Source organism: Paraplanobispora takensis, assembly GCF_016863195.1.
Lineage (GTDB): Bacteria > Actinomycetota > Actinomycetes > Streptosporangiales > Streptosporangiaceae > Planobispora > Planobispora takensis.
Map to the genome: position 1 here is coordinate 1 of NZ_BOOK01000031.1, position 55,914 is coordinate 55,914.

A 55,914-nucleotide genomic window follows, 5' to 3' on the forward strand; every position below is an offset into this window, starting at 1 on the left:
CATTCGCATTCCGTTGACACCTGCCCATGCGGTCCATCTGGATGGATGCCCCTCGAAGCCCGGCCAAGGCGGTTCGGTCGCAAACTTGCCCACTTCGTTCTCCATCGCAGCCGACCCAGGACGCTTGATTTCCAGCCGTGACGGGTTCGATCCGGCCCAGCTTTCGCTCGGTCCTCATCCACATAGGCCCTCGTCCCGCACAGGCCCTCATCTCGCACGAGCCCAGCCCCGGGCGGGCCCTATCTCGCGCAAGCCTCATCTCGTGTGATGTCCGGCTCGACCGAGAACACCACGTGGACTCTGTGGCTGTGGATGATCCGGCGGGTTTTCCACAGAACACCGTTCTCCTCCCCAGCTCAATGCGCGTGTCGACGAATCTGGTCCGACCGACGCCGGACGCAAGAGGACCGGCGTCACCGAGCCCGAGGAGGAAAGGATGGCTGGATCGCGTTCCGGTGGTCTGCGGCATGCTCTGTCGAGGTGGTGGCAGGATCGCCGGGCGATGTTGGTTGCGGGCACGAGCCGGGACCGTGGCATGTCCACCGCCGAATACGCCGTCGGCACGATTGCCGCGTGTGCCTTCGCCGCGCTCCTTTTCAAGGTCGTGACGAGTCCCGAGGTCCAAGAGATGATCACGAACCTCATCGACCGGGCGCTGAACGTGGCCGGATGATTCCGATGATCGCTCTCCGCCTCTTCCGTCTCCTTCAAGACCTGATGCTTCGTTCGCCTCTCCGGCGTGCCCCGTCGAAGGCGGGAGTCTGCGCACTCGCCGGACGCTCCTCGAAAGGGCCGGCGTCTCGGCTCCCCGTCCCCACCTCCAGGGGATCGGTGACGGCGGAGACCGCAGCGGCCCTGCCCGCCCTCGTGGTGGTGCTGGCCGCCGGGCTGTGGGCGGTGGGAGCGGTCGCGGCTCAGCTGGAGTGCGTGGACGCGGCCCGGACGGGTGCCCGGGCCGCCTCGCGGGGAGAGCCCCTCGACCGGGTGCGGAGCAACGTTCTCGCCGCCGCTCCGGCGGGAGCGCGAGCGGAGGTGGTCAGAGACGCGGAGCGCGTCCGGGTGGAGGTGTCCGTCGGGGTCGGTCCCCGCTGGGGTCTCTCCCTTCCAGAGGTGACCGTTCGTGGGACCGCCGTCTCCGCCGTCGAGCCCGGGGTGGGGTCATCCGGTGCCGTCGGCGGAGCGGGACGGTGAGGGAGTGGGACGGTGAGGCTGTCTTGTGTCCGAAAGGGCTGGGGTGAGGCTGTCTGGTGCCGTCGGCGGAGCGGGACGGTGAGGTTGTCTTGTGTTCGAAAGGGCTGGGGCGGAGCCGTCCGATGCCGTCGGTGGAACGGAATGTCCGGGCCGTCTTTTCGGAGGGACCGGGGTGAGCTCGTCCGTCGGCGGAGCGGAGAGCAGAGGCCGCTTTCTCCCCGGAGGGACCGGGGCGGGGCGACGATATGGATGATCGGCCTCATCGCGGTGATCTCCACGGTGGTGCTCGCGGTGACCTTCGCGGGTGCGGCCAGGGTGATCCGGCACCGTGCGCAGACCGCCGCCGATCTCGGAGCGCTCGCCGCCGCGCGACTCGCTTTCGCCGACCCCGATGCCGGATGCGCGGAGGCCGCCTCGCTGGCGGTGACGAACGGGGCCAGGCTCACACGATGCGTCGTGGGCGACGGTGGTGTCGCCACTGTCCGGGTCACCGTGAGCTTCACTCTGCCTGTGGTGGGGGTGGGGGAGGTCGTGGCGCACGCACGCGCCGGCCCCGTCCACATAGCGGAGTCCGCTGGCTGAGCCACGCGGCGCCTTCTCCGGATGAGAAGCGGTGCCTTCTCCGAACGAGAAATGGCGCGGCCTACCGGCAGCCCTGGTGGTGGAGGGCTTCGGGGCGGACGGTTCCAGGGGGCTTCCCCGCACCGGGTGGTCGGATCCGTTGTGATCCGTGGCAGGAGTCCGGCATGCAGATGATCTCGCAGGTGGGAGGCGGTGATCGTGCGAGAAGCAAGGTCGCAATCAAATCACGACTTCTTGGACTTCATGTCCAAAAGCCGGAAGCCTCTCATAAGGTTCCGCTTACCTGCCCTCCATGCCATCTCGCGCTCAGGCTTGGGAAGGCAGGTCGCGAGTCGCCCGATCGGGACGCCGTTCGCGGTGACCGGTCCCGCTCGCGGCCGGGGCCCGGGTCCGGACCGGTGGGAGCCGGTCTGGGGAACTGGCACGTTCGGTGCTTCGCGATGTGGAGCTCCGGGCGTGTGCGCATCTCGACGAAGGGAAGCGTCGTGACGACGGCTCGCAGACTGGTCGCCGTGATGGTGACCGTGCCCATCGTGTCCGTGTCCGCCGTTCTCGCGACGGCAGGCCCAGCACAGGCTCAGGCGCGTCTGGACATGCCGTCACGGGTCACCTCCAACCAGGGGGTGACGATCTCCGGCAAGGTCGACTTCGCGTTCGACGCCGTCCTCTACGTCGACGGTCAACAGGTCGCCAAGGGAGATCAGCGCGTCTCCTACACCTGGAATCCCCGAAGCCGTCCGAACGGCAGCTACCGGATCAAGCTCGTCCAACGGGGCAAGTTGCTGGGCGGCAGATGGGACGAGACATCCGAGACCCTGGTCCAGGCCGTCCCCCCGGCCACCCCCGGCGGGGTCGGTGTCCGGCTGCAGGGAAAGCAGGCCGTGGTGACCTGGAGGAAGGGTTCCGAGCCCGATCTACGGGGCTACGAGATCGCCACGACCCGGAACGGCAGGGTCGGCAGCGTGCGGGTGAACAGCGCATGCGGTGGCGGTTCGTGCAGGGCGACCCTGGCCGTTCCGGCCAAGGCCGCCGGGCAGCGGATCGGGTTCACGGTCCGGGCGCTGCGGAGCGACGGCGGCGGGGGCACCGTCGCCTCGGGGCAGTCGGCCGCGGCCATGGTGAGCATCCCCGCCCCCAAAGCGCCCAAGGTCACGGATTCCGACGGGAACGGCACCCGGCAGAGCACCGGTGACCAAGACGCCCGCAAGAAGGCCGACCGGCAGGCCGGCATCGAGAACCTTCCTCAGCTGCCCCAGAAGAAGCCCGCGACGGCTCGGGCCGAACCTCCGAAGACGGCGGTCGTTCCCACGAAGGTGCCCAAGCTCCCCGAGGAGGTCCGGGAGGATGACGCCCCGTCGTCCGCCGAGCAGAGCGGCGAGGGCACAACCAAGAAGGGTGCCGGGAACGGGACGGAGAAGGGCACACAGCCGGCTCCCGACTCGAAGCGAGTCGCCACCGAGACGGACGTCGTGCCGGCCGCCAACACGAACATCACGCCACAGTCGTCCGAGTCGTCGACCGGTGGGATGAGCCAGTACGGCTTGTTCATCGCGGGCGGCCTGATCCTGCTGCTGCTCGCCGCGCACGGCGGTGCGTGGTTCCGCCGCAAGCTCCTGGCCGCCGGTGCCGCGGACGCCGCGACCACCGGAATCGTGATGACGGCCGCTGCCGGTGCGGGCAGTGACCGGGAGGCCCGAACCGAGGGTGCCGCCGGAGCGTCCACAGCGGGTGCGGCCACGACGACCCCCCGGCGTCCCGCCGTCATCCTCGCGGTGTCCAAGACCCGCTATCCCCAGCCGCCCCCGGCGAGCCCTCCCACAGAGCAGAAAGCGATCCCCGCGCACACGACCCACCTCGAAGAGCAGCCGATACCCGGGACGCGAACTGTCAGGTCAGCGGAGCAGGACGTCCCCGAGGTACGGGGTGTTCAGCCGGTGGCGCAGCCCGTGCCCGAGGTGCACGGTGTCCGTCTCGTAGGGCAGTTCGTGCCCGGAGCCCGCGCCGCCCATCCCGTGCAGCAGTCCGCACCCGAGGTGCCTGCCGTCCTTCCACAGGAGCAGGCCGTGCCTGAGGTGCAAGCTGTCCGGCCGGTGGAGCAGGCCGCATCCGAGGTGAACGGTACCCATCTCACGGCACAGGCCGCGCCCGAAATGCAAGCCGTTCGGCCAGGAGAACAGGCCGTGCCCGAGGTGAACGGTGCCCATCTCACGGCACAGGCCGTGTCCGAGGTGCAGGCTGTTCGGCCGGTGGAGCGGACCGTGCCCGAGGTGGGGCCCGTTCAGGCGACGGCACAGGCCGTACCTGAGGTGCACGATGCCCGTCCCATGAGGCAGTTCGAGGCCGGGGCGCATGGCGCTCATGGTCAACGGCAGCCGGCATCCGGCCCGCAGGCCACGTCGCCCGCAGACGCGCAGACCCGGTTCCTCGAAGATGTGCAGGTCCCGTCCACAGCCCAGCAGGTTCCGTCCCCCACACAGGGGAAGGTGGTCACCGCGCACACCGTCGACCAGCAGGAGACCGGTCTGCAGGTCGGCAACCAGCGCGAAGCCGGGGCCTGGGCAGGTTCTGCGGCGTACGTGGTGGATCAGTCGGATTCGGGTGTACAGGCCGGGATTCGGGTGGGTTCTGCCGTCCATGTGATGGGGCAACCGCGCTCCGCCGTACGGGCTGAGGAGCGGTCGGGGAACGGCGGGCATGCGGCCGGGCGGTCGGTGCCTGTCATCCATGCCGTGCACACCGTGGGGCGGACGGACGGGCAGGGGATCCACGCGACCTCGGGGAGGGCTTCCGCCCAGCCGGATTCTCAAACGGACGGGGTGCCCGGCGAGTACGCCGAGTCCGTGCCGACGATCCGGCCGGACGCGGAGTCCATCGCCGGAGTGAACATGGTCACGCCGGTCGCGGCCCGGATGGGCGAGCGCTGGGACGACTATCTCCCGCCGGCGCCCCGGTCCATGGAGGACAGCGGCTTCTGGGAGCGCCCGCAGCCCGGCGCGACTGATTTCTGGGCTGCGGACGATGACGATTCCACGTACTCCGGTCGTCGCCGCCGTCCTGATGGGACCTGATCGCTGCGGAGTCTGACCGTGGTCGGGTCCGGCCGTACCGGAAGCCTGCGGGGAGCTCTGACCACTGAGGTGATCAAGGGGATCCGCGCCGGGAGGGGTGGTCACCCCTACGGAGAGGAGGACAGGGGGAGCGGGGAGGAGGTCGGGTCACTCCGTCGGTGGGGGACACCGGGTCACTCCGTCGGGATGGGAGGGCGCCGGGTCACTCCGTCGAGGTGGGGGACAGGAGGGTGGCGAGGAGGTGGAGGGCGCCGGCCTTGTCCAGGGGCTCGTTGCCGTTTCCGCACTTGGGGGACTGGATGCAGGAGGGGCAGCCGCGGTCGCACTCGCAGGAGGCGATGGCCTCCCGGGTGGCGGTCAGCCAGTCGACGGCGCGGGCGTAACCGCGTTCGGCGAAGCCGGCGCCGCCCTCGTGGCCGTCGTAGACGAAGACCGTGAGCAGGCCGGTGTCGGCGTGCAGTTCGGTGGAGACGCCGCCGATGTCCCACCGGTCGCAGGTGGCGAACAGCGGGAGGAGGCCGATGGACGCGTGCTCGGCCGCGTGGGCCGCTCCGCCGAGGTCCAGTCCCGTCTCCGCCAGGGACGCGACCGCGGAGGCGGGCAGCGTCCACCAGACCGCGCGGGTGCGCAGCGTCCGGGGAGGCAGGTCGAGTTCCTCGTCGCCGAGGAGTTCTCCGCTCTGCAGGCGGCGCTTGAGATAGGACACGACCTGCCGGGTGACCTCCACCGTGCCGAAATGGAGCTCTCCCCGGCCCAGCGGGCGGGAGCGGAGGGACTCCAGGCAGCAGATCTCCGTGACGTCCCTGGCGAAGGTCGTGTAGTCCGGCGTGCCCGCCTCGACGAGCGCGACCCCCGCGTCCAGGTCGAGCTCGTCCACGAGGAAGGTCTCCCCCTGGTGGACGTAGACGGCGCCGGTGTGCACGGTCGTGTGCGCCGAGGGCTCGTCCACGGTGCCCAGGAGCCGGCCGGTGGACATCTCGATCACCTGGACGGGCGAGCCGCCGGAGCCCCGGATGTCGGCGAGGTCGGTGGCCCGGTCCCGGCTGGTCCAGAACCAGCCCGTCGGGCGCTGTCTGAGCCGGCCCTCGCCCACCAGCCCGGTGAGCACGTCCTCGGCCGACGGGCCGAAGATCTCCAGGTCATCCTCGACGAGGGGGATCTCGGCGGCCGCGGCGCACAGGTGCGGACCCAGGACGTAGGGGTTGTCGGGGTCGAGCACGATCGCCTCGACCGGGCGGCCGAAAAGGGCCTCGGGGTGGTGGACCAGATAGGTGTCGAGCGGGTCGTCCCTGGCGATCAGCACCGCCAGGGCGTTCTGCCCGGCCCGGCCCGCCCGTCCGGCCTGCTGCCACAGCGACGCGCGGGTCCCGGGCCACCCCGCGATCAGTACGGCGTCCAGTCCCGACACGTCGACACCCAGTTCCAGGGCGTTGGTCGTGGCCAGCCCGAGGATTTCCCCGGACCGCAGCGACCTCTCCAGCTCCCGGCGCTCCTCCGGGAGATATCCGGCGCGGTAGGCGGCGATCGCGTCCGGCAGGTCCGCCGGGGCCCCGACGTCGGCGGCGAGGTCGGAGAGCCGGGCCCGGGCGGACAGGGCCACGGACTCGGCGGCGCGCCGGGAGCGCACGAAGGCGAGGGTGCGGGTGCGGGAGAGGGCGAGGTCGGCCAGGAGATCGGCGGCCTCGGCGGTGGCGGGACGGCGCACCGGAGCGCCCCTCTCGCCCCGCAGATCGGTCAGAGGGGGCTCCCAGAGGGCGAAGGTGGTCGCGCCCCGGGGAGAGGCGTCCGAGGTCACCTCGGCCATCTGGAGCCCCGTCAGGCGCCGTGCGAACGCCCCCGGCTCGCTCGCGGTCGCCGAGGACAGCAGGAAGACCGGGCGGGAGCCGTACCGGGCGCAGACCCGGCGCAGGCGGCGGAGGATCTGGGCCACGTGGGAGCCGAAGACGCCCCGGTAGCCGTGGCACTCGTCCACCACGACCAGACGGAGGCGACGCCAGAAGGACAGCCACCGGGAATGGCGGGGCAGGAGGGTGCGGTGGAGCATGTCTGGATTCGTCAGGATGTAGTTGGCATGCTGCCGGACCCAGTTGCGCTCCTCGAAGGGGGTGTCGCCGTCGAAGGTCGCCGCGCGCAGTTCGGGCACGCCGAGCGCCTGCAGGGCCCGCAACTGGTCGGCGGCCAGGGCCTTGGTGGGCGTCAGATAGAGGACCGTGCCGCCGTCGAGGACCGACATGAGGGCCGGGACCTGGTAGGAAAGGGATTTCCCCGAGGCCGTGCCGGTGGAGATGATCACGTTTTGGCCACGGTGGACCAGGTCGGCGGCCTCGACTTGGTGAGGCCACATACCTGTGACGCCCTGGTTCGCCCAGCGCGTAACGAGCGCGTCGGACACCCAGTCCGGCCAGTGGACTTGACCGGCCTGACGTGCTGGAACATGCTCCACATGAGTGACACGCTCACGACGTGCGGGAACATCGAGCAGACTGGACAGGAGAGGGTCTGGTCGCAACGGTGAGGAAGAGGACGGACTCACTGGTTTTCAGTCTCGTATCTCTGGGCAGAGTCGCCGGGAATCGTGATTTCGTATAGACACTGAGCGTACGCATGGTTGAATGCCGCGCGTCGGGGCTTGTCGTCGTGGGACCTCAGGGTCCCGGAAGTCACGCCCGAATCGGTACTTCGCAGGAAGGCGCTGGAGGATCTGTGGATCTGAAGTTGGACCACCATTCCGAGGACAGTCTCACCATCGTCGAGGTCGAGGGCGAGATCGATGTCTACACCGCGCCCAGGTTGCGTGAGCTTCTGATCGACCTCGTCAACAAGGGGAACTTCCACCTCCTGGTCAACATGGAGAAGGTGGACTTCCTCGACTCCACGGGTCTCGGCGTCCTGGTCGGCGGGCTCAAGCGCGTCCGGGCGCACGACGGCTCCCTGGAACTCGTGTGCACCCAGGAGCGCATCCTGAAGATCTTCAGGATCACGGGACTGACCAAGGTCTTCGGCATCTACGCCTCGGTCGACGAGGCCAAGGAAGCCCACGGTCGAGACAAGTAGTCATGGCTACCGTCGAGCTGACCTTCAGCGCCCTCCCCGCCCACGTGCGCACGGCGCGCCTGCTCGCCACGGCGATCGCCCGGCGCACGGGTGTGGAGGAGTCGCTGCTGGACGAGGTACGGCTCGCCGTCGGTGAGGCCTGCTCCCGAGCCGTCGAGGCGCACCGCCTCCACTGCCCGGGAGAGCCGATCCGCATCGAGCTGTGCGACGACTCGGGACGGTTCGAAGTGATCGTCACGGACTCGGCCCCGAGTGACGAGCAGGGGCGGGATTACACCTCCCTACGCTTCGACGACCCGCTCGGGCAGCTCCCCGGCACTCTGATGTCGGGGTTCGGCATCGCGGTCATCGTGGGACTGGCCGACGACGTCGAGGTCTTCCCGAGTCAGAAGGGCATGCGCATCCGCATGAGCTGGCCCGCGGCCGCGGGCGGCTTGTCCCCCGTCTGAGGGCGGCCCGATCACAGGCTTCCGAGCAGCCGGATGCGTCCAGAGGGCGCGTCCGGCTGCGCGCGTACGGGGATGACGGCGGGACCGCGGTCCGGGGGTGGGACCCGCGGCCCGGGAACGGGGCCGATCAACGGCATGACGCTCCGGTCGGGACCCGTCCACTCCGGACGGGCCCGGTGAGGCCGGCCGGGGTGCGGCGCGTCGGGGTTGACGACCGGGGTGCCGCGAGTCGGGGATGACGCCAGGGTTACGGCGGGCCGGGTGTGGGTAGAACCGGATTCTGGACAGCTTCTTCGGCGAATATCGGTAGGCCGAAATGTGGGGAATGTGGCATAGGCGGTTGATGCCTGCTCCCAAATGCTGGCAAAAAGGGTCGCGCTCCTGGGGATTAGCGGACGCGTCATTAATTAGCCACGTGTAGAGACTTCATATCCGCGTCTGCGCTGCGTAGACTCCCGGCACCGGCCAAGGTTTGTCCTCGGAGGCGGGCCGTAAACGGGCCCAATTCTGAAGGAAGTCTGCGGACGCAACCGGAAGCGGCACTGCCAACCACCCCGGATGTGCGCCGCAGCCCGCCGATCCACTCACCGCAGCGCACGCCGGGCAGGACGATCCCGTCTTGCCAAGGAGAGTCGGATGTCTGTGCTCCATCTCGCCGCCGTCGACGATACGGCGGTATCCCTGAGCGGTTCCCACCTCACCATCGTGATCGTGGTCGCCGCCGTCGCCCTGCTCGCGCTCGCCGTCGCCGGTGGGCTCGTGCGGGAAGTGCTCAACGCCGATCAGGGCACCGAGCGCATGCGGAACATCTCACGAGCCGTGCAGGAAGGCGCCGCCGCCTATTTGACACGGCAATTCCGCACGCTCGCCCTGTTCGTAATCCTGATTCCATTCCTCCTCTATCTGCTCCCCGCCGAATCGACCGGAGTGGCGATCGGCCGGTCGATCTTCTTCGTGATCGGTGCGCTGTTCTCCGCGCTGACCGGATTCATGGGAATGTGGCTGGCGGTCCGCGGCAACGTCCGCGTCGCCGCCGCGGCCCGCACGTCGGGCGAGAAGGTCGCCATGCGCATCGCCTTCCGCACCGGCGGCGTCGCGGGCATGTTCACCGTCGGCCTGGGCCTGCTCGGCGCCGCGATCGTGGTGTTCGTCTACAAGGGTGACGCCCCCGCGGTGCTGGAGGGCTTCGGCTTCGGCGCCGCGTTGCTGGCGATGTTCATGCGCGTCGGCGGCGGCATCTTCACCAAGGCGGCCGACGTCGGCGCCGACCTGGTCGGCAAGGTCGAGCAGGGCATCCCCGAGGACGACCCGCGCAACGCCGCCACCATCGCCGACAACGTCGGCGACAACGTCGGCGACTGCGCCGGCATGGCGGCCGACCTGTTCGAGTCCTACGCGGTCATGCTGGTGGCGAGCCTGATCCTGGGCAAGGTGGCCTTCGGCACCGAGGGCCTGGTCTTCCCGCTGATCGTCCCGATGATCGGCGTGCTCACCGCGATCATCGGCATCTTCGTCACCTCGCCGCGCGCCGGCGACCGCAACGGCATGGCGGCCATCAACCGCGGCTTCTTCATCTCCGCGGCGATCTCGGCGGTCCTGGTGGCCGCGGCGGCCTTCCTCTACCTGCCCTCCAGCTTCTCGGAGCTGGACGGGGTGAGCCCGGAGATCGCGGCCGTCAGCTCCGACCCCCGCCTGATCGCCATCGGCGCGGTGCTGATCGGCCTGGTCCTGGCCAGCGCCATCCAGATCCTCACCGGCTACTTCACCGAGACCAACCGCCGCCCCGTCAAGGAGATCGGCGAGAGCTCCCGCACGGGGTCGGCCACGGTCATCCTGGCCGGCATCAGCGTCGGCCTGGAGTCGGCGGTCTACTCGGCGCTGATCATCGGTGGCGCGGTCTACGGCGCGTTCCTGCTCGGCTTCGGCAACACCACCGTCGCCCTGTTCGCCGTGGCGCTGGCGGGCACCGGCCTGCTGACCACGGTGGGCGTGATCGTGTCCATGGACACCTTCGGTCCCGTCTCCGACAACGCGCAGGGCATCGCCGAGATGTCCGGCGACGTCCAGGGTGAGGGCGCCGCGGTGCTCACGTCCCTGGACGCCGTCGGCAACACCACCAAGGCCATCACCAAGGGCATCGCGATCGCCACGGCCGTGCTGGCCGCCACGGCGCTGTTCGGCGCCTTCCGGACGGCGGTCGAGACCGAGCTGGCCGCGGCGAGCGCCGGGGTCAAGGAGGCGCTCGGCTCGTTCAGCACCTTCAGTCTCGGCGTGGACTCGCCGAACGTGCTCGTCGGCCTGGTGATCGGCGCCGCGGTCGTGTTCATGTTCTCCGGACTGGCGATCATGGCGGTGGGCAGGGCGGCCATGCGCGTCGTGATGGAGGTCCGCGAGCAGTTCCGGACCCGGCCGGGGATCATGGACGGCACCGAGCTGCCGGAGTACGGCCGGGTGGTGGACATCTGCACCCGCGACTCGCTGCGTGAGCTGGCCACTCCCGGTCTGCTCGCGGTCATGACGCCGATCGCGGTGGGCTTCGCCCTCGGCTACGCGCCGCTGGGCGCCTTCCTCGCCGGCGCGATCGCCTGCGGCACGCTGATGGCCGTGTTCCTGGCCAACTCCGGCGGCGCCTGGGACAACGCCAAGAAGCTGGTCGAGGACGGGCACCACGGCGGCAAGGGGTCGGAGGCCCACGAGGCGACCATCATCGGTGACACCGTCGGCGACCCCTTCAAGGACACCGCGGGACCGGCGATCAACCCTCTGCTGAAGGTCATGAACCTGGTGGCGCTGCTGATCGCCCCGGCGGTCGTGGCGTACGCCGACAACGTGGCCCTGCGCGTCGGCATCGCGCTGATCGCGCTGGCCGTGGTGATCGCCGCGGTCGTCGTCTCCAAGCGGCGCTCGGCGGGCGCCCCTCCGGCCGGGAGCGACAACGACCGTGAGCCGGAGCCCGAGCCCGAGCCGATCGCGGGCTGAGACCGGTGTGACGGGGTGGTGGCCGGAGCGGGCGGAGGTCCGCCCGCTCCGGTCCGTCCGCGAGGACTTCCGTCGCCCCGGGGGCATCCGTCGCCCCCGGGGACGACATCCGTCGGACGCGGGGACATCCTCGGAAACGAGGACATCCGCCGCCCGCGAGGACATTCGTCGGACGCCAGGCCACCACCGGGAACGAGAACACCGCCGAAAAGGGGTGCACGCGACGTGTGCACCCCTTTCGCGTGTGCGGGCCACTGTGATGGGAAACTGTGCGACGTGACCCGCGAGCCTCCCGGAGAACGGCCGTCGCCTCCGCCGTGGACGCCCGCCGAGACCGACCGCTGATCCACCACGACATCTCAAGGGGAGGGACGGTGTCCGCCGGGCGAGGGCCCGAAGGCGGCGCCGGGAATCCGATGGAACAACAGTCTTCCGGGGGAAAGGCGCTCATCACGATCCTTGTGGCGATGGCCGCGGTGTTCGCGGTGATCGTCGCGATCGCCATGTGGGCGGCGAGGTGACGATGCGCACACTGATCGTTCTGCGGCACGCCAAGGCCGTCCACACGCCCGGTCTCTCCGACCCGGAGCGCCCCCTCACCGAGCGGGGCGAGCGCGACGCCCGCAAGGTGGGCGAGGCTCTCGTCACGCTGGGGCTCCGGCCCGACCTGGTGCTCTGCTCACCGTCCGTGCGGACCCGGCAGACCGCGGAGCTGGTCCTGCCCGGCGGGCCCATCGAGTTCGAACGCGACATCTACGAGGCGTACGCCGACGAACTGCTCGAACTGGTACGGCGGACCGACCCGCAGGTGCGCACGCTGCTGCTGGTCGGCCACAACCCGGGAGTCCACGAGCTCGTCCTGGGCCTCACCTCGCGGGACGGGGACACCGGCTTCCCGCCCGGCGCGTTCGCCGTCATCGAGACCGACGACGAGTGGGCCGGGCTGGACAGCGGGCGCGCGGTCACCAGGTGGAACCCGAAGGAGCACTGATCCGCGTGCCGCCGGAGGTCAGGCCTGCGGGATGACGCCGTCCTCGGCGTCGGCGGCCTCGACCTCGGCGCGCGGGATGCCCAGCAGGTACAGGATCGAGTCGAGATAGGGCACGTTGACCGCGGTGTCGGCGGCCTGGCGGACCACGGGCTTGGCGTTGAAGGCGATGCCCAGCCCGGCCGTCGCGATCATGTCCAGGTCGTTGGCGCCGTCGCCGATGGCCACGGTCTGGCTGATCGGGATGCCCGCCTCCTGGGCGAAGCGCTCCAGCGCCCGCGCCTTGCCGGGACGGTCCACGATCTCGCCGACGACCCGTCCGGTCAGCGCCCCGTCGACGACCTCCAGGGTGTTGGCCGCGGAGTAGTCGATGCCGAGGTCCTCCACGAGGGCGTCGGTGATCTGGGTGAACCCGCCGCTGACGATCGCGAACCGGTAGTCGAGCCGCTTGAGGGTCCGCACCAGCGTCCGGGCGCCGGGGGTGAGCACGACCTCCTTGCGGACCTTCTCGAAGACCTCCTCGGACAGGCCCTCCAGCAGCGCCACCCGGCGGCGGAGCGACTCGGCGAAGTCGAGTTCGCCGCGCATCGCCTCCTCGGTGACCCGGGCGACCTCGTCCAGGCAACCGGCGTGCGCGGCCAGCAGCTCGATGACCTCGCCCTGGATGAGCGTGGAGTCGACGTCCATCACGATCAGCCGCTTGGCCCTGCGGTACAGGCCCGCCCGCTGCACGGCCACGTCGACCTGCTGGGCGTGCGCCTCGACGGCCAGCTCGGCCCGCAGCGCGTCCGGGTCGGCGCCGGAGACGGCCATCTCGATGCAGGTCACCGGATAGCTGGACAGCCGCTCGATGCGGTCGATGTTCGCGCCGGCGGCGGCGACCCGGCCCGCGATGCCCGCCATCGCGGCGGGCTGCAGGGGAGAGCCGAGCACCGTGACGTGCAGCCGCCCGCGCCGCCGCTTCTCCTTGGTGTCGGAGCCGGTGGACAGCTCCACCTCCAGGCCCAGGTCCTCGGCGATCCGCTCGATGGAGGTCCACAGAGCACCGAGGGTGCCGCCGGTCCCGGTCGGCGTGCTGCCGGAGTAGGCGACGAGGACGCCGAGCGTCAGCCGGCCGCGGATGACGACCTGCTCGATGTCGGCGACGACGACGGGGAAACCGGCCAGGACGGAGAAGAGCCGGGAGGTGACCCCCGGCCGGTCGGGGCCGGTCAACGTGATCAGAAGCGTGCGCTGGTTCATCGTCACCTACGCTACTTGGCCTCGGAAACGACCGTGAATGCGGTTCATCATCCGGACGCCCGACGTTCGCGGACCCCGCCCTCCCGGCGTTACCCGGGGCTGGCTTCATGTCCTCATGACGACCGTTCCCGCAGAACCGCGCGTCACGCGCTACACCGTCGGGCTGGCCCGTACCGCCGCAGAGCTGCGGGAAGCCCAGAGACTCCGCCACCTGGTCTTCGCCGAGGAACTCGGCGCGCACCTGGACAGCCCCGTCAGCGGCCTGGACGCCGACCGGCTCGACGCCTACTGCGACCACCTTCTCGTACGGCACGGCGACACGGGCGAGGTCGTCGGGACCTATCGGCTGCTGCCGCCGGGACGGGCCGACCGGCTCTACGCCGAGAGCGAGTTCGACCTGAGCGCGCTGGCCGGGCTCCGCGCCGGGCTGGTCGAGGCGGGCCGGGCGTGCGTGCACGCCGACCATCGGGAGGGGGCGGTGGTCGGGCTGATGTGGTCGGGCATCGCCCGCTACATGATCGACGGGGGGTACGGCTGGCTGGCGGGATGCTGCTCGGTCCCGGCGTCACGGGCGGGGGAGGTCATGGACCGGATCACGTTCGGTCCCCCGGAGTACCGCGTGACCCCGCTGCGCCCCTGGCGGGCTCCCGAAGGCGCTCACCCGGACCGTCCGGCTCCCGAAGGCGCTCGCCCCGGATATCCGGCCTCCGCGTCCGGCTCCGGGACGCGCCCGGCTTCCACGTCCGGTCCGGCCGGGGAACGGGCGGGGCAGGCGGGGCTGCCCGCGTTGCTGCGGGGGTACCTGCGGCTGGGGGCCTGGGTGTGCGGTCCGCCCGCCGACGATCCCGCGTTCGGGGTCGCCGACTTCTTCGTACTGCTCCCGATGGCCGCGGTCAGCCCCCGCCACCTGCGGCACTTCCTGGGAGGCCGGGAATGAACCCGTGGCTCCCGGCGGCGCCGTGCACGTCGCCGGCCTGCGTCCTCCCTCCCGCCGCCACGGCCGTCCGGCCGCTGCGGGTCCTGCGCCTCCTGGCGACCGCGGCTCTGGTCCTGGCGGGGCCGGTGCTCGCGCTCGCCGTCCTGGTGTCCGGTACGGCGCGGCGGGTCGCGCTGACGGGCGCCTGGTCCCGCCTGATGCTGTGGACGCTCGGCGTCCGGATCGAGGTACGGCGCGGCTTCACCTTCCTGGCCGGCTCGTCCCCCGGGCCACGCGTCCCGGCCGGAACCCCGGCCACCGCAGCACCCGCCGGGACAGCCTCCGGCGCGGCCCCGCTGCTCGTGGCCAACCACGTCTCCTGGCTCGACCCGCTCGTCATGGCCGCCGCGCTGCCCTGCCGTCTGCTGGCCAAGCGGGAGGTCCTGGGCTGGCCGCTGGTCGGCGGGCTGGCGGCCGCCTCGGGTGCGCTGTTCATCGACAGGGAGCGGCTGTCGGCGCTGCCCCGCGCCGTGGCCGACGTGGCGGGGGCGCTGGCCGCGGGAGAGCCGGTGGCCGCCTTCCCCGAGGGGACGACCCGGTGCGGCCGGGAGATGGGCGCCTTCCGGCCCGCGGTGTTCCAGGCGGCACTGGACGCCGGGGCCCCGGTCAGGCCGGTGGCGATCCGCTATCTGGACGCGTCCGGCGCCCCGGCCACCGCTCCGGCCTTCGTCGGCGACGACACCCTCCTGGCCTCCCTCCTGCGGGTGGTCGCGTTCCGGCGGCTGACCGTGGAGGTGACGCTGCTGCCCCCGGTGACGGCGCGCGACCGCAGGACGCTGGCATGGGCGGCGGAGTCCTCTGTCGCCTCGGTGGCGGTGGCCGTACCGGCCGGGCACGGCGTTCCCGCGGCCGCCTGAGACCGCGACGCACCGGCGACCACGGCGGTTGCGCCGGCTTGCAGGGATTTGCGTCCGCTCTCGCAAGAAAACGACTGAACTCTGCATTCAGTAATCAGAACAGAGAAACTATTCCACAGAGGCCTTGTGGAATCGGGTACGGGAGACCTACTGTCACCTCACTCTCATGGCGCGCGTCCCGCCTCGAGCGTTCAGGTGTTCACCCCCCGACAGAAACGAGCATCCGATGTCCCCGAGCCTCACAGGAGCCGCGGAGAGGCGGTCCGGCAGGCCGCCGCGCAGAGCCACGGCGGCGGTCGCGGCGCTGACCGCGGTCACCGCCGGCCTCAGCCTCGCGTTCGGCGGCGCCGCCCTGGCCGACACACGTGACACGGCCGCCGGTGCGACCACCGGTACGATCGCCGGCCCGGCCGACGCGCGCGGGAAGGCCGCCGCCCCCGTCGTGACGCGCGCCGCGCTCGACCCGTCCCTCGTCGCGGGCCGGGGCGCCGACGTCGCCTTCGTCGAACAGGAGGCGGAGAACGCCGTGACGAACGGCACGACCATCGGCCCCGACCGCGCCGCGTACACGCTTGCGGCGGAGGCCTCCGGCCGTAAGGCGGTCAAGCTGGCACCGGGACAGTACGTCGAGTTCACGCTGCCGAAGGCGGCCAACGCGATCACCGTGCGCTACAGCATCCCCGACGCGCCGGGCGGCGGCGGCATCACCGCGCCGCTCGACGTCACGGTGAACGGCAGGGCCCGCAAGACCATGACCCTCACCTCGCAGTACGCGTGGCTGTACAACCAGTACCCGTTCACCAACGACCCGGAGGCCGGTCTGCTCCACCCCGACTGGTGGATCACCGAGTGCGCCTGCGTGCCCAGCGCCACCACGCCGCCCCCGACGATCACCAAGCCGTTCCGCCCGATGCACTTCTACGACGAGCAGCGCCTGCTGCTCGGCAGGACCTACCGGCCCGGTGACACGATCAGGCTCACGGCCCCCGCCCGGAGCGACGCCGCCTGGACGGTCGTCGACCTGCTCGACTCCGAGCTCGTCGGCCCGCCGCGCGTCCGGCTCGCAGCCGCCAACGTGCTGGCGTTCGGCGCCGACCCGACCGGCAGGCGCGACTCCGCCGACGCCTTCGACCGGACGATCGCCTTCGCCCAGCGCAAGCGCCTGAAGGTCTACATCCCGCCGGGCACCTACCAGGTCAACCGCCACATCATCGTCGACGACGTGACGATCGAGGGCGCCGGCAACTGGTACACGATCATCAAGGGCCGCGAGGTCGCCCTCGACACCCCGGCGCCCGACGGCTCGGTGCACACCGGCGTCGGCTTCTACGGCAGGTCCGCCGAGGACGGCGGGAGCCGCAACGTCCACCTGTCCGGCTTCGCGATCGAGGGCGACGTCCGCGAGCGCATCGACACCGACCAGGTCAACGGCGTCGGCGGGGCGATGAGCGACTCCACCGTCGACGGCCTGCACATCCGCCACACCAAGGTGGGCATGTGGTTCGACGGGCCGATGACGAACCTGAAGATCACGAACAACATCGTCGTCGACCAGATCGCCGACGCCCTCAACTTCCACACCGGCGTCACGAACTCGGTCGTGTCCGGCAACTTCGTCCGCAACACCGGTGACGACGGCCTGGCCATGTGGTCGGAGAAGAGCGCGAACACCGGCAACACCTTCGACCGCAACACCGTGCAGACGCCCACGCTCGCCAACGGCATCGCCGTCTACGGCGGTACGGACAACACGGTCTCGAACAACCTGATCGCCGACCCGGTCCGCGAGGGCAGCGCCGTCCACGTCGGGTCCCGCTTCGGCGCCGAGCCGTTCACCGGGTACCTGCGGATCGAGGGCAACACCACCGTCCGCGCCGGGACCTTCGAGCTCAACTGGAGGATCGGCCTGGGGGCCGTCTGGTTCTACGCGCTCGACAGGGACATCGAGGCCGACATCCGGGTGACCGGGGACCACTATCTCGACAACACCTACAACGCGATCATGTTGGTCAGCGATTACGGGGTGAAGGACCTGTACTCCATCCCGGACGTCCGCTTCAAGGACATCCGGGTGGACGGCACCGGCACCTCGGTGGTCAGCGCCCGGGTGAAGGGCTCGGCCTCGTTCGAGAACGTGGACGCCCGCAACGTCGGCGCGGTCGGCGTCAACAACTGCGGGTCGTTCAACTTCCCGCCCACCGGATCGGAGTTCTCGCTGACCGACCTCGGCGGCAACGACGGGGGCGGCGCCGCCGGCCCCTGGCTCGCCCCGTGGATGCTGCCCAACACCATCACCTGCGACGACCGCCCGCCGGTCGTCGCGCCCCCGGCGCCGTCCCCCTGGTGACGGTCCGGTCCGGCTGACCGATGTGCTTCATGCGCCGGTCGGAGGCGGGTGCCCCCCGCCTCCGGCCGGCACGGCGCATGAAGCACATCAGCCATTCTCTGCAAATTCAGCAATTTATTTGATTTCCTAGCAGATTGGGAAAGTGAGCCTCACTGGACATATGCAGATAAAGCGACTCGGAAAGGAACCCTCCGATGACCGGCAGCGGCACCTGTCCGATCCACCCGTTCGACCGGGACGGCGACGGCGTCAACCGGCCCGGCCCGGAGCTCAACGGCGAGTACCACCGCATCCGCGACGAAAGCGCCACCGGTGCCGCCAGGGTGGAACTCGCCGGCAGGGACATCGAGGCCTGGCTCGTCACCCGCTACGCGGACGTCGTGGAGGTGTCCCGCAACCCGGTGTTCTCCCGCAGCCGGGCCGTGGCCGCCGGCGCCGACCCCGTCGAGGGCCTGGGCGACACCCTCCTCGGCCTGGACGGTGAGGACCACAGACGGCTGCGCGAGCCGATCAAGAAGACCTTCGGCCCGCGGCACGTCGCCACGCTCACCGACGGCATCCGGCGGCGCACCGAAGCGCAGCTCACCCTCATGCGGGAGCAGGGCGAACCGGCGGACCTGCTGACGGCGTTCGCGCTGCCCGTGGCGATGGGCACCATCTCGGACATATTGGGCGTGCCTCCACAGGAGCGCGCGAAGTTCGTCCAGTGGAGCCGGCCCTTCCTCGGCACCGGCCACGACGACCCCGCCGAGGCGCAGCGGGCGCTGTTCTCGATGATCGGCTATCTCGGCGAGATGCTGGAGCAACGGCGCGAGCGGCCGGCCGACGACCTGCTGTCGCAGATCGCCGCGGCGGACCTGCCCGAGGCCCGGGAGGTGATGCTGCCGATCTCACTGATCGTCGGAGGGTGGGAGACCACCGCCTCCTCCACGGCCGCGTTCGTCTACCAGCTGCTGACCCGCCCGTACGAGGGCCACGAGACCGCCTACGCCTATCTCGCCGACCACCCCGAGGCGGTCCCCGGCGCCGTCACCGAACTGGAGCGCATGTACTCCAACAGCGCGGCCGACAGCATGCCCCGCTACGTCACCCGGGACATCGTCCTTCCCGGCGGAGCCCGGCTCCGGAAGGGCGACATCGCCATCCCCAGCCACGACGCCGCCGGCTACGACCGGACGGTGTTCCCCGACCCGTACCGCATGGACTTCGCCCGCCGGTTCACCAGGCAGCCGTTGACGTTCGGGTGGGGCCCCCACCGCTGCGTCGGCCGGCACCTCGGCCACGAGGAGATAGTGATCGCGATCGACACGCTCGTCCGGAACGTCCCCGGCCTGCGGCTGGCCGTGCCCGCCGGCTGCATCGCCTACAAGGCCGACCACGCGGTCACCGGCCCCACCAGGCTCCCGGTCGCCTGGAGCTGACCCCGCCGTCGGCGCCATCCCCGGGCCGAGGTCTCCTAGGCCGAGCCGAGGTAGGCGATGACGGCGGCCACCCGGCGGTGGGTGTCGGGGCTGTTCTCCAGGGCCAGCTTCATGAAGATGGAGTTCACGTGCTTCTCGATCGCGGAGACCGACAGGTGCAGGGCCCGGGCGATGCCCCCGTTGGACAGGCCGTGGGCCATCTCGCGGAGCACGTCGAGCTCCCGGGGCGTCAGGTCGGCCGGCGGTGGCCTGTCGCTGACGCCCCGCTTGGCCAGCAGTCCCTCCACGACCTTGGGATCGATCACCGATCCGCCCGCCGCCACGGAGCGGATCGCGCCGAGCAGCTCGTCGAGGTCGCCGACCCGGTCCTTCAGGAGATAGGCCCGCCCCTCGGTGCCGTCCCTGAACAGGTCGAGCGCGAACATCGCGTCGGAGAACTGCGACAGGACGACGACCCCGATGTCCCGCGAGGCGGCCCGGATGAGGTGGGCGGCGTCGATGCCCTCCATGCCGGGACGCACCAGGTCGGCCGAGCCCGGCATGCGGATGTCGGTCACCACGACGTCGGGCCCCAGCCGCCTGGCGGCGTCGAGCAGCTCGTCCGCGGTGCCCACGGCGGCCACCACCTGGATCTCCCCGGACGACTCCAGGAGCCGGCGGGTGCCCTCGCGCACCAGATAGTGGTCCTCGGCCAGGATGATCCTGAGTTCGGCCGCAGCTGTCATGGACAGGATCCTGCCGGGTCCGGCGGCCCCGTGCATATGAGGATGCCCGCACATCGCGGGGCCGCCGCCCGTGACTACCGCAGGATGCGCGTCTTGACCTTCACGTACTTCAGGTCGACGCCGGTGTCGAGGTTGTCGATGTTCAGGGTCTCCAGGCCGCCCGCGGGGACGTCGATGGAGGCGGTGGCGAACTCGGCCGTCGCGGTGCCGCTCGCGCCGCCCCGGAGCCAGACCTTGACCTTGACGGTGACGCTCTTGCCCGGCTTGACCCGGTCGAACAGGCAGGCGACCTCGCGGCCGTCGGCCTCGCAGTAGGAGCCGGACGGGCCGGTGATCTGGACCTTGCGGGCCTGCTTGGGGGCGTAGCCGCCGATGTAGGCGAGGTCGGTGGCCAGGTCGCCGACGTTCTTGACCTTGAGCGTGTAGGTGATCGTGCCGCCCGCGTAGGCCCGGTGCGGGTAGTAGGCCGTCAGCTTCAGCGGCGACAGCGGCGGCGCCTGCTGGGCGGAGGCCGCCGTGGCCGGGGTGAGGTTCGCGGTCGCGGCGTTCGCGGCCTGGGGGGCGAGCAGCAAGCTTCCCGCCATGGCGACGGTGGCGAAGGCGGTCAGGTGCCGGCGCATGTTCACACTCCAGTGGATCTCGGTTGCTGTGATCATCATGGGAGAGCCCACTTGGAGATCCCTTGCGGGTGACTTACAAAAGTGGCAAAAGGGAGAAGGGTGACGATGGGGACCTGTCGGCCGCGGGATGCCTCCCCGCGGTCAGCGCAGGATCAGGTGGAGATCGCCGAACTCGTGCCAGAGGTACCCCTCGCGCAGCGCCTCCGCGTAGGACCGGGACAGCAGCTCCCCGCCGGTGATCGCGGACAGCATCAGCAGGTGGCTGGAGCGTGGCTCGTGCAGCCCGGTGATCAGCCCGTCCACCACCCGGACCCCGGCCGAGGGCGTGATGACGTGGGAGGTCCAGCCGCGCGCGGCCCTGATCCCGCCGGTCGGCACAGCCCCTTCCGGCGCTCCCGTCCCGCCGCCGGGGAGCGCCTCCGTCCCGCCGCCCGGGAGCGGCCCCGCCGCACCGCCCGGTTCCGGTACGGCCCCGCCGTCCGGGAGCGCGGCCGTCTCCAGCGCCCGCACCACGGTCGTGCCCACCGCGATCACCCGCCCGCCCGCCTCGCGGGTGAGGGCGACCTGCCGTGCGGTGGTCTCGGGGACCTCGAAGCGCTCCGGGTAGGGCGGCTCGTCCTTCTCCGGGGACGCCACGCCCGTGTGCAGCGTGATCGGTGTGACGCCGATCCCGCGCGACACCAGCGCCGTCACCAGATCGGAGGTGAACGGCCGCCCGGCGCTGGGCATCTCCGCGCTGCCCGGCACCACCCCGAACACGGTCTGGTAGGCCTCCAGCGGCCAGTCCCGCTCCACGTAGGAGTAGCGGATCGGCACGCCGTTCCTGCCCAGATAGGCGGGGACCGGGCGGTCGAGCCGGGCCCGCCACAGGCGCGGGGTGCGGCGCTCCAGCAGTCGCAGGGTCGCCCCGCCGGGCAGCGGCAGCCACTCGCCGCCGGCGCCCCCGGTGAAGGGCTCGGTGGCCGAGGCCGTACGGCGGCGCAGCTCGACCAGCCACGTGCCGTCCTCCAGCTCGGTCGAGAAGTGCACCGCCAGCCGGTCCAGGCGGACCGCGGCGGGCAGCGTGGCGGAGTTGTTGACCACCAGCAGGTCGCCGGGGCGCAGCAGGCCGGGCAGCTCGGTGAAGGCGTGATGACCGACCTCTCCGGTCCCGCCGTGGGAGACCAGCAGCCGGACCGCGTCGCGGGAGGGCCCCCGCGCCTCCGGCGGCTCGCGTGCCTCCAGCTCGCCGGGGAGCGTGAAGTCCTCGGTCATGACGTCCGCCGCGAGCCCGCTCCACGTTCCGGCGCTCATGCGCGGCTCACCCTGCCGCTGGCCGGGCGGGTCGCGATCAGGCGCAGCAGCGTCGGGACGACCGTCTCGGGGCCGGGGGCGGCCGCCGCCTCCCCGGCGCCGACCGCGTCGGCGAGCATGACCGTGTTCATCTCGCCGGGGTCCACCCACCAGACCGCCACGTCGGGTTCCTCGGCGGCCAGCACGTTGGACAGCTGGTCCAGGGCGGCCTTGGTCGCGCCGTACCCGCCCCAGCCCTCGTAGGCGCCCACGGCGGCGTCGGAGGAGATGTTGACGACCGCGCCGCGCCGTTCCCGCAGCCCCGGCAGGGTCGCCTGGATCAGCGCCAGCGGGGCCAACACGTTGGTCCTGAACAACGACTCCAGGACGTCCAGGGGATAGGAGGCCAGCGGCGGCAGCGGTACCGCGCCCAGCCCGGAGGCGTTGTTGACCAGCAGGTCCAATCCGCCCCGATCGTGTACGGCGCGCGCCAGCCGGTCCCGGTGGACCGGGTCGGCCACGTCGCCGGCCAGAGCGAGGGCGCCGAGCTCGTCGGCGACGGGTTTGAGCGCGTCGGCGCCGCGGGCGGTCAGGAGCAGCCGCCAGCCGTCGGCGGCGAGGGCGCGGGCCAGTGCCAGGCCGAGGCCGCGGGAGGCGCCGGTGATGAGTGCCGTCTTCGTCATGCCTCCGACGCTAGGAAGCGGGCCCCGCGCGCGCATCGGCCGCGGGACCGGCCGGGGCCCGGCCCATCGGCCTAGGACCGATGGCCGGGTCCGGCGGGCGGCCCGGTTGCCTAGAGTTTGCTCCGTGAGCTCTGCAGGCGAGGACCCCGGTCGTCCCGCGGGGGAGGACCGCGACGGCCTCCTCAACGCGGTCAGCTCCGCCGTGCTCGCGGTGACCCGGCACCTGTCGGTCCGCGAGGTGCTCCAGGTCATCGTCCGCTCGGCGGGGCAGCTGCTGGACGCCCGCTACGCCGCGCTCGGGGTGCCGGACGAGGAGGGGGCGTTCGCCGAGTTCGTCGCCGAGGGCATCTCCGACGAGGAGTGGGAGGCCATCGGCCCGACCCCGCGCCAGCACGGCATGCTCGGGGCGATGTTGCGCGAGGGGGAGCCGGTCCGGCTGGCCGACATCCGCAGGGACCCCCGCTTCGAGTACTGGCCGCGGGCCCATCCGGTGCTCAAGGACTTCCTCGGGGTGCCGATCCGCGACGGCGACCAGGTGCTGGGCATCATCTTCCTGTCCAACAAGCGGACCCCGGGCGGGTTCACCGAGGCCGACCAGCGGCTGCTGACCATGTTCGCCGCGCACGCCGCGATCGCCCTCGCCAACGCGCGCCTGTACGAGAGCGGCCGGGAGCTCGCGCTGGTCGAGGAACGCACCCGGATGGCGCGGGAACTGCACGACGCGGTCACCCAGAAGCTGTTCTCCCTGCGCCTGACCGCCCAGGCGGCGGTCGCGCTGGTGGCCCGGGACCCCTGCCGGGCGGTGGAGGAGCTGGAGCGCGTGGGACGGCTGGCCGGGGAGGCCCTGGCCGAGCTCCGCGCGGTGATCGTGGAGCTGCGCCCGGCGGAGCTCGACCGGCACGGCCTGGCCGAGACCCTCCGCAAGCAGGTCCGCCTGCTGGACCGCATCCACCCGGCGTCGTTCACCTTCGAGGAGAACCCGGTGTGCGCGCTCGGGCCGGCGGCCGAGACGGCCCTGCTGCGGGTGGCCCAGGAGGCGCTGCACAACGCCTCCCGGCACGCCGGGGCCGGGGCGGTGGCCGTACGGCTCGGCTGCGAGGACGGTTGGGTCGTGCTGGAGGTGCGCGACGACGGGACCGGCTTCGACGTCGCCGCCGCCTCGGGGCGGGGACTGGGCATCGCCTCGATGAACGACCGGGCCCAGGCTCTGGGCGGGAGCGTGCGGGTGACCTCGGAGCCGGGCCGGGGCACGGTGGTCAGGATGGAGGTGCCCGTGTGAGCGCGGAGGAGGGGGCCGGGATGATCCGGGTGCTGATCGCCGACGACCATCCGGTCGTCCGGCAGGGGCTGCGCACGTTCCTGGACCTCCAGGACGACCTGGAGGTGGTGGGCGAGGCGGCCGACGGGACCGAGGCGCTGGCCCTGACGGAGTCGCTCTCCCCCGACGTGCTGCTGCTCGACCTGAAGATGCCGGTCCTGGACGGCCTGGGGACGCTGGAACGGCTGGCGGAGCGAGGACCGTCGCCGCGCGTGCTGGTGCTGACCTCGGTCAGCGACCGGGGCGACGTGGCCCCGGCCATGCGGGCCGGGGCCGCCGGGTTCCTCTACAAGGACGTCGAGCCCATGGCGCTCGTGCGGGCCATCCGCGCGGTCCACGAGGGCCAGGTCCTGCTGGCCGCCGAGGCCGCCGAGGCCGTGCTCGCCGCTCCCGTCCCGGGACCGGCCGCCGCGGGACCGGCCTCCGCGGGGGCGGCCGAGCCGGTGGCGCCGCTGACCGACCGCGAGCGCGAGGTGCTCACCCTGATCGCCTCGGGCCGGTCCAACCGCGAGATCGCCCGGGACCTGGCGGTGGCGGAGAAGACGGTCAAGACCCACGTCTCCAACGTCCTGATGAAGCTCGGGGTCCAGGACAGGACCCAGGCCGCGCTGTACGCCGTACGGCACGGCCTGGCCTGAACCGCCGCACGGCGCCGGACCCGGGCCCGGCGTCAACCCGGGAGCCGGGCTCAGACGAGTTCGGTGATGGCGTGGTGGGCGGCCACCCGGGCCCGCCGTACGGCGCGGTCGAGGTCGCGCAGGGCCTGGCTCCTGACGGCGACCTGGCCCGAGGTCAGGCCGCGGTCGTCGGCCATGCGGATCACCGCCGCCAGCCGGGCGGCCAGGGCGGCGACCCGGTGGGCGCGGGCGGGATAGCCGGGGGCCAGGCCGTCGCTGTCGGCCCGCACCGGCCGGTGGCCCTGGGCGGGCCCCTCCACGCCGCGCAGGGCGTCGGTCGCCGCGTGCATGGTGAGGGTCAGATCGCGCTCGGCCTCGGCCAGGGAGGGCACGTCCGGAACGTTGGCGGCGGCGTCGAACATCTCCCAGCGCACTCCGGCGTACGATGATCCGCGGCGGTCCCGCACCGGGACCAGCCCGAGGCACCTGCCGGGAAGCACGGCGACCGCCGCCTGTCCGGCCTCGATGGCCGCGGCGTTGAAGGGGGGCGGTCCGGTGAGCCCGAGCGGGTCGCCGGCGACGGGGAGCGCCAGGCGCAGCGACGTCATGCCCTCGACGCGCAGGTCGGCCAGGAGGCTCCGCAGCGGGACGTCCCCGTCGGGACCGGCGGCGAGCTGGGGCCCGCCCTGGCGTTCCACGCGGTCGGCGGCCTCGTCGAGACCGGCCCGGCCGGTGAGCCATGCGTTGCCCCAGCAGACGAGTGTGGCCGAGATCGGTGAATCAGGGTGCACCGGTCCACGATATGTCCTCGCACTGCAATAGGTTTTGTTCGAGCGATTCTCAAGGAGGCGTTGGGGCATGGGCGGTCAGGTGCTTCGGTTGCAGGACGTCACCGTCCGCAGAGACGGTGCGGCCCTGCTGCGGAACATCGACTGGACCGTCCACGAGGACGAACGGTGGGTCGTCATCGGCCCCAACGGCGCGGGCAAGACGACGCTGCTGCAGGTCGTGGGGGCCATGCTGTTCCCCTCAGAGGGCGTGGTGGAGATCCTGGGCGAGCGGCTCGGCCAGACCGACGTCTTCGACCTGCGGCCCCGGATCGGCCTCGCCAGCGCCGCGCTGGCCGAGAAGGTCCCGCAGGACGAGAAGGTCATCGACCTGGTGCTCACCGCCTCCTACGCGATCCTCGGCCGCTGGACGGAGGAGTACGACTCCAACGACGTCACCCGGGCCGTCGAGCTGATCGACCAGTTCGGGTGCGCCCACCTGATCCGGCGCCGCTTCGGCACGCTGTCGGAGGGCGAGCGCAAGCGGGTGCAGATCGCCAGGGCGCTGATGCCGGACCCCGAGCTGCTCCTGCTCGACGAGCCCGCGGCCGGGCTCGACCTCGGCGGCCGGGAGGACCTGGTGCGCCGCCTGGCGATGTTCGCCGGCGACCCCAAGGCCCCGACGATGGTGCTGGTCACCCACCACGTGGAGGAGGTGCCGGTCGGGTTCACCCACGCCCTGCTGCTGCGGCACGGCTCCGTGGTCGCCCAGGGCCCGATCGAGCACGTGATGACCGCCGACAACCTGGCGCACACCTTCGGCATCCCGCTCAGCCTGGAGCGGGGATCCGACGGGCGCTGGTATGCCCGGGCACATCAGTTCTGAGTCGTTATGGCTTGACCGGGGTAAACAAAAGTAAAAGGAAATATCCTTCCCGAGACGAGAGATCCACTTGATTCGACCGTCCGGAGTGGCCGTATGGAACCACCGCTTGTCGTCGCTCTCATCGTGGTGGCCATCGCGGCGTTCGCGCTGATCCGGACGATCCGGATCGTCCCGCAGGCCACGGCCGGGATCGTGGAGAGGCTCGGCCGTTACCACCGCACGCTCCTGCCCGGTCTGAACCTGGTCGTGCCCTTCATCGACCGGATCAAGGGCACGATCGACCTGCGCGAGCAGGTCGTGTCGTTCCCGCCGCAGCCGGTCATCACCTCCGACAACCTCGTGGTCTCCATCGACACCGTGATCTACTTCCAGGTCGTCGACCCCCGGGCCGCCACCTACGAGATCGCCAACTTCCTGACCGGCGTCGAGCAGCTCACCGTGACCACGCTGCGCAACGTGGTCGGCGGCATGGACCTGGAGCGCACGCTCACCTCCCGCGAGGAGATCAACACCGAGCTGCGCGGGGTGCTCGACGAGGCCACCGGCAAGTGGGGCATCAGGGTCAACCGGGTCGAGCTCAAGGCGATCGACCCCCCGGCCTCCATCCAGGACTCGATGGAGAAGCAGATGCGCGCCGACCGCGACAAGCGGGCCGCCGTGCTCGCCGCCGAGGGCCAGAAGCAGGCGGCCATCCTCACGGCCGAGGGCCAGAAGCAGGCCGTGGTCCTCAAGGCGCGGGGCGAGGCGGAGGCCGCGGTGCTCAAGGCGCAGGCCGATGCCGAGGCCAAGGCGATGCGGGCCAAGGGCGAGGCCGACGCGATCGCCATGGTCTTCAAGGCCATCCACGAGGGCAAGCCCGACCAGCAGCTGCTGGCCTACCAGTACCTGCAGACGCTGCCGCAGATCGCCAAGGGCGACGCCAACAAGGTGTGGATCGTGCCCTCGGAGATGGGTAAGGCCCTGGAAGGGCTGGGCGGCCTGTTCTCGCACATGACGGGCGAGAGCGGCGGCGTGGTGCCGGCCTCCGGCGCCAACGGCGCCGGCCCGGAGGTCGCGGGCGGCCCCGACACCGCGGGCCGGGACGCCCACGGCAGGGAGGTCTCCGGCCGCGAAGTCCCCGGGAAGGACGGCTAGCTCGGGGACGTCCCCCGAGAGGACACCCGGGCGGGGAGCTGCCGGGAGAGGACACCCGGGGCGGAGACCTGCCGGGAAAGGACACCCCGCCACCGGCCGGGCCGTGCACCCCTCCTAAGGTGCGGTGAAGTGCCGTGCACCGTTCACGGGCGCGAGCCGTACGAGTGAGGAGGGCGCATGACGCCATGGGAGGCCGTCGCGATCTTCGCGGCCGGTGTGGGGGCCGGGGGCATCAACGCCGTCGTCGGCTCGGGATCGCTGATCACGTTTCCGACGATGGTGGCGGTCGGGCTGCCGCCGATCGTGGCCAACGTCTCCAACAACATCGGCCTGGTGCCCGGGTCGCTGACCGGGGCGCTGGGCTACCGCGCCGAGCTGAAGGGGCAGCGCGAGCGGCTGCTCCGGCTGGGGACCGGATCGGTCGTCGGCTCCCTCATCGGCGGCGTGCTCCTGCTCTTCCTGCCCGCCTCCACCTTCAACGTGATCGTGCCGATCCTGATCGGCCTGGCGTGCGTCCTGGTGGTGCTCCAGCCCAAGCTGAACGGGTGGCTGAACGCCTGGCGCGAGCACGCCCACCCGCACGGCGGCCCCTGGCTCTGGCTCGGCGTCTTCGCGGCCGGCGTCTACGGCGGCTATTTCGGCGCGGCCCAGGGCGTGCTGCTCATCGGGTTGCTCGGGATCTTCCTCGACGACGACCTGCAGCGGGTGAACGCCGCCAAGAACGTGCTGTCCCTGCTGGTCAACGCGACGGCGGCGGTGCTGTTCATCATGATCGCGGAGGTGGACTGGATCGCGGTGCTGCTGGTGGCGGCGGGCGCGACGATCGGCGGTTTCCTCGGCGCCAGGGTGGGCCGCCGGCTGCCCGCCCCGGTGCTGCGCGGCTTCATCGTCTGCGTCGGCGTCGCCGCGATAATCAAACTGGTGTACGGATAAAACCTACACATTATGGGTATAAATCCGGCATGAAGGGCGACAGGGTAGAGATCATCATCGACGCGGGAGGCACCTCGCGTACGTACGAGGTCGAGGCGACCAAGGCGGGTCGCCGGGTGGAGGTCGCCAACCAGCGTGGCGGCGTCGTCGAGGTGAGTGAGGTCACCCGGAGCGGTACGGCGGTGCGTACCGCCCGGTTCATGTCGAGCCGGATCCTGGCCTTGGTCGAACATCCCGCCGACGCCGACGGCGCGGACGACTGACCCGGGGCGCGCCCGGCCGGTCCGTGTGCCGGCGGGCGCGCGGGCCGTCAGGTGTGCGAGGGGCGCACCTGGATGATGCCGTCGCGGCGGATCCGCGTGTCGAAGGACGGCTGCGGCGCGGTCCCGGGCCCGTGCACGACGGCGCCGTCCGACAGCCGGAAGGTGGTCCCGTGCCACGGGCACACCACGCAGGTGGTCCCGTTCTCGGCGACCAGCCGTCCCTGGTGCAGCGGCCCGGCCAGGTGCGAGCAGCGGTCGGCGAGCACCGTCACCGTCTCGCCGACCCGCAGCACGAACAGGTCGATGTAACCCAGCCGCCGGGCCACCGGACGGCCGTCGGGCAGGTCCTTCAGGGCGCACAGGTCGTGCCAGCCCAGCGGGACCAGGTGGGTGACCACTTCGGCGTGGTTGGCCCCGGCCGCCTGCCGGTAGGCCATGTGGCCGCCCAGGTAGCCGCCGGCGCCGGCCGCCGCCAGCCCCGCGAACGACAGCGCGCGCCCGGCGCGCTCCCGCCCGGTCAGCCGCATCACCAGCGAGGCGGTGTAGAGGCCGACCGCGGCCAGGTTGGCGGCCGCGTGCACGAGCCCGACCCGCTGCTGCTCCCGGTGCAGCGAGGACCAGTCGGTGATCCCGGCCGCCGCGGTCGGGATCGCGCCGCCCAGGCCGGTCAGGAGCACCGCCCGCGTCGCGCGGGGGTCGGCCTTGACCACGTCGAGCACCGCGGTGGTGAACATGCAGCCCACGGTGAGGGTGGCCAGCGGAGGGTGAAGGGGTTTGCCGAGCGGGACCCCGTGCAGCAGGTCACGCAGCGGCCCCGGCCCGATCCGCTGGCGCACCGCCTTGGCGAGCGCCCGGATCGGGCGATCGGTTCTGGAGGACCTCTCGATCCGTCCGGCGAGATCGATCGGAGGCACCAGTTGTCTGAGGCTCCGGCGCCCCGTTTTGACTGTTTCCTTCACCATCGCCCCCTCTCAAGCAATAGGGACCTACCCGGGAACCACGTTATGCACGCGCCAGATGTCCCCGGCTGATGGAGAGTTCGATGATCTCGGTGGCGTAGGCCCCGAGCGTCGGCGATCCCTCTTCTATGATCTTCACCTTCTCCAGGACCTGCTCGGCCGTCACCTTGTAGAGCGACCAGGTGCCGCCCTCGTTGTGGTGGTTGGCCATGATCGGAGCGATCCGGTCCAGGGCCTTGGCGAAGCGGGCCTCGGGGGTCTTGCGCTCCTCGAACTCGTCCCAGAGCGCGCGCATCCGCTTGGCCTGGTCGTCGGGGAGCAGCCCGAAGATCCGGTCGGCGGCCTTGCGCTCGATGCCGAGCTGGGCCTCGACGGCCGAGTTGTCGTAGATGAACGTGTCACCGGCGTCGATCTCGACGATGTCGTGGACGAGCAGCATCGCGACGACCCTGTCCATGTCGGTGCCGGGCGGCGCGTGCTCGGCCAGAACCATCGCCAGCATGCCCACGTACCACGAATGCTCGGCGTCGTTCTCCCGCCGGGATCCGTCCATCAGGGTGTTTCGGCGGACGATGCGTCTGAGCTTGTCGATCTCCATCGCGAAGGCGAGCTGGGACTGCAGACGATCCTGTTCTGGAGGGGTGGTCACCCGCGCAAGCCTAGTCCGCGCGGGCGGCCGATTCCCGATCGGCCATGCGATCAGACGGGAGCGAGCGTGACCGGAACCCCGTTGAACACGGCGTTGCCCGAGGGAACGTCGATCTCCGACTCGTCCGTCAGAGTGTTCACACTCACTCCGGCGTGCTCGGACGCGACCCGTTGCGTGCTCTCGGCGTGGCCCCAGCCGTGGGGCAGGCTCACCACCCCGGGCATGATCGCGTCGGTCGGCTCCAGCGGCACGGTCAGCTCCCCGGCGGCGCTGCGGACCACGGCGTGCCCGTCGAGCCCGAGCCGGGCCACGTCCTGCGGGTTGATCTGCAGCGTGCACCGGTTGCTCCCGCCGACCAGCGGGCCCACGTTGTGCAGCCAGCTGTTGTTGGAGCGCAGGTGGCGCCGGCCGATCAGCACCATCTCCGCGGGCGGCGCGGCCAGCCGCCCGCGCAGCCGTACGACGTCCTCGACCAGCTGCGGCGGGGCCAGCTCCACCCGGCCCGAGGCCGTGCACAGCACCTCCGCCAGCCGCGGTCGCAGCGGGCCGAGGTCGATCCCGTGCGGGGCGTCCAGGAGCGCCTGCAACGACAGGCCGTAGGGTCCGAGCTTGAGCATGGCGTCCAGGCGCTGTTCCGCCCCGTTGCCGCCCTGCAGGCCGGCGCGCAGTTCGGCCGGGTCCCGGCCCTCGACGGGCGAGCCGGGGGTCTCGACGGCCCTGCGCAGCATCTGGTCGATGATCAGCTCGTCCAGCAGGGCCGGGTCGGCCTGCGCCCCCTGGCCGGAGGCGATCATCGTCAGCCGGGCGAGGATCTCCGCCTCGGTGGGCCGGTCCGGCTCCGGCGGCAGCACCGGCGGGGAGAACCTGGTGTAGTTGCGCACGGCGAAGGGCAGCAGCGCGAAGTCGTAGTGCGGCGTCCGCATCACCGGGGGCGGCGGCAGGATCACGTCCGCGTGCCGGGTGGTCTCGTTGAGGTAGGGGTCGACGCAGACCATGAACTCCAGGCCGCCGAAGGCCCGGTCCAGCCGGGTCCCGTTCGGCGCCGACAGCACAGGGTTGCCCGCCACCGTCACCAGCGCCCTGACCTGCCCCTCGCCGGGGGTCTCGATCTCGTCGGCGAGGGTGGCCACGGGCAGCTCCCCGTTCGCCTCCGGCAGCCCGCGGACGCGGCTGTGCCAGCGGCCCGTGGCGTACGGCTTGCGCCTGCGGCCGATCTCGACCGCGGGCTTGGCGAACATCACGCCGCCGGGCCGGTCGAGGTTGCCGGTCAGGACGTTGATCACGTCCACCAGCCACTGCGCGACGGTCCCGAACTCGGCGGTGCAGGTGCCGATGCGGGCGTAGACGGCGGCCGTGGGGGCCGCGGCCAGCTCGCGCGCCAGCCGCTCGACGGTCTCGGCGGGGACCCCGCACAGCTCGGCCACGGCCTTGGGGGAGAACTCCGCGGCCAGCTCCCGCATCTCAGCCAGGCCCTCGGCCTCGATGCCGGCCGAGGTGAGATCCTCGGCGAAGAGCGTGTGGACGATGCCGAACAGCAGGTAGGCGTCGGTGCCGGGCCGGACGAACAGGTGCTCGTCGGCCAGGGCGGCGGTGCGGGTGCGACGGGGGTCGACGACCACGAACCGGCCGCCCCGCGCGCGCAGCGCCTTCAGCCGGCCGGGGAAGTCGGGCGCGGTGCACAGCGAGCCGTTGGACTCCAGCGGGTTGGCGCCGAGCATCAGCAGATAGTCGGTGCGGTCGAGGTCGGGCACGGGGATGGCGAGCGGGTCGCCGAACATCAGCCCGCAGGAGACGTGCTTGGGCATCTGGTCGGCGGTGCTGGCGGAGAAGACGTTGCGGGTGCCCAGGGCCCGGATCAGCGGCGCGCCGTACAGGGCGCCGGCCATGGAGTGCGCGTTCGGGTTGCCCAGGTAGACGGCCAGGGACTGGCGGCCGTGCGTCTCGATCACCGAGGTGAGGCCCCGCTCGACGACGCGGAAGGCCTCCTCCCAGGAGACCTCGGCCCACGCCTGTCCGGTGCGGACCATCGGGGCGCGCAGGCGGTCGGGGTCCTCGTCGAGGCGGCCGAGGCTGGCCCCCTTGGGGCAGATGAACCCCCGGGAGAAGGGGTCGTCGGGATCGCCCTTCACCGAGGTGACGTGCCCGGTGTCGTCAAGCGTGAGCCGCAGGCCGCAGACGGCCTCGCAGAGGGGGCAGGTCCGGTGCGCGGTTCTCATCGGTACTCCTGGGTTCGACGAATGGACTCATCATTACCCGGTACCGGTGGGGAAAGGAAGACCCGGGGGCGCAGGCCGTGGCCGTCCCGCCGGTGGCGGCGGGAACCCAGATCGTGCTCGTGAGGGCGAGGAACGGCCACCAGGCGTCCCCGCGCAGGGCGGCGGCGAGCGTCAGGATCGTGGCGGCGCCGATGATCGCCGCCAGGGCGATCTCCGTCCGCCGCCGGTGGAACCGCCCGGGAGACGCCGGGCGCCGGGACCGCCGGCCAGGCGTCGGCCGCGGGAACCACCGGAGAGAAGTCAGCCGTCGGAACCGCCGGAGAGACGTCGGCCGCTGGAGCGGTCCGGGGACGTCCAGCGGCCGGTGGGAGGTTTCGCGGTGATCATGCAGCGACATTCTCGCTCACGCTCTCGGCATATATCCGCTCCGCCTTCTGCAGGTCGAAGAGGGGATTGCGATAGCGGCGGGCCCCGAAACCCGTCTTTTCGACGCTCCAGCCGAGCCGGTAGGCCCATTCATCCTGGTCCATGCACAGTTCCCGGTCGGTGTGCTCGATCAGACGGGCGATCCAGGTTTTGAATCCGGAAATCCCGTTGATGGCGTGGAGGCACATGGGAGGCTCCTTTCGTGGCTTCGATGCGGAGCTCTTGTGGCAATCGGGCTGGTGGCCGCCGGCCCGGTGCGTTCTTCGCCCTTTCCGGGCCCCTTGCGATGTGTGCGACCGTGAGCCGTCGCCTGCTGCTCTTCCCGTCTCCGCCGCGGTGCGCCTCCTCGATGTCCCGGCGGCTGCGCGCCGCCCTCGTGCCCCCGGGTGGGACTCTGTAAGCAGATGGTCCTCCCCGATGTCAAATGCTGCAATACCTCCACTGGAAATATCGGAAAAATTCGAGTGCAACCCCTCGTGCAAGTTGCATAGAAGGGGAGGGGGAGGCGGTAGAGGGCGGGGAGGGGGTGTCCCCGGAGCGGGACGGGCGCGAGAGGCGACCGGGGGCCGCGGTTCTCCGGAAAACAAGGGGACCGACTCCCGTGACCGGTGCGAAGGTTCTATAGACAACCTCCTTTCGCTGGACTGCTAATAGGGGGCTGCAAGGTACTAATACCGGTGACGTCGCCGCAGTATCCCGTGCAACTTGCAGTACCATGAGCCGGGAGTCTCTGATCGAAGGACCTGACGAGTCCATTGGCGATACACCTTCATATCGGTGAGAGGGGTCCGGACGGTGCCCGAGCGTGGGAGTCCTACCGTTCGCCGGCTCAGGCTCGGGCAGCAGTTGCGCCGGTTGCGCGAACGCCGTGACCTGAGCGGTGAGGACGTCGCAACGAGATTGAAATGGTCGGCGTCTAAGGTCAGTCGCATCGAGAACGCCAAGACCATGCCGCGAAGAAGTGACGTCGAAGCCCTCGCCGAGCTTTATGAGGTAGGCGCGGTCCTGCAACAGGAGTTACTCGAGCTTCACCGTGATGCGGCACGGCGAGGGTGGTGGGAGGACTATTCTGGCTCCCTGCCCCAGGAGTACACGACCCTGCTGGGGCTGGAGGTGGAGGCCGTCTCCGCGCTGAACTGGGAACCCCAGATCGTGCCCGGTCTCCTGCAAACCGAGGACTACGCCCGCGAGGTCATCCGTTCCACGCAGGCGATCACCCGGATTCCTCCGGGGGAGTTCCGCAGCCGGGTCGAGGCACGGATGGCCCGGCAGGAGCTCATTCTCAGGAGCGTGGACCCGCTCAGACTCTGGGTGGTGCTGGACGAGTCGGTGTTGCTGCGCCGTTTCGGCGGCGCGACGGTGATGCGTGACCAGCTCGAACGGTTGGTCGAGCTGTCCAGGCTGCCGAACGTCCGGGTGCAGGTCCTGTCCCTGGACAGGGAGCACCCGGTGAACACCGGTTCCTTCTTCCATCTCAAGTTCCCCGAGTTCCACGACGTGGTGTACCTGGAGGCGCTCCACAGCGCGTGGTTCGTCGAGGACGAGGAGATGGCCTACGACTACGAGATCGCCTTCGACCGTCTGCAGTCGGAGGCGTTCGGCGTCGACGCGTCACGAGAGATCATTCAGAAAACTGTCGAAGAACGTTGGAGATAAAGCCCCCAATCGTGGAGTGGCCGTCCCAGCGGGAATCGAAGGCGCTTCCCGTTAAAGGAGATAACCAACATGTATGAAGCCGAGATTGCGGGCGCCGCATGGAAGAAGAGCGCCCGCAGCGCCGCGAACGGGCAGTGTGTCGAGGTCGCCCGCCTTTCTGATGGAAAAGTGGGCGTCCGGGACAGCAAGAACCAGCAGGGTCCCGTTCTGATCTTCACACCGGGTGAATGGGACGCCTTCGTGGGAGGCGTCAAGGACGGCGAGTTCGATATGTGACGTCGTTCCCCATCCCGTTTTCGACAGCTTCGACGCCCGCCGCCCGGGGGCCGGCCCGAGAAGACGCCCCCGGCGGAGCGCGCCGCGCGCCCGCGGGAGACAGCAGACGGCTCGCCCCGCGAGGGTGCGGGCCGCCTGTCGCGTCCTGGGCCTGGACACGACGTCTCGGCCTGAACGCGACGTCTCGGCCTGAACGCCGAGGTCAACGAGCGTCCCCGGTTTCGGGCACGGGGGCCTGTCGCGTGGCGAGTCGTCGCGCTCATCGCGGCCGAGGTGGCATGCTCGGATAACGATGGACACCTATACGCGCCGCCTCGGTGTGGCCACCGCCGCCGCCGCATCCGTTCTGCTCGCCGCGGCCTGCACCGCGGCGGAGTCGTCGACCCCGGGGGCGGTGCCGGACGTGGTGGAGAAGCCGACCACCTCGGCCGAGCCCACGGCCCCCGCGCGCAAGCCGTTCACCATCTCCTTCGGCGGCGACGTGCACTTCGAGGGCGTCCTGCGCAGCAGGCTGGACGCCGATCCGCGCACCGCGCTGGGCCCCATCGCGAAGGTGCTGCGCAAGGCCGACCTCGCGATGGTGAACCTGGAGACCGCGATCACCACCGGCGGCACCCCCGCGCCCGGCAAGCAGTACACCTTCCGGGCCCCCGCCAGCGCGCTCACCGCGCTGAAGGCGGCCGGGGTGGACGTGGCGTCCATGGCCAACAACCACGGCATGGACTACATGCAGAGCGGCCTGGCCGACTCCCTGGCCGCGGTCAGGCGCTCGAAGTTCCCGATCGTGGGCGTGGGCAAGAACGAGGCCGAGGCCTACAAGCCGTGGCGGACGACCGTCAACGGCAACCGGGTGGCGATCATCGGTGCGACCCAGGTGCTCGACGCCGAGTTCATCTCCTCCTGGACGGCCTCCGGCAGCAAGGGCGGTCTGGCCTCGGCCAAGAACGAGGCGCGGCTCATCCAGGAGGTGCGCAAGGCGCGCCGTACCTCCGACACCGTCATCGTGCACCTGCACTGGGGCACCGAGCTGCAGAAGTGCCCGAACGAGGCGCAGCGCGGCCTGGCGCCCAAGCTGGTGGCGGCCGGCGCCGACGTGGTGGTGGGCGGCCACGCCCACATCCTGCTCGGCGGCGGTTACCTGAGGAACGCCTACGTCAACTACGGCCTGGGCAACTTCGTCTTCTACAACTGGGGACCGGACACCGGCAGGACCGGCGTGCTCACGCTGACGATCGACGGCCGTAAAGTGATCAAGGACCAGTGGACCCCGGCCGTGATCCAGGGCGGGGTGCCGATCCCGCTCACCGGCGCGAACAGGCAGCAGGCCCTCACGAACTGGAAGGCGCTGCGCGGATGCACGGGGCTGGCGGCCAAGCCGGGCAAATCCGCCGATTGATTCAGAGGGCCTGACCTGGCGGGGATAGGCAGGCAAGATGGTGGGGTGTCCACCCTGCCTGTCGAGGAGTCCGGTGAGGCTCCCCTGCGGCGCCAGCCCTCCCAGCGGCGTAGCGCGCGACGCGTCGAGCGGATGCTCGACGCGTGCGCCGACCTGTTGGACGAGATCGGCTACGAGGCGCTGTCCACCACGCGAATCGCCGAGCGCGCCGGTGTCGCGATCGGCTCGATCTACCAGTTCTTCCCGGACAAGAAGGCCATCACCCAGGCGGTGACCCGGCGCCACGTGGAAAGGTTCATGTCGCGCATCGGCACGCGCTTCCTGTCGGAGGACTACTCCGGCTGGTGGGACGCCGTCGACGCGATCATCGACGAGTACGTCGAGATGCACCGCACCGTCCCCGGTTTCCGCTCCCTGCACTTCGGCGACGTGGTCGACCTCAACCTGCTCGACGGGGTGTCCGACAACAACACGGTGATCGCCGGGCGTCTGCGCGGACTGCTCCTGCAGGAGTACGGCCTGGCCGACAGCGAGGAGTTCGACCTCGCCATCATGGTCGCGGTCGAGGCGGGGGACGCGGTGCTGAAGCTGGCCTTCCGCCACGACCCCGAGGGCGCCCCGCAGATCGTCCAGGAGGCCAAGCGGCTGATCCGGGGCTATCTGAGCCGCCAGTTCGCCGACGCCGCCCCCTGAGGACCGGACGCCGCCGCTGGGGGACCGGACGCCGCCCTGAGGACCGGACGCCGTCCTGAGCCCGGAGTCCCCGTGCGGCGGGTCTCAGCCGAGGGGACGCCCGGAGGACCAGATCCGGTCGGGAGGCTCGGCCAGGGGCTTGGGCGGGGATCCGCCGAGCGGGTCCACGACCTCCGGAGGCTTCCTGACGACCGTGCCCTGGACGGTCTCCGACACCGCGGCGATCTCTCTCCGCTCCCGGGCCTTGCGCCTGCGCTCGCGTTCGGCCGCCCGGACCGCCTTCTCGAAGGCGTCGGCGGGCGCGGGCACGGTCACGGTGCGCGGGGTCTTCCGGTCGGGCTCGCGCCGTTCCGAGCGCTCCGCCTCGCAGAGCCTGGAGGCGGCCACCGCCGCGACCATCCGATCCTGCCGGGCGAGCTGTTCCTCGCGGAGGCGTTCCTCCAGGGAGGCGAGACGGTGATGCGCCCGGTCGACGGCGTCCAGCCTCGCGGAGAGGTATCCCGCGGAACCGGGGACCACCACGGACAGGACGGTCATGCACGCCAGAGTGAAGGTCATCTGCCGGGAAACGCCCATCGCAGCTCCTTCGAACGACATCACTCCGCCGGCGGGAGGCGTCCCGGGTATGCCCGTCCCCCTCAGACGACACGCGCGACGTCACCAATTGCAGACATGTGGTTGCTTAACCGATACCTGTTATTGGGCGGACGAAGCAGAGCCTCGCTCGGTACGCTCGGCGATGTGGCGCATGTGACACGTGAGCACCTTGATCGGCTTCTTGAGCGGGCACTGCTTGCCGATGATCACGAAAGTCTCGCCCGGCGGCTGGAAGCCCTGGTCGAGGCCTACGTGTCCGGCGATGTCCCGCGGGCGGTCATTCTCATATTGGCCGCCGAGGCGTGGCGGCAGGCCGGACAGCCGGCCCGCGCTCTCGACTGCTTCCAACGGGCGGTGGACGACGGGGGCGACACGGGCGTCGATCCGCGTGCCGGGATCGCCGACACGCTGTTCGAGCTCGAACGGCCCAAGGAGGCCCGGGAGGTGATCGCGGCTATCCGGGAGCGCGGAGAGGTCTCCCCGGCCACCGCGCTGACCGTCGCCGAGACGCTCGCCGCCTACGGGGACCCGCGCGAGGCCCACGTCTGGGCCACCGAGGGCGCCGTGGCGGCGGCCCCGGACAGCGAGGAACGGGTGGCGCTCCTGCGCGTGCGCTACCTGATCCGGGTGGACCTCGGACTTCCCGAGGACGAGATGGACGCGCTGCTCGACCTGTCGCGCTGACCGCGGTCCGCAACGTCTGCGGTCCGCAACGTCCGCGGTCCGCACCGCCGTGGGCGGTGCCGTCCGCGGTCCGTGCTGCCCGCCGGTCATACCGTCCGGCGGCCGTACCGTCCGTCCGTCATGCCGTCCGCCGGCCGTAACGCCTGTCGGTCGTGCCGTGCGGGCGGCGCGTGCCGACCGGTCGGGGATCGTGCCCGTCGCGGGGTCTCAGCCGAACGGCAGGACCAGCGCGGGCGCGGGCGGAGGCGTGGTCGCGGACGGCGTCCGCGGAGCCGGGCGGGCGGGCCTGGCGGGGCGGTCGGCTCTCGGGCCGGGACGGGACGAATCCTGCCCCGGACCGGACCTGACCGGGACGCGCGGCCCGATCACGCGGGGCGCCGGCTCCACCGCGATCTCCGGCGGGGTCCGGTACGGCACCGGCAGGGACAGGACCGTGCCGGTCGACAGGGCTCCCGCCGCGTCCCGCAGCCGCGGCACCGACGGCACCCCGGCCGTGAAGCCCGCGCGGGTCGCCGGCGCGCCGGGAAGCCCCGGCAGGTCCGGGGTGGGCAGCAGCATCTCCACCCGATCCAGGCCGGGACGCCCGGGAGGGCCGAAGGGCAGGGCGGGGAAGCCGATGGCCGCCGCCACCCCCCCGGCGTCGGCGAGGCTGAGCACGGCGGAGGCCATGGAGAGCCCTTCCAGGCCGGCCACCCTGGCCAGCCGGTCGGCCAGGGGCCGGGACTCGGGGGCGAAGGGATCGGCCTGGGGATCCACGAGGGAGTCGAGGAGGGAGCCAGCGAAGGGGCCGGCGAGGGGATCGACGGCGAAGGGGCCGGCGAGGGAATCGGCGGGGAGCTGACCGGCGGTGACACGCCCGGTGGAGGACGAGACGCCCGCGCCGGCCGGGGCGGGCGCCGCCCATCCGGCCAGGGCCGCGAGCGTCACGGCCGTGAGGATTCCCCCCATGTTCCGCGGCACGTTCGACATGCGCACCCCCTGTTACCTTCGGCGGCCTGACGACTGCCGAAGGTAACAGCGGGAGCCGAGCCGGGAGGGCGCTTGACCCGATCCTGGCCGAGCCCTTACCGGGACGATGGAATCGCCCCCGGGAGCACCCGGGGGCGAAGGGCTCAGCCCCGTGCCGGAGCGATGGTCAGCGAGTCCCGCGCGTCGTCGAGGTCCACCAGGACCTCGTCGCCGTCCTTGATCTCTCCGGAGAGCACCTTCCTGGCCAGCGAGTCGCCGATGGCCGACTGGACCAGCCGGCGCAGGGGCCGCGCGCCGTACAGGGCGTCGTAGCCGGTCAGCGCCAGCCACTCGCGCGCCGCCGGGGTCACGGTGAGCGTGAGCCGCCGGTCGGCCAGCCGCCTGGCCAGGTGCGCGACCTGCAGATCCACGATCTTGGACAGTTCCTCGGTGCCGAGCGCCTCGAACAGGATCACGTCGTCGAGCCGGTTCAGGAACTCCGGCTTGAAACGGCCGCGCACCGCCTCCATCACGGACTCGCGCTGGGTCTCCTTGTCCAGCTTCGGGTCCACCAGGAACTGCGATCCGAGGTTGGAGGTGAGGATCAGGATCGTGTTGCGGAAGTCGACCGTACGGCCCTGGCCGTCGGTGAGCCGCCCGTCGTCCAGGACCTGCAGGAGGATGTCGAAGACCTCGGGGTGGGCCTTCTCGACCTCGTCCAGCAGCACCACGGTGTACGGCCTGCGCCGCACGGCCTCGGTGAGCTGGCCGCCCTCCTCGTAGCCGATGTATCCGGGAGGGGCGCCGACCAGGCGGGCGACGCTGTGCTTCTCGGAGTACTCGCTCATGTCGATGCGGACCATGGCCCGCTCGTCGTCGAACAGGAAGTCCGCCAGCGCCTTGGCCAGTTCGGTCTTGCCGACGCCGGTGGGGCCGAGGAACAGGAAGCTGCCGGTCGGCCGGTCGGGGTCGGCGATGCCCGCGCGGGCGCGCCGTACCGCGTCGGAGACGGCCTGGACGGCCTCGCGCTGGCCGATCAGGCGCCGGCCCAGCTCCTCCTCCATGCGCAGCAGCTTGGCGGTCTCGCCCTCCAGCAGGCGGCCCGCGGGGATGCCGGTCCAGGACGAGATCACCTGGGCGATGTCGTCGGAGCCGACCTCCTCCTTGACCATGGCGTCCTCGGGCTGGGCGGCGGCGCTGGCCTCGGCCAGCTCGGCCTCCAGCCTGGGCACCTCGGCGTACATCAGCCGGGAGGCGGCCTCGAAGTCGCCGTCGCGCTGGGCGCGCTCGGCGGCGATCCGCGCCTCGTCGAGCTGCTTCTTCAGGTCACCGACCCGGTTGAGCCCGGCCTTCTCCCGCTCCCAGCGGGCCACCAGGGCGTTGAGGTCCTCCTGCCGGTCGGCGAGCTCCTTGCGGAGCCGCTCCAGCCGCTGCAGGCTGCTCTCGTCGGTCTCCTTGGCGAGCGCGAGCTCCTCCATCTTCATCCGGTCCACGTTGCGCTGGAGCTGGTCGATCTCCACGGGACGGGAGTCGATCTCCATGCGGAGCCGGGAGGCGGCCTCGTCGATCAGGTCGATGGCCTTGTCCGGCAGGAACCGGGAGGTGATGTAGCGGTCGGACAGCGCCGCGGCGGCGACCAGCGCGCTGTCGGCGATCTGGACCTGGTGGTGCGCCTCGTAGCGGCCCTTGAGTCCGCGCAGGATCGCGATGGTGTCCTCGACGCTGGGCTCGCCCACGTAGACCTGCTGGAAACGGCGCTCCAGCGCGGGGTCCTTCTCGATGCGCTCGCGGTACTCGTCGAGGGTGGTGGCGCCGATCATCCGCAGCTCGCCCCTGGCCAGCATGGGCTTGAGCATGTTGCCGGCGTCCATCGCGCCCTCGGCCGCGCCCGCGCCGACCATGGTGTGCAGCTCGTCGATGAAGGTGACGACGCGGCCGTTGCTCTCCTTGATCTCGTTGAGCACGGCCTTGAGCCGCTCCTCGAACTCGCCGCGGAACTTCGCGCCCGCGACCATCGCGCTCAGGTCGAGGGCGACCAGGCGCTTGTCCCTCAGGCTGGAGGGCACGTCACCGGCCACGATGCGCTGGGCCAGGCCCTCCACGACGGCGGTCTTGCCCACGCCGGGCTCGCCGATGAGCACCGGGTTGTTCTTCGTGCGGCGGCTGAGCACCTGGATGACCCGGCGGATCTCCGAGTCGCGGCCGATCACCGGGTCGAGCTTGCCGGCCCGCGCCCGCTCGGTCAGGTCGACGCCGTACTTCTCCAGCGCCTTGTAGGTGTCCTCGGGGGTCTCACTGGTGACCCGGGCGTGCCCGCGCACCTTCTCGAAGGCGTCGAGCAGCGCCTCCGGGGTGGCGCCCCGCGACTTCAGCAGCTCGGCCACCGGACCGCCGGCGGCCGCCAGGCCGACCAGCAGGTGCTCGGTCGAGACGTACTCGTCCTCGAGCTGGCGGGCGCGCTGGGCGGCGGTGTTCAGCACGGTGAGCAGCTGGCGGGAACTCGACGGGGCGCCGACTGTGGCGCCCTGCGCCTTCGGCAGGGCCGCGAGCTGCGTCTCCGCCTCGGCGCGCACCTTCTTCCAGTCGGCGCCGACGGCCTCCAGCAGGGGCACCGTGGTGCCGCCGGTCTGGCCGAGCAGTGAGGTGAACAGGTGAACCGGGGCCACCTCGGGGTTGCCCTCGGCGGCGGCCCGCCGGATGGCGGAGGAGACCGCTTCCTGGCTCTTCTGAGTAAGTTTGTAATCCATTTATATTGCCTCACTTCGTTCGGCGGCTCGGGGCGGCTCGGCCCCGCCCCCTCGCAGAACGCGTGACCCCCGGATTCGTGGCGGGAGTCAGGCGGGTGGCAGCTGGTACTGGATCAGAGCGCGGATCGTGGCCATCTCGGCGCGCAGCCGGTGGTTCTCATCGCGCAGGCGCAGGGCCTCGGTCTCCAGCGCGAGGATGCGCTTGATGCCGGCGAGGTTGATGCCCTCCTCCTGGGAGAGCCGCTGGACCTCGCGGAGCATCACGATGTCGCGTGTGGAGTAGAGCCGCCCGCGGCCGGCCGTACGGCCCGGGCTGACCAGGCCGAGACGGTCGTACTGCCGCAGGGTCTGCGGGTGCAGGCCCGACAGCTGGGCGGCGACGGAGATCACATAGACGGGAGTGTCGTCCGACAGATCGAAGTAGTTGGCGTCCATGGCTACTCGCTTCTGGCCTGTTGGATCAGCTCGGCCCGCGGGTCACCACCCGCGGTGGCGTCGCGGAAGTCCTCCAGGGCGCCGCGTGCCTTGTCGTCGAGCCGCTGGGGCACCAGGACCTCGACCGTGGCGAGCAGGTCGCCCTTGGTGCCGTCCTTGCGCGGCACGCCGCGGCCCCGCACCCGGAAGGTGCGCCCGTTGGGGGTGCCCTCGGGGATGCGCAGCGTGACCGGCATGCCCTTGAGGATCGGCACCTTGATCTCGGCGCCGAGCGCGGCCTCGGTGAAGGTGACGGGAACGGTGATCGTCAGGTTCTCGCCGGAGCGGCCGAAGACCGCGTGCGGCTTGACGTGGATCTGCACGTACAGGTCGCCCGCGGGGCCGCCGTTCTCGCCCGGGGCGCCCTTGCCCTTGAGCCGGATGCGCTGGCCGTCGCCGACCCCGGCCGGGATGCGCGCCTGGATGGTGCGGGTGCTCTTGCCGCGGCCGCTGCCCTCGCACACCGGGCAGGGGTCGTCCACCAGCAGACCGCGGCCCTTGCAGTCGCGGCAGGGCTCGGAGAAGGCGAAGTTGCCCAGGTTCCGGCTGGCCGCGCCGGTGCCCTCGCAGGTCGGGCAGACCCGCGGGGTGGTGCCGGCCTTGGCCCCGGTCCCGGCGCACCCCGTACAGGCCGAGGAACTGGTGAGCCGGAGCGAGACCGTGGCCCCCTCCACCGCCTCGGTGAAGGAGAGCGTGACCTCGGACTCGATGTCCTGGCCGCGCCGTGCCCTGGTGGTCCCGCCGGCGCGGCCCGCAGCGCCCCCGCCGCGGTTGAACAGACCGCCGAAGATGTCGCCGAAGCGGTCTCCGGCGCTCTGCTGACCGCCGGCGCCGCCCGGGCCGCCGGTACCGCCGAACAGGTCGCCCAGGTCGAAGGGGAAGCCACCCGGACGGGTGGCGCCCCCCGCGCCCGGGTAGCCGCCGAGTCCGGATCCGAACAGCGTGCGCGCCTCGTCGTACTCCTTGCGGCGCTTGGCGTCGGACAGGACGTCGTAGGCCTCGGTGACCTCTTTGAACTTGGCCTCGGTCTCCGTGTTGCCCTGGTTGGCGTCCGGGTGGTACTGCCTGGCCAGCTTCCGGTACGCCTTTTTGATCTCGTCGGCGGTGGCGGACTTGGGCACACCAAGGACGGCGTAGTAGTCCTTCTCCAGGTAGTCCTTGGTGCTCATCTGTCTTCCTTCTCCAGGTAGAAGCGGATCAGTTGTCGGCCGGGGCGGGGTCTTCGGGCTCGGCGACCGCGACCCGCGCGGGGCGCAGCACCCGCTCGCCGATCCGGTAACCGGGCTGCAGGATCTCCACGCAGGTCGGCTCGGTGACGTCGGACGAGTAGCTGTGCATCAGCGCCTCGTGGACCATCGGGTCGAACGGCTCGCCCTTGGTGCCGAACGAGCTCAGGCCCAGCTTGCCGGTGGCGGCCTCCAGCGACTCGCCCACCTTGGCGAAGCCGCCGGTGAGCTCTCCGTGGTCGCGGGCCCGGCCGATGTCGTCGAGGACCGGCAGCAGCTCGGCCAGAACGCCGGCCACCGCCTGCTCCTTGACCGCGGCCCGGTCGCGATCGACCCGCTTGCGGTAGTTGGAGTACTCCGCCTGCAGGCGCTGCAGGTCCGCCGTGCGCTCGGCGAGCTGGGTGGCCAGCTCGACCGAGGCGAGGTCGGACCCGGCGGCGGACGGGCCGGCGGGGGCCGATTCGGCCTGGTCCGTGCCACCGTCCGCCCCGCGCACCTCGCCGGTCTCCGGGTCGATCTTGCGGTTGTCGCGGATCACCGGCTCCTCCCCGGAGCCGTTCTCGCGCGTGCTCACGCTCGTGTCCCCCTCGACTCTCCGGCCGTCACTTGCCCTCTTCGCGCTTCGGCTCGTCGTCCACGATCTCAGCCTCGACCACATCCTCGTCGGCCTTCTGGCCCTCGCCGGCGGTCTCGGCGCCGGGAGCGCCGGTCGGAGCCTCGGACCCCTGGGCCTGGGCGTAGATCGCCGAGCCCATCTTCTGGCTGACCGTGGCGAGCTTCTCCGCGGCGGTGCGGATCGCCGCCGTGTCGGTGCCCTCCAGGGTCTTCTTCAGGTCCGCGACGGCGTCGTTGACCTCGGTCTTGATGTCGTCCGGGATCTTGTCGGCGTTGTCGGCCACGAACTTCTCGGTCTGGTAGACGAGCGAGTCGGCGTTGTTGCGCGTCTCGGCGTCCTCGCGGCGCTGCTTGTCCTCTTCGGCGTAGGACTCGGCCTCGCGCATCATGCGCTCGATGTCGTCCTTCGGCAGCGCCGAGCCGCCGGTGATCGTCATCGTCTGCTCCTTGCCGGTGCCGAGGTCCTTGGCGGAGACGTTGACGATGCCGTTGGCGTCGATGTCGAAGGTGACCTCGATCTGCGGGATGCCGCGCGGAGCCGGGGCGATGCCGGTCAGCTCGAAGGTGGCCAGCTTCTTGTTGTAGGCCGCGATCTCGCGCTCGCCCTGGTAGACCTGGATCTGCACCGACGGCTGGTTGTCCTCGGCCGTGGTGAAGACCTCCGACCGCTTGGTCGGGATCGTGGTGTTGCGCTCGATGATCTTGGTGAAGATGCCGCCCTTGGTCTCGATGCCCAGCGACAGCGGGGTCACGTCGAGCAGCAGGACGTCCTTGACCTCGCCCTTGAGCACGCCGGCCTGCAGGGCGGCGCCGATGGCGACGACCTCGTCCGGGTTCACGCCCTTGTTGGGCTCCTTGCCGCCGGTCAGCTCCTTGACGAGCTCGGTGACGGCGGGCATGCGGGTCGAGCCGCCGACGAGCACCACGTGCGCGATGTCGGCGACCTTGATGCCGGCGTCCTTGATGACCTGGTTGAACGGGCCCTTGCAGCGCTCGAGCAGGTCGGCGGTGAGCCGCTGGAACTCGGCGCGGGTGAGCTTCTCGTCCAGGTGCAGCGGGCCCTCGGCGGAGGCCGTGATGTAGGGCAGGTTGATGGTGGTCTCGGACTGGCTGGACAGCTCGATCTTGGCCTTCTCCGCCGCCTCGCGCAGGCGCTGCAGGGCCATCTTGTCCTTGGTCAGGTCGACACCGTGGGCGTTCTTGAACCGGGTGGCGAGCTCGTCGACGACGCGCTGGTCCCAGTCGTCGCCACCGAGGTGGTTGTCGCCGCTGGTGGCCTTGACCTCGACGAAGCCGTGGCCGTCCTCCTGGCCGACGTCGAGCAGGGACACGTCGAAGGTGCCGCCGCCGAGGTCGAAGACCAGGATGGTCTGGTCCTGGTCCTTGTCGAGACCGTAGGCGAGCGCGGCCGCCGTCGGCTCGTTGATGATGCGCAGGACGTTGAGGCCCGCGATCGTGCCGGCCTCCTTGGTGGCCTGGCGCTGGGCGTCGTTGAAGTAAGCCGGGACGGTGATCACCGCGTCGGTGATCTTCTCGCCGAGGTAGGCCTCCGCGTCCTGCTTGAGCTTCTGCAGGACGAAGGCGCTGATCTGCTGCGGCGAGAACTTCTTGCCGTCGATCTCGGTGGACCAGTTGGTGCCCATCTCGCGCTTGACCGAGCGAATCGTCCGGTCGACGTTGGTGACGGCCTGCCGCTTGGCGACCTCACCGACGAGGACCTCGCCGTTCTTCGCGAAGGCGACCACGGACGGCGTGGTCCGAGACCCCTGCGCGTTGGCGATGACGGTCGGCTCGCCGCCCTCGAGGATCGAGACGACGGAGTTGGTCGTCCCCAGGTCGATACCTACCGCACGTGCCATGAGTACGTCCTTGTGGTCAAAGTTGAGTCGGTCTGACTCATAGTCGGACAAGGTGGATCGTTTGTCAAACGACTTGAGTCTATTGGACTCAACCTTTCGGACGCGTGAAAGCATTCCCGGCGTCCGGGAAACAAGTGGCGATGTCTCCCTTCCACCACCGTCTCCCCTCCCTCCAACGAAGGAACACGCATGATCGCTCCCACTGATCCCGGGCCGCCGCCCGGGATCGGCGGATGGTCGCCGCGCGAGAGCTCCGACCGGGTCTTCGACGCGCACTTCACCGAGATCCACCGGTACGTCGCCCGGCGCCTGGACGCCTGGGCGCCTGGAGGCGGGAGCGCACCACCGTCAACCGGAACTTCGTCGGCGCACTCCCTTCCCGCTACTGGATCGCCTCCACCGACAAGGACGTGACCTGGACGCCGCGGGACCCGGCGGCCTTGGTGGTCCATGAGACCGAGAAGCTGGGGACCCGGCCGCAAACCCCGCGGGACGAGGAGATCTGGCGCGGGCAGGGGGCGCCGCGACGGTGGAGCCCGAAGGATTACTGCGGGGGCTGCGACGCCGTCACCCTCACGTGGAAGGCGGAGCCGCGCGAGTACCGGACCTCGACGCTGGAATCGCAGAACGGGTTCGGCGACCGTACCGTGTCGCACTTCACCCTCGCCGAGCTGGAGGCCCTGCCGGCCGATCCGGAGCGGTTGCGGGAGGCGATGCGGGGCTACTGGGAGGTGTGGGTCAAGCGCGGTTTCGTGCAGACCTTCGAGGAGTTCCAGCGCCGGGCCATCCTCAACATGTTCTCCATGCCGGTACGGCCCGGCACCCGCGCGGCGCTGCTGCGCCTGTACGCCGAGCTGCCGCAGGCCGCCTCCGCCCGGGAGGTCACCGACCCGCTGGGGCGCCGGGTCGTGGCCGTGACCCCCGGCGACGAGGCCGATCTCATGCTCGGCGACCATGAAACGCCGGTCAGGACGAGCGTGTTCCTCGACCCCGCGACCGGCCTCGGCCGGGGAGGCGTGACCGTCGCCGTCAAGGACGACGACGGGGTCCGGGCGGGCACCGTGCTCATCCACATCGCCGAGGACACGGGCTGGACGGACGAGGAACCGCGGCTGCCGGCCGGATGCCGCCAGAAGACGGGCGCCACCTGCCGCTGACCGGTACGGCTCCGCCGGATCGCGGGGCCGTACCGGATCGCCGGGGTCGTGTCCGGACACGCCGATACGGCCCGCCGGTCGGGGCCGGATCGGGCCGTGAGGCGTCGCCGGACGTCCGGAGCGGCCCGGTGGCGTCGCCGTACGTCCGGCGGCGTCCGGTGCTCAGGGGCGTCCGGCGTGCGGGACGGCCGTGTCCGGGGCGCCTGGCGGCCGCCCCGGCGGGTCAGCGCCTGGCGCCGTCGACGACCTTGCGCTTGCCGAGGGGCTTCTTCAGTTTGACGGTCGTCACCTTCTGGATGGCGATCTCGATGCAGGCCACGTTCTGGACCTTGCTGCTCTCGCCCTCCCAGAGGGTGACGGTCACCCGCTTGCTCGTCTCCTTCACGCTCACGCGGTCGAGCACGTGGCACGGCTCGACCCCGGACCACCAGGTGATCCGCAGACTCCGGCGGTCCTTGGACGGCTTGGCCTTCAGCCAGCGGACCTTGTGGGGGTTGTCGGCGTCGCCGGTGGGCTTGGTCGGCTTCGGGTCCTGAGTCGGCTCGTCCCGGGGGGGCACGGTGTGGCTCACCGCCTGCGACGGGCCGGTGTCCGTCGCGACGGAGCCGGAGCCGCCGCTCGGGCCGCCGGCGGAGCCGGTGGTGGGCCCGGTGCCGCATCCCATGGCCAGGAGCAGGGTTCCCGCCAGGAGCGGGGTCGTGATCCTACGCATACCCCTAAGACGGATCCTCCCCCCGGGCGGTTCAAAGGGTCGTTGACGGCGATCTGGCGGAGAGCTAAATTCAACATATGATGAGTTGTGCGGTGGCCGTACGGGACCTCCGGGTGGAGCGCGGTCGCAGACAGGTGCTGCACGGTGTCTCGTTCGAGGTCCCGCGCGGGTCGGTCCTGGGACTGATCGGTCCCAGCGGCTGCGGGAAGACGACGCTGATGCGCGCGGTCGTCGGGGTGCAGACGGTCGCGGGCGGGACGGTCACGGTCCTCGGCGAGCCGGCGGGCGGTCCCGGGCTGCGGACCAAGGTCGGCTACTCCACCCAGAGCCCCGCCGTCTACGACGACCTGACCGTGACGGAGAACCTGGCCTACTTCGCCGCCGTCCTCGGCGCGCCGAAGACCGACGTCGCCAGGGTCGTCGCCGAGGTGGGGCTGGAAGACGCCGCCGGGCAGACGGCCAGGACGCTCTCCGGCGGCCAGAAGAGCCGGGCCAGCCTCGCGGTGGCCCTGCTCGGCGCCCCCGAACTGCTCGTGCTCGACGAGCCCACCGTCGGGCTCGACCCGGTGCTCCGCAACGAGCTGTGGGGGCTGTTCCACCGCCTGGCCGCCGGCCGGGGCGTGACGCTCATGGTCTCCAGTCACGTCATGGACGAGGCCTCGCGGTGCGACCGCCTCCTGCTGATGCGCGAGGGCGAGATCCTCGCCGACGACTCGCCCGGCACCCTGCGCGACCGCACCGGCGCGGCGGACCTGGAGGCGGCCTTCCTGCGTCTCATCGCCGACCGGGAGGCGGTGAGCGACCGATGAGCAGCGCCCAGATCACCCTCGCCACGGCGAAGCGCATCCTGACCCAGCTCAGGCACGACCACCGCACGGTCGCGCTGATGGTCCTGGTGCCGACGCTGGTGATGATCCTGCTGTACTACGTGATCGGCGATCAGGGGTCGTTCGACGCCTGGACTCCGGTCCTGCTGTGCGTCTTCCCCTTCCTGGTCATGTTCCTGGTCACCTCGATCGCCACGTTGCGCGAGCGGACGACCGGGACCCTGGAACGGCTCATGGCCTCGCCGCTGGGCAAGCTGGACCTGCTGCTGGGGTACGGCCTGGCGTTCGGCCTGATGGCGGTGGTCCAGGTCGCGCTGGTGCTGTCGGTCTCCCTGACCTGGCTGGGCTTCGGCCTCGGCGCGCCGCTGTGGCCCCTGGTCGTGGTGGCGCTCTGCAACGCGCTGCTGGGCACCGCTCTCGGCCTGCTGTGCAGCGCCTTCGCCAGGACCGAGTTCCAGGCGGTGCAGTTCATGCCGGTCGTGATGATCCCGCAGTTGCTGCTCGGCGGCATCCTGGTGCCGCGCGACCAGATGGCCCCGGTGCTGGAGTGGATCTCGAACGTGCTCCCGATGTCCTACGCGATCGAGGCGATGAAGCTGGCGGCGGCGGCCGGGGCGGAGGGCGACTTCTGGCGGGACGTGGCCGTGGTGGCGGGCTCGGCCGTGCTGGCCCTGGTGCTCGGCGCCGCGACCCTGCGCAGGCGGACCCCTTAGGCTGGTCGCGTCCTGCATCCCCTAGGCAAGGTGTGTCGACATGATCGCGATTCTCGGGACCGGCAAGATGGGAGAGGCCCTGCTGTCCGGACTGCTCCGGGCGGGCTTCAAGCCGGGAGACGTGATCGCGACAGCCCGGCGCGCGGAGCGGGCAGAGGCGCTGCGGGAGCGGTACGGCGTGCGCGTGCTGTCCAACCCCGAGGCCGCCAAGAGCGCCGAGACGATCATCCTCGCGGTCAAGCCGCAGGACATGGCCTCGCTGCTGGCCGAGATCGCCCCCCACGTCCCGCAGGACCGCCTGGTGATCTCGGCGGCGGCGGGCATCACGACCGCGTTCGTGGAGTCCCACCTGTCCGGTGAAACCGCGGTGGTCCGGGTGATGTCCAACACGCCGGTCCTGGTGGACGAGGCGATGAGCGTGATCTCGGCGGGCTCCCACGCCTCCGAGGAGCACCTGAAGCGCACCGAGGACCTGCTGCGCCCGGTGGGCAAGGTGCTGCGCATCCCCGAGTCCCAGCAGGACGCGGCCACCGCCCTGTCCGGCAGCGGCCCCGCCTACTTCTTCTATCTCGTCGAGGCCATGGTGGACGCGGGCATCCTGCTCGGCATGCCCCGGGCCGCCGCCCTCGACATGGTCACCCAGTCGATCGTCGGGGCGGCCATCATGCTGCGCGACTCCGGCGAGCACCCGGTCATCCTCCGCGAGGCCGTCACCTCGCCCGGCGGCACCACCATCTCCGCGATCGCCGAACTGGAGCGCCACAGCGTGCGGGCCGCCTTCCTGGCCGCGATCGAGGCCGCCCGCAACCGGGGCCGCGAGCTGGCCGCCGGCTGAGGACCTTCCCGGCTCTCTCCCGCGGTGTCCGGCCTGCCCGCCGTACGGCCCGGCCGTCGCAGGGGGGGGTGCGAACGGCCGATTCCCGGCGGGGCAATCACCGTCCTCCTACGATGAGGCGTGTGACCATCCGCCGCGGAATCCCCCCGTTGGTCCTTCTCCTCCTGCTCGTGGCCTGTACGGCGGAGGAACCCTCCCCGGTACGGCTCGACACGGTGCGCCGCGCCCCGGTCACCGAGGTCGTCGAGGCCCCCGCCACGGTCGCCGCCCGCGCGACGGCCGCCCTCCGCTCGCCGGCCCAGGGCACGATCGGGAAACTGTACGTCCGGGACGGTCAGAAGGTCGACAAGGGTGAGATCCTCGCCAGGATCAGCTCGCCGCAGGCCGAGGAGCAGCTCGAACAGGCGCGCGCGGCGGAGCGGGCGGCGTCACGGAGCGGGTCCCCGCCCCGGCTGGGCGGCGGCACTCCCGGCTTCCGGCTCGCCTCGGGGCTGACCGTGAGGACCGATCCGCGGGTACGGCGCGGCTTCGCCAAGGCCCGCGCGGCGGCCCGCGAGGTCGACGATCCCAAGGTCCGCAAGCATCTGCTCGCCACCCTGGACGCCGTCGAGGCCCAGCACCGCGCCCATCAGGAGGCGCTGGCCAGGGCCGCCCGCGGGCTCACCGAGTCGCTCAACCGCGCCCTCAGCTCGGCGCTCGGCCAGGTCACCAGCCAGATGAGCGCCGGGCTCGGCGGTCTGAGCACCTCCATGGCCTCGCTGCAGGCGGCCTCCCTGTCCCAGGCGAAGGCCGCGGTGACGGTCGCCGAGACGACCGTGGACGGGTTGACGATCAAGGCCCCGTTCGGCGGGATCGTCACCCTCGGCCGGACCTCCGGCGGCGGCGCACCCGACCTGAGCGCCCTGCTCCCTCAGGGGGCGGCCGGCGCCGCGCAGCTGCCCGCCTCCGCCTCCGGCTCCTCCGGATCGGGGACCCCGGTCGCCGTCGGCGTGCCCGTCGCGGCCGGGGACACGGTCGTCACCGTCACCGACGTCTCGGAGCTGACCCTCTCCGCCGACGTGGACGAGACCGACGTGCTGCTGGTCGAACCGGGGATCGAGGCGGAGGCGGAGTTCGACGCCGTGCCCGCGGGCCTGTACGCGGCCGAGGTCACCGGGGTCGGGGTCACTCCCACCGAGACCACGACCGGCGGGACCAGCTATCCGGTCCGGCTCTCCCTCGGGGCCGGGACCTTCGACGACGGAAGCAAGGCGCCCATCCCCAAACCGGGCATGAGCGCGGTCGTGCGCCTGATCGTCCGGGAGTCCCCCGACGCGCTCGCCGTACCCGCCTCGGCGGTCGTCACCAGCGGCCGCGACAGCGTCGTCTGGACGGTCCGCGACGGCGCGGCCGAACGCCGGGTGGTCAAACTCGGCGCCCAGGGCGAGTCCATGGTCGAGATCCTGTCCGGCCTCTCCCTCGGCGAGCGGATCGTGGTCCGGGGCGCCGACACCGTCCGCCAGGGCCGGCCCCTCCCATGACCCCCGACCTCCCGCCTTCCCCCGGGGCCGGGGCCGCAGACGGTCCGGCGAGCGGGGCCGCGGCGTTCGAGGCGGCCGGGCTGACCCGGTCCTACCAGCTCGAAGGCGTGTCGGTGGACGCGCTGCGCGGGGTGGACCTGCGGATCGACCCGGGGGAGTTCGTGGCGGTCGTGGGGCCGTCGGGGTCGGGGAAGTCCACGCTGATGCACCTGCTCGGCTGCCTGGACCGGCCGACCTCGGGGACCCTGCGGGTCAACGGCGTGGACGTCTCCACGCTCTCCGACACCCGCCTGGCCGAGCTGCGCAACCGGGCCATCGGGTTCGTCTTCCAGTCCTTCCACCTGCTGGCCAGGACCCCGGCCCTGGAGAACGTGGCGCTGCCGCTGGTCTACCGGGGGGTCCCGCGGGCCGAGCGGCGTGAGCGCGCCCGTGAGGCGCTGGAGTCCGTGGGACTCGGGCACCGGCTCGACCACCGTCCCTCGCAGATGTCCGGCGGCGAGCAGCAGCGGGTGGCCATCGCGCGGGCCCTGGTCGGGGATCCCCGGGTCGTGCTGGCCGACGAGCCGACCGGGAACCTCGACACCCGCAACGGCGCGGAGGTGATGGCCATCCTCGACCGGCTCAACGCCGAGCGCGGCGTCGCGGTCGTCCTGGTCACCCACGAGTCCGAGGTGGCCGCCCGGGCCCACCGCCAGATCCACGTCCGCGACGGACTGATCGAGCACGACTCCGGTACGGCGGGCGGCCCCCCGGAGCGCGGCGGCCGTACCGGACCGTCGGAGGCGGAGTGAGGGCGGCCGAGGCGTTCCGCATCGCGCTGGAGGCCCTGCGGGTCAACCGGCTGCGCAGCACCCTCACCATGCTCGGAGTGATCATCGGGGTGTCGGCCGTGGTCGTCCTCGTCGCGGTCGGGACCGGCGCCAAGAACGCCGTGGAGAGCGAGATCGCCGGGCTCGGGAGCAACATCATCCTGGTCGTCCCCGGCCGCCTCGGGGTCGGCGCGCTGCCCACCCAGAGCCGCCTCGACCTCGCCGACGTGGCCTACGTGCGCAGGGTGGTCGGCGACCCCTCCAAGGTCACCGTCTCGGCGCCCTCGGGGGAGACGGTCCGGGTCGGCAGGACCGAGGCGTTCGTCACGGTCACCGGCACCGACGAGAACCTGCCGAACATCTTCGACCGGCCGCTGCGCCGCGGGCGGTACCTGAGCGAGACCGACGTGGACACCCGCCGCAGGGTGGCCGTCCTCGGCTCGGAGGTGGCCACCACGCTGTTCGGGGACGTCGACCCGATCGGCAGGCAGGCCACGATCTCGGGGGTCAGGTTCCGCGTCGTCGGGGTCTACGAGACGGTCGGCGCGACCTTCGGCGTGAACCGCGACCAGGAGATCCACATTCCGGTCACCACGGCCCAGCGGCTGCTCGGCGTCACGCGGATCAACGGCATCGCGGTCGGCGCGTCGGGACCCGACGAGATCGAGCCGCTGCAGCGGCGGGTGGTGGACGCGCTCGTCGAGCGGTATCCGGGGGAGCGCTTCTCCGCCGTCACCCAGACCCAGCTCCTGGGCACGATCGGCACCGTGCTCGGCATGCTCACCGGGGTGCTCGCCGCCATCGCGGGCATCTCGCTGCTCGTCGGCGGGGTCGGGGTCTCCAACATCATGCTGGTCAGCGTCCGCGAGCGGACCAGGGAGATCGGCCTGCGCAAGGCGCTGGGCGCCCGGCAGCGCGACGTGCTGGCGCAGTTCCTGATCGAGGCCGTGCTGCTGACCACGATCGGCGGAGTGATCGGCATCCTGCTCGGCGTCGGCGGCGCCCTGCTCATCGCGGGACTCTCCCCGGTCCCGGCCGCCGTCACGTGGTGGTCGGTCGCCCTGGCCTTCGGCGTCTCGGTGGCGGTGGGCGTGTTCTTCGGAGTGGCCCCCGCCCGCCGGGCGGGCCGGCTCGACCCGGTCATCGCCCTGCGCGCCGAGTGACCCGGAGACGGGCGTCCCCGGGTCACCCGGTCCCCGCTTGCCCGGGCTCAGGCGTCCCGGCGCCGGAGCAGCACGGCGGCCGCGGCGAGAAGCCTCACGACCCGGGGTGGACCAGGCCGGTCTCGTAGGCGACGATCACCGCCTGGGCGCGGTCGCGGGCGCCGATCTTGGCGAACAGGCTCGTGACGTGGTTCTTCACCGTGGAGGGGGAGACGCCGAGCCGCTCGGCGATCTCGCCGTTGGCGTGCCCGCGGGCGATGAGCGCCAGCACCTCGCGTTCCCGCCCGGTGAGGCAGGACAGCTCACCGGTCACGGGCGCCGGGCGGGGCCGGGAGGCGCGCACGAACGTGCCGATCAGCCGGGTCAGCAGCCGGGGCGCCACGGCTGACTCGCCCTTGTGCACGATCCTGACGCCCTCCACGAGTTCCTCGGGCGAGATGTCCTTGGGCAGGAAGCCCGAGGCCCCGGCACGGAGCATCGCCACCACGTACTCGTCCAGGTCGAACGTGCTCAGTCCCAGCACCCGCACCCCGGCGGGACCGTCCGTGATCTCCCGGGCGGCGGCGACGCCGTCCACGCCGGGCATGTGCACGTCCATCAGCACCACGTCGGGCCGCAGCTCGCGGCTGAGCCGTACGGCCTGCGCCCCCTCCGCGGCCTCGCCGACGACGGACATGTCGGGCTGGGCGTCGAGGATCATGCGGAATCCGGTGCGCACCACGGCGTGGTCGTCGACCAGCAGGATCCTGATCGCAGGTGCCTCTCCGGCGGCCACGTGCCCTCCCTCGGTGATCACTGACCCTCCTTCGGCGGCGCCGCGTCCGGGACCGCCGGGACGGGGATCCGGGCGTGCACCCGGAATCCTCCCTCCGGCCGCGGGCCCGTCTGCAACCGGCCCCCGCACAGCGCGACCCGCTCGGCCATGCCGCCCAGCCCGAAGCCGGTCCCGGCCTGCGCCGTGCCGCCCCGGTGGCGGGGGCCGTCGTCGAGGACCTCCACCTCGACGGCGCCGGGCAGGTAGGCGAGACGGACGCCGACGCGGGCGCCGTCCGCGTGCTTGCGCGTGTTGGTCAGGGCCTCCTGGACGATCCGGTAGACGGCGTGGTCCACGGCGGCGGGCAGCGGGAGGGCGTCCCCCGTCACCTCCAGCCCGACCGGCGGCCCCGCGCCGTCCGCCCGCGCCACCAGCTCCGGCAGCGCCGCCGCCCCGACCCCCGCGTGGTTCTCCGGCTCGTCCCGGTCCTCCGCGCGGAGCACGTGCAGGAGCTGGCGCATCTCCGCCATCGCCTCGCGGGCCGTGCGCTCGGCGGTGACGAGGGCCTCCCGGGCGCGTTCGGGGTCGGTCGTCATGGTGGTACGGCCGGCGCCGACCATCACGTTGATCACACTGATGTGGTGGGCCACGACGTCGTGCAGCTCACGGGCGATGCGGCGGCGCTCGGCGCGGACGGCGGCCTCGGCCGCCTGCTGCCGCCTGCGTCCCTGCAACTCGCTCCTGAGCCGGAGGAACTGGCCCACGCCGGTGATCAACAGGGGGAGCAGGGCCGGGACGGAGGCGCCGCGCAGCGACTCCGCGATCTCCACCCGGTGGACGGCGGCGTAGATGAACGGGGAGACCGCGTAGATGAACGAGGTCGCCCCGGCGATGATCCATACCGGTCTGCCTGTCGCGTGGCGGCCCAGGCTGTAGAGGCCGATCACGCTGGACAGGGTCGCGGCGGCATCCAGGCCGGGCAGGCCGGCCAGTACGTTGAAGGCCAGGGTGACGAGGGCGACGGCGACCGGGTGGCGCCGCCTCAGGACCAGCGAGGCGGCGCCGGCGACGGAGAACACGACGGCGAGGACCTCGCCCGGCCGGCCCGCGGGGGGCGGCGCCATGGCCGCCGCCACCTCGACCGCGCCCACCAGGAGGGCGAGCACGCCGTCGAGCGCCATGGGGCGCCCGAGGATCCGCCAGGCTCTGCGCCGAACTCTGCGGACGCCCGGGAAGCGCATGGCTCGAAAGTATGGCATGTCGGGTATGTCATGAAGTGCCGCAAAAGCGCGGGATATGCCATGGACACGGGATTCGCGTCACGGAGGCGATCAAGGGACGCCGCCGTGGACGGGGGAACGACGGGGCGGTGGCCGTACTGTAACGTCGCCGGAAAGGAGCGAGCCGAGGAGAGCACGGATGAGCCGGTCGGTGCGGGTTGTCTGGGACGACGAACTCACCTCCTACGACTTCGGACCGGGCCATCCGCTCGCGCCCGTGCGGGTCGAGCTCACCATGGCGCTCGCCAGGGAGCTCGGGGTGCTCGACGAGGTCGAGGTGGTGGGCTGCGTCCCCGCCACCGACGACGAGCTGGCGCTGGTGCACAAGCGCGACTACGTCGAGGCGGTCAA

Annotated in this window: 51 protein-coding genes and 1 pseudogene (1 of these 52 only partly in view); 31 read left to right on the forward strand and 21 right to left on the reverse strand. The window is 71.5% G+C overall.

What is annotated here, in order from left to right; all coding sequences use genetic code 11:
• The first annotated feature begins 436 nt into the window (after positions 1 to 436).
• The 4 genes from Pta02_RS20710 to Pta02_RS20725 all read left to right on the forward strand — a co-directional run bounded on the left by Pta02_RS20710 (position 437) and on the right by Pta02_RS20725 (position 4,841).
• Positions 437 to 673: a DUF4244 domain-containing protein gene (locus Pta02_RS20710; RefSeq protein ID WP_203876541.1), complete on the forward strand. Its 237-nt coding sequence runs from the start codon at positions 437 to 439 to the stop codon at positions 671 to 673.
• Positions 674 to 831: 158 nt separating this feature from the next.
• A complete protein-coding gene (locus tag Pta02_RS20715) occupies positions 832 to 1,191 on the forward strand; it encodes a TadE family type IV pilus minor pilin (protein ID WP_203876542.1) in 360 nt (119 codons plus the stop codon).
• A gap of 141 nt (positions 1,192 to 1,332) precedes the next feature.
• Positions 1,333 to 1,773 carry an Rv3654c family TadE-like protein gene (locus tag Pta02_RS20720; RefSeq protein ID WP_275423596.1) on the forward strand — a complete coding sequence of 147 codons (441 nt, stop codon included), beginning with the start codon at positions 1,333 to 1,335 and terminating at the stop codon, positions 1,771 to 1,773.
• 458 nt (positions 1,774 to 2,231) lie between these two features.
• Entirely contained in the window at positions 2,232 to 4,841 is a 2,610-nt protein-coding gene (locus tag Pta02_RS20725) for a hypothetical protein (protein WP_203876544.1), read from the forward strand.
• Positions 4,842 to 5,043: 202 nt separating this feature from the next.
• On the opposite strand, the gene sftH is transcribed toward Pta02_RS20725, so the two are convergent.
• Positions 5,044 to 7,374 carry a DNA 3'-5' helicase SftH gene (gene sftH, locus Pta02_RS20730; RefSeq protein WP_507763420.1) on the reverse strand — a complete coding sequence of 777 codons (2,331 nt, stop codon included), beginning with the start codon at positions 7,372 to 7,374 and terminating at the stop codon, positions 5,044 to 5,046.
• A gap of 170 nt (positions 7,375 to 7,544) precedes the next feature.
• On the opposite strand from sftH, the gene Pta02_RS20735 reads away from it, so the two are divergent.
• The 4 genes from Pta02_RS20735 (at position 7,545) to Pta02_RS20750 (ending at position 12,314) form a co-directional block, all read left to right on the forward strand.
• Complete coding sequence (locus Pta02_RS20735; protein WP_203876546.1) at positions 7,545 to 7,895, forward strand: STAS domain-containing protein; 351 nt, start codon at positions 7,545 to 7,547, stop codon at positions 7,893 to 7,895.
• 2 nt (positions 7,896 to 7,897) lie between these two features.
• The gene (locus Pta02_RS20740; RefSeq protein ID WP_203876547.1) at positions 7,898 to 8,344 is read left to right on the forward strand and encodes an ATP-binding protein; all 447 of its coding nucleotides are present in this window, start codon (positions 7,898 to 7,900) and stop codon (positions 8,342 to 8,344) included.
• A gap of 636 nt (positions 8,345 to 8,980) precedes the next feature.
• A complete protein-coding gene (locus Pta02_RS20745) occupies positions 8,981 to 11,323 on the forward strand; it encodes a sodium-translocating pyrophosphatase (protein ID WP_239131106.1) in 2,343 nt (780 codons plus the stop codon).
• A 523-nt stretch (positions 11,324 to 11,846) separates the two neighbouring features.
• On the forward strand, positions 11,847 to 12,314 hold the full coding sequence (locus Pta02_RS20750) for a SixA phosphatase family protein (RefSeq protein WP_239131107.1): 468 nt from the start codon (positions 11,847 to 11,849) through the stop codon (positions 12,312 to 12,314).
• An 18-nt stretch (positions 12,315 to 12,332) separates the two neighbouring features.
• Here Pta02_RS20750 and serB read toward each other — a convergent pair whose 3' ends face one another.
• Entirely contained in the window at positions 12,333 to 13,553 is a 1,221-nt protein-coding gene (gene serB, locus Pta02_RS20755; RefSeq protein WP_203876549.1) for a phosphoserine phosphatase SerB, read from the reverse strand.
• A 115-nt stretch (positions 13,554 to 13,668) separates the two neighbouring features.
• On the opposite strand from serB, the gene Pta02_RS20760 reads away from it, so the two are divergent.
• The 4 genes from Pta02_RS20760 to Pta02_RS20775 all read left to right on the forward strand — a co-directional run bounded on the left by Pta02_RS20760 (position 13,669) and on the right by Pta02_RS20775 (position 19,154).
• A complete protein-coding gene (locus Pta02_RS20760; protein WP_203876550.1) occupies positions 13,669 to 14,490 on the forward strand; it encodes a GNAT family N-acetyltransferase in 822 nt (273 codons plus the stop codon).
• A complete protein-coding gene (locus tag Pta02_RS20765) occupies positions 14,487 to 15,386 on the forward strand; it encodes a lysophospholipid acyltransferase family protein (protein WP_203876551.1) in 900 nt (299 codons plus the stop codon). Before Pta02_RS20760 ends, Pta02_RS20765 begins: the two co-directional genes overlap by 4 nt.
• Before the next feature lie 226 nt (positions 15,387 to 15,612).
• The gene (locus Pta02_RS20770; protein ID WP_203876552.1) at positions 15,613 to 17,733 is read left to right on the forward strand and encodes a glycosyl hydrolase family 28-related protein; all 2,121 of its coding nucleotides are present in this window, start codon (positions 15,613 to 15,615) and stop codon (positions 17,731 to 17,733) included.
• A 194-nt stretch (positions 17,734 to 17,927) separates the two neighbouring features.
• Positions 17,928 to 19,154: a cytochrome P450 gene (locus Pta02_RS20775; RefSeq protein WP_203876553.1), complete on the forward strand. Its 1,227-nt coding sequence runs from the start codon at positions 17,928 to 17,930 to the stop codon at positions 19,152 to 19,154.
• A 35-nt stretch (positions 19,155 to 19,189) separates the two neighbouring features.
• Here Pta02_RS20775 and Pta02_RS20780 read toward each other — a convergent pair whose 3' ends face one another.
• The 4 genes from Pta02_RS20780 to Pta02_RS20795 all read right to left on the reverse strand — a co-directional run bounded on the left by Pta02_RS20780 (position 19,190) and on the right by Pta02_RS20795 (position 22,454).
• On the reverse strand, positions 19,190 to 19,879 hold the full coding sequence (locus tag Pta02_RS20780) for a response regulator transcription factor (protein WP_203876554.1): 690 nt from the start codon (positions 19,877 to 19,879) through the stop codon (positions 19,190 to 19,192).
• Positions 19,880 to 19,953: 74 nt separating this feature from the next.
• Positions 19,954 to 20,538 carry a hypothetical protein gene (locus Pta02_RS20785; RefSeq protein ID WP_203876555.1) on the reverse strand — a complete coding sequence of 195 codons (585 nt, stop codon included), beginning with the start codon at positions 20,536 to 20,538 and terminating at the stop codon, positions 19,954 to 19,956.
• A 102-nt stretch (positions 20,539 to 20,640) separates the two neighbouring features.
• Positions 20,641 to 21,792: an S-adenosylmethionine:tRNA ribosyltransferase-isomerase gene (locus Pta02_RS20790; protein WP_239131109.1), complete on the reverse strand. Its 1,152-nt coding sequence runs from the start codon at positions 21,790 to 21,792 to the stop codon at positions 20,641 to 20,643.
• The gene (locus tag Pta02_RS20795) at positions 21,789 to 22,454 is read right to left on the reverse strand and encodes an SDR family NAD(P)-dependent oxidoreductase (RefSeq protein ID WP_203876556.1); all 666 of its coding nucleotides are present in this window, start codon (positions 22,452 to 22,454) and stop codon (positions 21,789 to 21,791) included. The genes Pta02_RS20790 and Pta02_RS20795 overlap by 4 nt, the downstream gene beginning before the upstream one ends.
• Before the next feature lie 124 nt (positions 22,455 to 22,578).
• Between Pta02_RS20795 and Pta02_RS20800 the strand changes: the two genes are divergently transcribed.
• Both Pta02_RS20800 and Pta02_RS20805 read left to right on the forward strand, forming a co-directional pair.
• Entirely contained in the window at positions 22,579 to 23,733 is a 1,155-nt protein-coding gene (locus tag Pta02_RS20800) for a GAF domain-containing sensor histidine kinase (RefSeq protein WP_203876557.1), read from the forward strand.
• A 20-nt stretch (positions 23,734 to 23,753) separates the two neighbouring features.
• Positions 23,754 to 24,410, forward strand: coding sequence for a response regulator (locus tag Pta02_RS20805; RefSeq protein WP_203876715.1), 657 nt, complete (start codon positions 23,754 to 23,756; stop codon positions 24,408 to 24,410).
• A gap of 50 nt (positions 24,411 to 24,460) precedes the next feature.
• Here Pta02_RS20805 and Pta02_RS20810 read toward each other — a convergent pair whose 3' ends face one another.
• Positions 24,461 to 25,180: an Rv1486c family protein gene (locus Pta02_RS20810; RefSeq protein ID WP_203876558.1), complete on the reverse strand. Its 720-nt coding sequence runs from the start codon at positions 25,178 to 25,180 to the stop codon at positions 24,461 to 24,463.
• A 67-nt stretch (positions 25,181 to 25,247) separates the two neighbouring features.
• On the opposite strand from Pta02_RS20810, the gene Pta02_RS20815 reads away from it, so the two are divergent.
• The 4 genes from Pta02_RS20815 (at position 25,248) to Pta02_RS20830 (ending at position 28,372) form a co-directional block, all read left to right on the forward strand.
• Positions 25,248 to 26,042, forward strand: a complete 795-nt coding sequence (locus Pta02_RS20815; protein WP_203876559.1) for an ABC transporter ATP-binding protein — start codon at positions 25,248 to 25,250, stop codon at positions 26,040 to 26,042.
• A gap of 93 nt (positions 26,043 to 26,135) precedes the next feature.
• A complete protein-coding gene (locus Pta02_RS20820) occupies positions 26,136 to 27,176 on the forward strand; it encodes an SPFH domain-containing protein (RefSeq protein ID WP_203876560.1) in 1,041 nt (346 codons plus the stop codon).
• Positions 27,177 to 27,353: 177 nt separating this feature from the next.
• Positions 27,354 to 28,109: a sulfite exporter TauE/SafE family protein gene (locus Pta02_RS20825; RefSeq protein ID WP_203876561.1), complete on the forward strand. Its 756-nt coding sequence runs from the start codon at positions 27,354 to 27,356 to the stop codon at positions 28,107 to 28,109.
• A 29-nt stretch (positions 28,110 to 28,138) separates the two neighbouring features.
• A complete protein-coding gene (locus tag Pta02_RS20830; RefSeq protein WP_203876562.1) occupies positions 28,139 to 28,372 on the forward strand; it encodes a DUF8836 family protein in 234 nt (77 codons plus the stop codon).
• A 47-nt stretch (positions 28,373 to 28,419) separates the two neighbouring features.
• Here Pta02_RS20830 and Pta02_RS20835 read toward each other — a convergent pair whose 3' ends face one another.
• The 4 genes from Pta02_RS20835 to Pta02_RS20850 all read right to left on the reverse strand — a co-directional run bounded on the left by Pta02_RS20835 (position 28,420) and on the right by Pta02_RS20850 (position 32,810).
• Positions 28,420 to 29,286, reverse strand: coding sequence for a Rieske (2Fe-2S) protein (locus tag Pta02_RS20835; RefSeq protein ID WP_307837484.1), 867 nt, complete (start codon positions 29,284 to 29,286; stop codon positions 28,420 to 28,422).
• Between the two features lie 88 nt (positions 29,287 to 29,374).
• A complete protein-coding gene (locus Pta02_RS20840) occupies positions 29,375 to 29,929 on the reverse strand; it encodes an HD domain-containing protein (protein WP_239131130.1) in 555 nt (184 codons plus the stop codon).
• 101 nt (positions 29,930 to 30,030) lie between these two features.
• Complete coding sequence (locus tag Pta02_RS20845) at positions 30,031 to 32,196, reverse strand: molybdopterin-dependent oxidoreductase (RefSeq protein ID WP_203876565.1); 2,166 nt, start codon at positions 32,194 to 32,196, stop codon at positions 30,031 to 30,033.
• Positions 32,197 to 32,579: 383 nt separating this feature from the next.
• Positions 32,580 to 32,810: a hypothetical protein gene (locus tag Pta02_RS20850; protein WP_203876566.1), complete on the reverse strand. Its 231-nt coding sequence runs from the start codon at positions 32,808 to 32,810 to the stop codon at positions 32,580 to 32,582.
• Positions 32,811 to 33,417: 607 nt separating this feature from the next.
• Here Pta02_RS20850 and Pta02_RS20855 point away from each other — a divergent pair.
• From Pta02_RS20855 to Pta02_RS20870, 4 genes are all read left to right on the forward strand, one after another.
• Positions 33,418 to 34,278 carry a helix-turn-helix domain-containing protein gene (locus Pta02_RS20855; protein ID WP_203876567.1) on the forward strand — a complete coding sequence of 287 codons (861 nt, stop codon included), beginning with the start codon at positions 33,418 to 33,420 and terminating at the stop codon, positions 34,276 to 34,278.
• Positions 34,279 to 34,347: 69 nt separating this feature from the next.
• Positions 34,348 to 34,554 (forward strand): DUF397 domain-containing protein, encoded by a 207-nt coding sequence (locus Pta02_RS20860; protein ID WP_203876568.1) that lies wholly within the window; start codon positions 34,348 to 34,350, stop codon positions 34,552 to 34,554.
• Between the two features lie 292 nt (positions 34,555 to 34,846).
• A complete protein-coding gene (locus tag Pta02_RS20865) occupies positions 34,847 to 35,950 on the forward strand; it encodes a CapA family protein (protein WP_203876569.1) in 1,104 nt (367 codons plus the stop codon).
• 45 nt (positions 35,951 to 35,995) lie between these two features.
• Positions 35,996 to 36,643 (forward strand): TetR/AcrR family transcriptional regulator, encoded by a 648-nt coding sequence (locus Pta02_RS20870; protein WP_203876570.1) that lies wholly within the window; start codon positions 35,996 to 35,998, stop codon positions 36,641 to 36,643.
• 84 nt (positions 36,644 to 36,727) lie between these two features.
• On the opposite strand, the gene Pta02_RS20875 is transcribed toward Pta02_RS20870, so the two are convergent.
• Positions 36,728 to 37,219: a hypothetical protein gene (locus Pta02_RS20875; protein ID WP_203876571.1), complete on the reverse strand. Its 492-nt coding sequence runs from the start codon at positions 37,217 to 37,219 to the stop codon at positions 36,728 to 36,730.
• 165 nt (positions 37,220 to 37,384) lie between these two features.
• Between Pta02_RS20875 and Pta02_RS20880 the strand changes: the two genes are divergently transcribed.
• A complete protein-coding gene (locus Pta02_RS20880; RefSeq protein WP_203876572.1) occupies positions 37,385 to 37,924 on the forward strand; it encodes a tetratricopeptide repeat protein in 540 nt (179 codons plus the stop codon).
• Positions 37,925 to 38,131: 207 nt separating this feature from the next.
• On the opposite strand, the gene Pta02_RS20885 is transcribed toward Pta02_RS20880, so the two are convergent.
• The 6 genes and pseudogenes from Pta02_RS20885 to dnaK form a co-directional block, all read right to left on the reverse strand.
• Positions 38,132 to 38,851: a hypothetical protein gene (locus Pta02_RS20885; RefSeq protein WP_203876573.1), complete on the reverse strand. Its 720-nt coding sequence runs from the start codon at positions 38,849 to 38,851 to the stop codon at positions 38,132 to 38,134.
• A 185-nt stretch (positions 38,852 to 39,036) separates the two neighbouring features.
• Positions 39,037 to 41,619 (reverse strand): ATP-dependent chaperone ClpB, encoded by a 2,583-nt coding sequence (gene clpB / locus Pta02_RS20890; RefSeq protein WP_203876574.1) that lies wholly within the window; start codon positions 41,617 to 41,619, stop codon positions 39,037 to 39,039.
• Positions 41,620 to 41,801: 182 nt separating this feature from the next.
• Positions 41,802 to 42,054, reverse strand: a pseudogene (locus tag Pta02_RS20895) (heat shock protein transcriptional repressor HspR); the annotation flags it as partial.
• 2 nt (positions 42,055 to 42,056) lie between these two features.
• On the reverse strand, positions 42,057 to 43,262 hold the full coding sequence (gene dnaJ, locus Pta02_RS20900; protein ID WP_203876576.1) for a molecular chaperone DnaJ: 1,206 nt from the start codon (positions 43,260 to 43,262) through the stop codon (positions 42,057 to 42,059).
• 28 nt (positions 43,263 to 43,290) lie between these two features.
• On the reverse strand, positions 43,291 to 43,893 hold the full coding sequence (gene grpE, locus Pta02_RS20905) for a nucleotide exchange factor GrpE (protein ID WP_203876577.1): 603 nt from the start codon (positions 43,891 to 43,893) through the stop codon (positions 43,291 to 43,293).
• A 28-nt stretch (positions 43,894 to 43,921) separates the two neighbouring features.
• The gene (gene dnaK / locus Pta02_RS20910; protein ID WP_203876578.1) at positions 43,922 to 45,793 is read right to left on the reverse strand and encodes a molecular chaperone DnaK; all 1,872 of its coding nucleotides are present in this window, start codon (positions 45,791 to 45,793) and stop codon (positions 43,922 to 43,924) included.
• 410 nt (positions 45,794 to 46,203) lie between these two features.
• Here dnaK and Pta02_RS20915 point away from each other — a divergent pair, with 410 nt between their 5' ends.
• Positions 46,204 to 46,950: a hypothetical protein gene (locus Pta02_RS20915; protein ID WP_203876579.1), complete on the forward strand. Its 747-nt coding sequence runs from the start codon at positions 46,204 to 46,206 to the stop codon at positions 46,948 to 46,950.
• Between the two features lie 223 nt (positions 46,951 to 47,173).
• Here the strand turns inward: Pta02_RS20915 and Pta02_RS20920 are convergent, their stop codons facing one another.
• Positions 47,174 to 47,662, reverse strand: a complete 489-nt coding sequence (locus Pta02_RS20920) for a hypothetical protein (protein WP_203876580.1) — start codon at positions 47,660 to 47,662, stop codon at positions 47,174 to 47,176.
• A 77-nt stretch (positions 47,663 to 47,739) separates the two neighbouring features.
• Between Pta02_RS20920 and Pta02_RS20925 the strand changes: the two genes are divergently transcribed.
• From Pta02_RS20925 to Pta02_RS20950, 6 genes are all read left to right on the forward strand, one after another.
• Complete coding sequence (locus Pta02_RS20925; RefSeq protein WP_203876581.1) at positions 47,740 to 48,471, forward strand: ABC transporter ATP-binding protein; 732 nt, start codon at positions 47,740 to 47,742, stop codon at positions 48,469 to 48,471.
• Positions 48,468 to 49,202 (forward strand): ABC transporter permease, encoded by a 735-nt coding sequence (locus Pta02_RS20930; RefSeq protein ID WP_203876582.1) that lies wholly within the window; start codon positions 48,468 to 48,470, stop codon positions 49,200 to 49,202. Before Pta02_RS20925 ends, Pta02_RS20930 begins: the two co-directional genes overlap by 4 nt.
• A gap of 40 nt (positions 49,203 to 49,242) precedes the next feature.
• Entirely contained in the window at positions 49,243 to 50,037 is a 795-nt protein-coding gene (gene proC, locus Pta02_RS20935; protein ID WP_203876583.1) for a pyrroline-5-carboxylate reductase, read from the forward strand.
• Between the two features lie 149 nt (positions 50,038 to 50,186).
• Positions 50,187 to 51,557: an efflux RND transporter periplasmic adaptor subunit gene (locus tag Pta02_RS20940; RefSeq protein WP_203876584.1), complete on the forward strand. Its 1,371-nt coding sequence runs from the start codon at positions 50,187 to 50,189 to the stop codon at positions 51,555 to 51,557.
• On the forward strand, positions 51,554 to 52,348 hold the full coding sequence (locus tag Pta02_RS20945; RefSeq protein ID WP_203876585.1) for an ABC transporter ATP-binding protein: 795 nt from the start codon (positions 51,554 to 51,556) through the stop codon (positions 52,346 to 52,348). Before Pta02_RS20940 ends, Pta02_RS20945 begins: the two co-directional genes overlap by 4 nt.
• Positions 52,345 to 53,529, forward strand: a complete 1,185-nt coding sequence (locus tag Pta02_RS20950; RefSeq protein WP_203876586.1) for an ABC transporter permease — start codon at positions 52,345 to 52,347, stop codon at positions 53,527 to 53,529. The genes Pta02_RS20945 and Pta02_RS20950 overlap by 4 nt, the downstream gene beginning before the upstream one ends.
• 94 nt (positions 53,530 to 53,623) lie before the next feature.
• Here Pta02_RS20950 and Pta02_RS20955 read toward each other — a convergent pair whose 3' ends face one another.
• Entirely contained in the window at positions 53,624 to 54,325 is a 702-nt protein-coding gene (locus Pta02_RS20955; RefSeq protein ID WP_275423597.1) for a response regulator, read from the reverse strand.
• The gene (locus Pta02_RS20960; RefSeq protein WP_203876587.1) at positions 54,322 to 55,542 is read right to left on the reverse strand and encodes a sensor histidine kinase; all 1,221 of its coding nucleotides are present in this window, start codon (positions 55,540 to 55,542) and stop codon (positions 54,322 to 54,324) included. The genes Pta02_RS20955 and Pta02_RS20960 overlap by 4 nt, the downstream gene beginning before the upstream one ends.
• 160 nt (positions 55,543 to 55,702) lie before the next feature.
• Between Pta02_RS20960 and Pta02_RS20965 the strand changes: the two genes are divergently transcribed.
• Positions 55,703 to 55,914, forward strand: the start of a protein-coding gene (locus Pta02_RS20965) for an acetoin utilization protein AcuC (protein WP_203876588.1). It continues 952 nt past the right edge of the window; only the first 212 of its 1,164 coding nucleotides appear in the window; it begins with the start codon at positions 55,703 to 55,705; its stop codon lies beyond the right edge, outside the window.

What these genes read in the sequence shown, in the direction of transcription:
- Pta02_RS20710 (WP_203876541.1), top strand. Translation starts at nt 437, where the DNA reads ATGGCTGGATCGCGTTCCGGTGGTCTGCGGCATGCTCTGTCGAGGTGG.
- Pta02_RS20720 (WP_275423596.1), top strand. Translation starts at nt 1,333, where the DNA reads ATGTCCGGGCCGTCTTTTCGGAGGGACCGGGGTGAGCTCGTCCGTCGG.
- Pta02_RS20740 (WP_203876547.1), top strand. Translation starts at nt 7,898, where the DNA reads ATGGCTACCGTCGAGCTGACCTTCAGCGCCCTCCCCGCCCACGTGCGC.
- Pta02_RS20745 (WP_239131106.1), top strand. Translation starts at nt 8,981, where the DNA reads ATGTCTGTGCTCCATCTCGCCGCCGTCGACGATACGGCGGTATCCCTG.
- Pta02_RS20750 (WP_239131107.1), top strand. Translation starts at nt 11,847, where the DNA reads ATGCGCACACTGATCGTTCTGCGGCACGCCAAGGCCGTCCACACGCCC.
- serB (WP_203876549.1), bottom strand. Translation starts at nt 13,553, where the DNA reads ATGAACCAGCGCACGCTTCTGATCACGTTGACCGGCCCCGACCGGCCG.
- Pta02_RS20760 (WP_203876550.1), top strand. Translation starts at nt 13,669, where the DNA reads ATGACGACCGTTCCCGCAGAACCGCGCGTCACGCGCTACACCGTCGGG.
- Pta02_RS20765 (WP_203876551.1), top strand. Translation starts at nt 14,487, where the DNA reads ATGAACCCGTGGCTCCCGGCGGCGCCGTGCACGTCGCCGGCCTGCGTC.
- Pta02_RS20770 (WP_203876552.1), top strand. Translation starts at nt 15,613, where the DNA reads ATGTCCCCGAGCCTCACAGGAGCCGCGGAGAGGCGGTCCGGCAGGCCG.
- Pta02_RS20775 (WP_203876553.1), top strand. Translation starts at nt 17,928, where the DNA reads ATGACCGGCAGCGGCACCTGTCCGATCCACCCGTTCGACCGGGACGGC.
- Pta02_RS20780 (WP_203876554.1), bottom strand. Translation starts at nt 19,879, where the DNA reads ATGACAGCTGCGGCCGAACTCAGGATCATCCTGGCCGAGGACCACTAT.
- Pta02_RS20785 (WP_203876555.1), bottom strand. Translation starts at nt 20,538, where the DNA reads ATGATGATCACAGCAACCGAGATCCACTGGAGTGTGAACATGCGCCGG.
- Pta02_RS20790 (WP_239131109.1), bottom strand. Translation starts at nt 21,792, where the DNA reads ATGAGCGCCGGAACGTGGAGCGGGCTCGCGGCGGACGTCATGACCGAG.
- Pta02_RS20795 (WP_203876556.1), bottom strand. Translation starts at nt 22,454, where the DNA reads ATGACGAAGACGGCACTCATCACCGGCGCCTCCCGCGGCCTCGGCCTG.
- Pta02_RS20805 (WP_203876715.1), top strand. Translation starts at nt 23,754, where the DNA reads ATGATCCGGGTGCTGATCGCCGACGACCATCCGGTCGTCCGGCAGGGG.
- Pta02_RS20815 (WP_203876559.1), top strand. Translation starts at nt 25,248, where the DNA reads ATGGGCGGTCAGGTGCTTCGGTTGCAGGACGTCACCGTCCGCAGAGAC.
- Pta02_RS20820 (WP_203876560.1), top strand. Translation starts at nt 26,136, where the DNA reads ATGGAACCACCGCTTGTCGTCGCTCTCATCGTGGTGGCCATCGCGGCG.
- Pta02_RS20825 (WP_203876561.1), top strand. Translation starts at nt 27,354, where the DNA reads ATGACGCCATGGGAGGCCGTCGCGATCTTCGCGGCCGGTGTGGGGGCC.
- Pta02_RS20830 (WP_203876562.1), top strand. Translation starts at nt 28,139, where the DNA reads ATGAAGGGCGACAGGGTAGAGATCATCATCGACGCGGGAGGCACCTCG.
- Pta02_RS20840 (WP_239131130.1), bottom strand. Translation starts at nt 29,929, where the DNA reads ATGGAGATCGACAAGCTCAGACGCATCGTCCGCCGAAACACCCTGATG.
- Pta02_RS20845 (WP_203876565.1), bottom strand. Translation starts at nt 32,196, where the DNA reads ATGAGAACCGCGCACCGGACCTGCCCCCTCTGCGAGGCCGTCTGCGGC.
- Pta02_RS20850 (WP_203876566.1), bottom strand. Translation starts at nt 32,810, where the DNA reads ATGTGCCTCCACGCCATCAACGGGATTTCCGGATTCAAAACCTGGATC.
- Pta02_RS20860 (WP_203876568.1), top strand. Translation starts at nt 34,348, where the DNA reads ATGTATGAAGCCGAGATTGCGGGCGCCGCATGGAAGAAGAGCGCCCGC.
- Pta02_RS20865 (WP_203876569.1), top strand. Translation starts at nt 34,847, where the DNA reads ATGGACACCTATACGCGCCGCCTCGGTGTGGCCACCGCCGCCGCCGCA.
- Pta02_RS20875 (WP_203876571.1), bottom strand. Translation starts at nt 37,219, where the DNA reads ATGGGCGTTTCCCGGCAGATGACCTTCACTCTGGCGTGCATGACCGTC.
- clpB (WP_203876574.1), bottom strand. Translation starts at nt 41,619, where the DNA reads ATGGATTACAAACTTACTCAGAAGAGCCAGGAAGCGGTCTCCTCCGCC.
- dnaJ (WP_203876576.1), bottom strand. Translation starts at nt 43,262, where the DNA reads ATGAGCACCAAGGACTACCTGGAGAAGGACTACTACGCCGTCCTTGGT.
- dnaK (WP_203876578.1), bottom strand. Translation starts at nt 45,793, where the DNA reads ATGGCACGTGCGGTAGGTATCGACCTGGGGACGACCAACTCCGTCGTC.
- Pta02_RS20920 (WP_203876580.1), bottom strand. Translation starts at nt 47,662, where the DNA reads ATGCGTAGGATCACGACCCCGCTCCTGGCGGGAACCCTGCTCCTGGCC.
- Pta02_RS20925 (WP_203876581.1), top strand. Translation starts at nt 47,740, where the DNA reads ATGATGAGTTGTGCGGTGGCCGTACGGGACCTCCGGGTGGAGCGCGGT.
- Pta02_RS20930 (WP_203876582.1), top strand. Translation starts at nt 48,468, where the DNA reads ATGAGCAGCGCCCAGATCACCCTCGCCACGGCGAAGCGCATCCTGACC.
- proC (WP_203876583.1), top strand. Translation starts at nt 49,243, where the DNA reads ATGATCGCGATTCTCGGGACCGGCAAGATGGGAGAGGCCCTGCTGTCC.
- Pta02_RS20945 (WP_203876585.1), top strand. Translation starts at nt 51,554, where the DNA reads ATGACCCCCGACCTCCCGCCTTCCCCCGGGGCCGGGGCCGCAGACGGT.
- Pta02_RS20960 (WP_203876587.1), bottom strand. Translation starts at nt 55,542, where the DNA reads ATGCCATACTTTCGAGCCATGCGCTTCCCGGGCGTCCGCAGAGTTCGG.